Here is a 57,671-nt window from a genome sequence, read left to right as displayed (position 1 = left end):
ATTGTTCATAGGTTTTACAAATTACTGCTATAGTTTTTTTACCCTTACTATAAACTTCTTCAACTATAGAATCAACTATATCCCACTCTAAGTTTTTCCCATCAGCCTTAATTATCTTAGGTATATCACCATGTCTTAATATAGGTATTGCAGGTTTTATATTTAAATTTTGTTTCTCTAAAACTCTATTTGCAAACTCTATTATTTCAACTGTAGATCTATAACTCTGAGATAAGGTTATATATGTTGCATCTTCGTCAAACACCTTTTCTATTAAGCCTTCCCAAGAACTTATACCTTTATAGTTATAAATCCCTTGACCTATATCTCCTACTATTGTAAGCGAATTATTCTTTGATATTTCTCTTAGTATATGAAATTGTAACAAGCTATAATCTTGCGCCTCATCAATTACAGTATGCATATAGTTCTCTTCAACTATACCTTCAATTTTAATTTGTAGATATGTTATAGCTGTTAAGTCATCACCATCAATCTCTTTATTTTTCAGATTACTATTAATTTCATCTCTCATATAATGATATAGCTTTTTAGGTATACAATTATCTGTTATAGATTCGAAGAGTTTCTCATCATTATATAATTCTATATAACTATCAATGACATTTATATTTTTCCAACTTTTAAAGAATTCTTTTAAGCTTTTCGTACCTTTAGCTTTTAGCTTTCCAATTATTTCATCTCTTTCATCATATGTTTTTATTATCTCTTTTCTCTTATCCTCTTCTGAAACTCCACTTTCCCCTTTTATTTTTCTGATTTTAAAGAAATATGTATTCTCTATCTCTGCCTTCATTTCTTCTAATCTATTTTTTAATTTACCCTTAAAATATTTATTTATCTCATCTTTTCTTTTGTTAATAGGTAACTTAGTTAAATCTTTTCTATATAATCTCTTAATCTCTTTTGCCGTAAATAGTGGATATCCATCAATTAGTATATCCTCAACTTCCACATTTTTTATTTCTAAATGCCTTATAAATCTATCCATTATAGTTTTATAGGTCATTGTGCCTTTTATCTTGCTAGATGCCTTAATATATTTTACTTTTTCATCTTCGCCACATTCTATTATTGATGATAATTTCTTATCCTTAGTTATTATCTTATATTTCGTATTTACTATTTTTCTACATAGATTTTCAAAGGTAGCTTGCTTTACATTACTAACTCCCAGATTAGGAAGAATATCTGAAATGTAATCTAGGAACAATTCATTTGGTGCTACCACTAAAATATTCATATTGTCCATTTCATCTCCATAGGTATATACAAGATATGCAAGTCTATGGAGTGCTACCGTAGTCTTCCCAGATCCCGCTGACCCTTGAATTATTATAGGCTTATTCTTATATGCTCTAATAATTTCATTTTGCTCCCTTTGGATAGTATTTACTACATCCTTCAACTTCTTATTCATATTTTGCTCTAGATTTAATTTAAGAAACTCATCTACAAGTTCTTCCCCATCCTCTGAAGTTGGTACAATTAGCTCATTTACCCCTTCATCAAAAATGTTAATAAGCTCACCATTTCTAGTCTGAAATTTTCGCTTTAAAAGTAACTCTCCTTTTATCTCCCCTATTGGTGCCATATATGACGATTCTCCAAAGGTTCCACTATAATATAAGTTTGCAAGTGGGGCTCTCCAATCAATGATTACTTCTTCATTTTTAGTTTCATCAATGATACCAAACTTTCCAATATAAAAACTCTCCGTATCTCTTAAGAGTTCCTTAAAATCTACTCTTGCGAAATAAGGATTATCTTTACTCTCACTGTATTTATGTAGATTTTTATCAACATATGCTTGCAATGTTTGAGCTATAACCAAATCGTTGTCAAAAGCACTTCCTGCTGATTTCTTAAGTCTAGCAACTTTTTCCTCATATTCATCATGTTTTTTTTCTGTCTTATTAAGTTCTTCACATATCCATTTTTTCGTACTACTAAATTTCATTTCTTCTTTCAAACTTTCTTCTTTATTGATTGTCATACATTATCACCTCTCACTTCTTATATTATGTAATTCTATTTTAATATCAAAGAAAATTAGACCTCAATATATCATATCTTACCTTTAAATAGATAGAAGGTGAGCTTTGTATAATAAGAAGTCTACTTAAAATAATACATTTGCAAGTTGCTTATGTATTATACATCATAACCCCAAAAATTAATAGAACTTTCTTACTATTTATTATCAATTAACATCTTTTTCATTCAAGGGCAATTGCAATTATAACGGGAAGATAGCATTAAAATATTGTTAAAAATAGGGAGAGTCGATAAGTTTGTATAAAACAAACTCATCGACCCTCCCTTTATGTTAATTTAAGCTAAACTATACTCTTGTTGATAGAAATGCTACTAAATTGTTTGTTGTAGCCATATCTTTTCTCTCTAGATCTGTTGGTTGAAGTTTTATTCCAAAAACTTCTTCAATTTTTAGAAGCACTTCTATAATTCCTAGTGAATCCAATAATCCTGATTCAAATAAATCTAAGTCTAAATCCTCTCTTATCTCATCAGTACCTGTTACTTCTTCAAATATATCTAATACCTTTTCTTGCATAATTATTTCCTCCTAAATTATAAGTTTATTATTTTCTTACATAGCCATATCTAAAATCTTATTTTATGCTTTCAATTTTACATCACTTTCTTACTAATTTCTAGTGAAATAAATATCCTGAGAATATTAGAAGTCCAAAACATGCTACATGGAAATTAAGTACAATCTGCACTCTTTGGAACCATACTTCCTTTTTATGCTTTTTATAATATTTAGATTTTCTCTGTAATATATCAGTAAGAACCAATACTCCACCTTGATAAAGTCCATATATAATATAAAACACCTCAAGTCCGTGCCAAATTCCCATTACAAGCATTGTTATCATCTGCGCAAAGTGAGAAGCTTGAAATCTAGTCTTAAATCTCTTCTTTCTCATTGAGCTCAGAACAATTCTTGAATATAAATAATCTCCAAACCATCTTGAAAGGGATATATGCCATCTTGCCCAGAACTCCTTCATATCCTTACTTAAGAAAGGCTTATTAAAGTTGTCTGGTGTTTTAATCCCAAGAATATAGCTTGTTCCTACTGCAAAGGAACTATACCCTGCAAAGTCAAAGAATAAATATAAACTATATGCATACATATAATTCCATGAGTTTAAGAAGGTTATATCTGCTGGAATTTTACTCATCCACATTGTATTTATAATATATGCTATTACAAATTTATATCCAAGACCTATTATTATCTTTCTAATACCAATATATAGATATTCATCTACATATTTATCCTTCGGTATTATTGTATTTAAGTCTTCTTCAAATCTTCTATATCTATCAATTGGTCCTGAACTTAGTGTTGGGAAAAACAGAATAAAATATACAAAGGTTGAAAGTTTCACTTCCTTTATAACTCCATCATATATCTCTATTATCATCTGTATTGCCTTAAAGTTAAGATATGATAACCCTATAAACCCAATTGGCCCAAAACTAACCTTTACTGATAACTTTGTTATTATTATAGGTACCATAGATAAAAACAATGCTAAGTAATATAGGAATTTATTATCAGTCCTTTTACGTATCGATAAGTATCCATATACTACAATCAGTTCTCCTATGAAAAACATTATAAATAATATTATATTTATTGATCCTGTTCCTACGATAATACCCACCATAAGTATTGATATTACTATTCCATAAGGCTTTATATTTTTCTGCCTTAAACCTAAAATTATGGCTGGTATAAAGGAAAGTATCAATATATAAAGATAGAGATAATCTCCATATTGTGATAATTTCATTATTTAACTTCCTCCATGAGCTTCTTTCTGTCTATTTTCCCATTAGTGTTTATTGGAAATTCCTTCAACACTTTAATATTCCTTGGAATCATATAAGAAGGTATATATTTTTTTAATTCATTCTTTATTATTATAGAATTTTTAAGGCTACTTAATCCATTCTCTTCATTTAGTGTTACAAAACTTGCTAAGTGAGATATTTTACCTTCTCTATACGCAGGAAAAACAACACAATTATTCACATTTTCTACTCTTCTTAGATTATTTTCTATATCCTCAAGTTCTATCCTGAATCCATTTAATTTTATTTGAAAGTCTTTTCTTCCACAGTAATAGATTACTCCATTTTCAAAATATCCTATATCTCCAGTTCTATACCCCTGCATTAATGTTCTATTTACATCTTCTGTAAAAAATACTTTTTTAGTCATTTCTTCATTATTGAAATATCCTTTACTTATACTATTTCCTATTGCAATAAGTTCTCCCTTTTCTCCCTCTGGTAAGCTTTTCCCATCTGCATCAACAATTTTAAGAATTGCACCTGTCATTGGATATCCTATTGGTATTTCTCTAGTATCCTCTAACATTTCTCTTGTCACATCAATAGCCGATAAAAGTACAGTCCCTTCTGTTGGTCCATATCCATTTATCATTCTAACCCCTGGGAATCTATCCATAAGCTCACTTATCAATTTCTTTGATAACACTTCACCTGCAAAGAAGAATGTTTCAAGGCTTGGCATAAGCTCCTTATTGAAGGTGCTATCCTTAATACACATCTCTGCTAAAGCCGGTGTTGAAATCCAAGTTTTTATCTTTGAGTCATTTAAAGCCTTAAACAAAGTCTTAAAGTCTTCTAATGTATTTTTAGATAAACTAAATAATGTTTTCCCATGAATAAGCCCCAAGTAAATTGGCATAACTGATACATCAAAAGAATAAGATACTTGGTTCATTATCACATCATCCACTTCATCTAGTTCCATATACTTCTCAAACCAACTAATAAATGAATGAAGGTTATTACTGCTTATCTGAACACCCTTAGGCTTTCCAGTACTCCCTGAAGTAAATAGTATGTATGCATTCTCATCATCCTTTACCCATGTATCTTCAGATATAACTTTATCCTTATACTTATCTATTATGCTTATTAAATCATCTTTGCTGTATAAATTATAGTCTCCGATTTTTTCTTCTGTAAAGTTTATTACAACTTTAGCATTTACCTCTTCTATTACCTGTTTTACTCTTTCCACAGGGAATGTAACATCTAGTGGAATATATGCCCTTCCTGATTTTAATGCTGCCATCATTAAAATTAATATCAAGTTTTCTTTATTTCCATGAATGACTATAGGTGTTCTATCGCTTCCATACTTATCTAATAAATAAGCTGCCCAAGCATCAGACTTTCTATCTAGTTCATCGTAAGTTAATTTTTCACCATCACAAAGTACTGCTAGTCTTTGCATCTTTGCGTATTCTTTTATTTTAAGTAGTATATTCATCTTTTTACCCTCTCCATGTTCTATTTTTTAAAATAATTATACATTTCTTCAGTTACATTTAGCCAACCTTTCCAGCCTAAATGCATAACATCTATTAAATAGTATTTTTCATATTCATGCGGTTGTAGATTTAACACATCAAAGCCTTTTTCTGTGGCTATAGACTCTAGTTTATTATAAAATTCAATTCTCTCACCTTCTGTAATTCCCGTGTAGTCATAATACCACCCATTTACATTCATTAAAATTATATAAGGTTTAATTTCTAAGTCATTACACAAATCCAAGAAAAATTCAAAGTCTTTAAATTCCACACTATTCATAATGTCTACATTTTTATTTCTATCTGCTAAGTCCGCTTCAATATCTTTTAGATATGTATTATAATAATTATCTTCTGCATAAAATCTGTTGTTTGTTACAGCCTTCTGACCCTGTTCTTCTGCTAATTTATACTCTTCTTCAAAATTAATAGTTTTTTTAGTATCCTGCATTTCCTTCTCAGGCATATTTTTCAGCTCTTTTAATGCAGCTATCTTATCTCTTGTTTCTAACATATATTTTTTACTTTTAAAGTAAGGGTATGTTAGATAATACATAACCTTATCTATTGGTGTTTCTCTTAGAAAGAGTTTTGCATAAATACTTTCCTCAGTAAACATATTTGATGGACTAATTAATTCATATACTCTTTTTGAAAGATATTTTTTATTCTCTATAGATATCTTAGGATTATCTAAAAACTGATAAAATTGAACTTCTGAAAACCCTGGTAAAAACTGATCTGTTTGCATACCATTTTCATCCTCAAACCATTGCAATGATACTATCAATCCAAGCTTAGAATCTTCATTGAATTTATCACTTCCACCAACCATTGTTGCATGTTGAAGATTTTGTATATGTGCCACTCCAAAATTACTTATTTCATATTCAGCTTCATTGAATGGAAATAAATTCACTGGATTTTGTGGAACATTACTTCCTAATTCTGATGAACCTAATAACATTAAGTCATTATTCTCCAAAAATAAATCCCTGAAATAACTTCCATTATACTTTGCTCTTACACCCTGATTATGCCTTATATTTGACATATCTCTGTCAGAACTTAATTTTTGGATTTTTTTATCTAGTATACTATTAAACCCTACAATAACTATTATTGATATAGCTATTGGTAAACATATTTTCATTATTTTTTTCATAAGCATCTCCCATTAAAACTGATTATATATAAAGGGTATTTCTTGGGGGGTTTGTAATACACAAATTAAATATGCTCCTACAATAAACCCTGATAAAATCAGTATTTTCAAAATTTCCATGGTGTTAAATTTCATCTTTAAATCTATCCTTCTCACCTTACTATTCACTCCTCATTTTCACATTAAAATTCACATTGAAATTAATATAAATTACACTCATTTCATATAATTTTATATTTAATTAAACAATTATAATTTTAAAATTGATTATATATGAATGGAAGGTCTTTAAGTGTAGATAAAACAAATATTAAAAATATAGCCGCTAATACAATTGTTAAAATTATGCTATCCGTAATTTCCTTTTTATCTCTCGCTAAAATACTTATAAATTTCTTCATTTACCTTAAGCCATCCTTTCCATCCCAAATGCATAACATCCGTTAAATAATATTTTTCATATTCCTTATCTTGTAGATTAACAACTGAAAAACCTCTTTCTTCTGCTAATGCTTGAAGCTTATTATAAAACTCATCACGCTTTTCCTCTGTAATTCCAAGATGATTATAATATAATCCATTTACTGGCATCAATATTATTAGGGGTTTTACACCTAAATCCTTACTTGTATCCAAAAATAATTCGTAATCCTTAAATTCCCTAGATGCCATTAGGTCAACGCCTACTAATTCATCTTTAAACTCAGAATATTTTTCTCTTAGATATAAATCATAATAGCTATCTTCAACATTTATATCATTATTAGTTACCTTAGCGGCTCCTTCTTTTTCTGCTTTAGCATATTCTTCTTCCCAATTAAATTCTTTAGGATTTGCTGCCACCTTATCTGGAAGTTTTTCTAATTCTTTATAGGATTGAGTTTTATCCTTAATCTCTAATGTATACGCTTTAAACTTGTAATAAGGTTTTAATAAAGTTAAAGCTATATTAGATAACAAGTTATCTTGTGAATAAAGATAAGCATAGATTTGCTCTTCTCCATATTCACCACTTTCTTTTAATAACTGATTAATTCTCCTTGCATAATCCATCTTAGTTTCATCACTTATTTTATCATTATTAAACATCTTATAAAATTGATGTTCTGAGAAATTAACACTAAAATTGTCACCAGTTATGCCTGCTCCTTGGGTAAACCACTGTAAGGATACTATTAATGCAACTTTAGAATCACTTTTAATATTATCTGTACTACTTAGCATGGTAGCATGTTGTAATGATTGCGTGTACGCCCTTCCAAATATACTTACATCATAGTTTGCTTCTTTAAATGGAAATACATTTATAGGATTTTGGTCCACTGGAGAAGATAGCTCCGATGACCCTAATAATATTAAGTCTTCTTCATTAAACATGCTATCCTTAAGTACCCCACCTCTATCTCTTAAAATATGATCATAGGTATGTTTTATAGGTTCTAAATTTTTGTCAATGCTTTTATCTTCATACCTTCTAGTTATAACATTATTAAAACTAGAAATAAGAATCCCCATACATACTATTGGAATTATAAAATATCTATATCTTTTCATCGATTACTTCTACAACCTTTCATTTTTTACTTTCTATTTCAAAAAAATATTACTCATTTATTATATATAACAATGATAATAATTAATAGTGTTTTATGACTTTTATCAGTATTAACTACATCATTTTGCTTGCATTTTAAATCTATATAATCCTATATACCCTTACTTTAAATAAGAATCCATCTTTACATCTATTATTGTATCATAAGCCTCTTAAGTAAATTTTTAATATTTAGTATATTGACTTGTTATTTTCGCCTTAAACAACCACGCTGTTTCTAAATATCTAAAACATCATTTAACATCCATTGTAAATCAGTTATTTTATTTATGAATATATACTATACTTTTAAAAGTTTATGTAAATTTTCATTGAATAAAGTCGAAATTTGAATTGCAAATATATATTAAGTTTGCTAATATATATCGAGTAATGGTATTAAATACTACATAACATAAAATGTTTATTATGCTTAACCATAAGAACTAATATAATACAGTATTTAAACTTTCATCATTTTAATAAAACTAGGAGGATTATATTATGGAAAAACTTATTTATATTGCCATAGTTGCAGGCTTACTTGCATTAGTTTCTGCATTTTTACTACTTTCAAAAATCAATAAAAGTAGTGAAGGTACAGATAAAATGAAAGAAATTGCTACAGCTATTAGAGAAGGGTCTAATGCATTTTTAAAAGCAGAATATAAATTATTAATTATTTTCTGCCTTATCGTTTTTGTATTAATCGGCTTTGGAATCGGAAGTTGGGTTACTGCAATTTGCTTCTTAGTTGGAGCTGCTTTCTCAGCTTTAGCGGGATATATTGGTATGTACACTGCTACAAAGGCTAACGTAAGAACTGCTGAGGGTGCAAGATCATCTGGTATGAGCAAAGCACTTTCTATCGCATTCTCTGGTGGTGCGGTTATGGGTATGTGTGTTGTTGGTCTTGGACTTCTTGGAGTAAGTGTTATTTATCTTATTACAGGAAATGTACAAGTTCTTACTGGATTTAGCTTAGGTGCTTCTTCAGTAGCACTTTTCGGACGTGTTGGTGGAGGAATATATACTAAGGCTGCCGATGTTGGTGCAGACCTAGTTGGTAAAGTTGAAGCCGGAATACCAGAAGATGATCCACGTAACCCTGCTGTAATTGCAGATAATGTTGGTGATAATGTTGGTGACGTTGCTGGAATGGGAGCTGACTTATTCGAATCTTACATAGGTTCTATAATATCTGCTATTACACTAGGTACAGTTGCTTTTGGATTAAATGGAGCTATATTCCCTCTTGTAATATCTGCAGTAGGAATTCTTTGTTCTATTATTGGTATTTTACTTGTAAACAGTAGTAAAAGCCAAAATCCACACAAAGCTTTAAATAGTGGAACATATTTAGCTAGCATATTAGTTATTGTAATTACTGCTATATTAAGCAAAGTATTCTTTGGAGATTTCTTAACTTTCTACTCTATAATCTCTGGAATTATAGTTGGTTTACTAATTGGTAAATTAACTGAAGTATACACTTCAAGTGATTTTAAATCAGTTAAAAAGATTGCTGATCAATCTGAAACTGGTTCTGCTACAACAATTATATCTGGTCTTGCAGTTGGAATGGAATCAACGGCATTACCTATAGTATTAATTGCTATTGCTATACTAATTTCTTATAACTTCTCTGGATTGTACGGTATTGCACTTGCTGCTGTAGGAATGTTATCTACTGCGGGTATTACAGTAGCTGTAGATGCTTACGGACCAATAGCTGATAACGCTGGTGGTATTGCAGAGATGTCAGGTCTTGATTCATCTGTTCGTAAAATCACTGATAAGTTAGACTCAGTTGGTAACACAACTGCTGCTATGGGTAAAGGATTTGCTATAGGTTCTGCTGCACTTACTGCATTAGCACTTTTCGCATCTTATTCTCAAGCAGTTGGTTTAACAACAATTGACTGTCTTAACCCAAAAGTAATTGTTGGATTATTAATCGGAGGAATGCTTCCATTCTTATTCTCAGCATTTACAATGCAATCAGTTGGTAAAACTGCTAACGAAATGATCGTTGAAGTTCGTCGTCAGTTTAAAACTATACCAGGTCTTTTAGAAGGTACTGGGAAACCAGACTATAAAACATGTGTTGAAATTTCAACTAAAGCTGCTTTAAGAGAAATGATGCTTCCTGGAGTAATGGCTGTAGTTTCACCAATCATAATTGGTGTTTTACTTGGAGCTGAAGCTTTAGGTGGACTACTAGTTGGATCTCTAGTATCAGGTGTTATGCTTGCAATCTTCATGTCTAACGCTGGTGGAGCATGGGATAATGCTAAGAAGTATATTGAAGAAGGTGCTCACGGCGGAAAAGGTAGCGATGCTCACAAGGCCGCTGTTGTTGGAGATACTGTAGGTGACCCATTCAAAGATACATCAGGTCCATCTATCAATATCTTAATAAAACTTATGACAATTGTTTCTTTAGTTTTCGCACCATTATTCATGGCTATAGGCGGAATATTATAAAGTATACTTTAACTTAAATAAATAAATTAGAAAACCTCCTATCACAGAGTTTAAACTCTGTAATAGGAGGTTTTATTATAATTCTATGTTGAGACATATTCAGATTTCTTATAATCTAAATATACTTATCTAAAATCATATTGTACGAATTTCAGTACTAATTTAAAATGTAATATAATCTATTCTATAAACTCATCATCATCATCATACTCATCTAAAAAGGAATGCTTTTCGCCATCCTTCTGCCATCCAAGTATTGCATCCATATTAACATTCTCAGCAGCCTTAAATATACATTTATCAACATCCTTAAAATCTACTTTCATATTTTTAATCATAGCCTTTATTTCATGTCTCTTATTTCCTATTTTTTTTGCCGCTACCATACATGCACAGTTAAGTGGCCATATGCCACTATTTTGTATAAAGTTCTCTATGTATGTCTCTTCAACATAATAAAGTGGTCTTATTAACTCTAACCCCTTAAAGTTTGTTGCCTTTAATTTAGGAAGCATAGTTTTAAATGTTCCCCCATAAAGCACATTAAGCATAGTTGTCTCAATAACATCATTAAAATGATGACCAAGTGCTAACTTATTGCAACCTAGTTTTTCAGCCTCCGCGTATAATGCACCTCTTCTCATTCTTGCACACATATAACATGGATAATCCTTAGCTATTACATCTATGATATCAAATATCTTAGAGTCAAATGTATGTATTGGTATGTTTAAGTAATTACAGTTATCTATTAAAAGTTCTTTTATCTGTGGATGATAACCTGGGTCCATAGCAATAAATTCAAGTTCAAAATTAACTTGACTATGACGTTTTAACTCTTGAAATAACTTTGCCATTATAATACTATCCTTACCACCAGATATACCAACAGCAATTCTATCGCCTTCTTCTACTAAGTTATATGCTTTTATAGCTTTTATAAATTTAGACCATACTGTTTTTCTATATCGTTTTACCAAACTACGTTCTATATCTACAAGGGGCTTCCTTTCATTAAATGGAACTAATATTTCGCATCCTTCGCCTGCTATATCACTCATTTATATCACCTCATCAAATTTTATAACCATATATATTCTAATTAAGAGTGTACAATTTAAAACTTAAAATTAAGGAAAAACCCTTAAGATATTTTCAAAAGTTGAAATGTATAAATTAACCTAAAATATATATTATTTAAGTTCTAGTATCCTTACAGTATAAATTTCCACCATAAATATAACGAGAAACTTACCATGATATTATAACACTTATATATATCTTTGTCATAATCCCCTATCGAAATTATAACTCCTCTTTTACATTAATAGTTTTATCTATAATCACAAATTTAATATCACTAGAATATTATAAATAATCAAGTGTCATGGAGATGATCATTTATGGATATTACCAAAGTTAACCAAAGACAAGGAGTAAATTGCAGAGATTTTTATATTGATGAAAATTATTTTAATATCCTGGTTCAATACGATGAAAATCTTGAACAACTTCTTGAAAATGTAGATTATGCTTGTGCACATCAAATTTCTGAGTCTCAATATATAGTTTCTATTAAGATATCAAAATTTAATAACTTCTTAAAACAATTTAGCAATCTATTAAACCTTGATGTAAGCTATCCATACACTTTATCAGCAATTCAACCTATAGATGCAGCTAATATAACTAACTTTCATAGTAATACCTATTTAAACTTAACTGGAAGTGGAACTATAGTCGGAATTATTGATACAGGCATTGATTATATGAATCCACAGTTTTTTAATGACGATAATACTTCAAGAGTCCTTACAATCTGGGATCAAACAATTCAAAGTAGTACCCCTTATAGTGATATAGCCTTTTATGGCTCTGTATACACTCACGCCGACATTAATAAAGCCATAAACACATCTATATCTGGTGGTTCACCATATGATATAGTTCCATCTAAAGATATAATCGGTCACGGTACAAATTTAGCTGGACTCGTTGGAGCAAAAGGTTTAAATGGTGTCATTGGTGGTGCACCTAAATGTGAATTTGTAGTAGTAAAACTTAAAGATGCTAAAACTAGTAATCTAAAATTAATTGGAATAAATAATAGAGATGATATAAATATTTATGAGGGAATCGATCTTTACATGGCTATTAAATTTTTAGTAGATTATCAATCTAAAATCAATAAACCCATGAGTATTCTATTATCTTGTGGCACCAACTGGGGTGGCCATGAAGGTCTATCTTCTATTGAGCGTGACATTAACTATTTTTCTTCTAGAAAAGGTCTTATATTTGTAACTAATACTGGTAATCAAGGAGATAGTGAGACACATGCTTCTACTAAGATTCTCAAAACTAACGATATTGAATATATAGAACTTTTTGTGGCTAAAAATGAGGAAAACTTAGTTCTAATGCTATGGGTTCCAAAACCTGATAAAATATCACTAGCAATAATTTCTCCTAGCGGTGAACTTGTTCAACCTGCTCAACCTCAGCTAAAAATTGGTCAACCAACCCAATTTAATCTAGTTCTAGAAGGTAGTAAAATTATTATTACCTACGTTTTATATGAATACACTACCGGTGATGAATCCATATATATAATTATAAACAATCCTAAAGAAGGCCTTTGGCAGGTTCGCCTTCATGGCGATTACATTGTCAATGGAACTTATAACTTATGGATACCACAGCGCCCTATTATAAAGACAGATACTAGACTTATTAACTCTACCCCTTATACCACACTCCAAGTTCCTTCTAATGCCGAAAAAGCTATCACAACCTCCTTTTATGACCAAAACAATAATACTATATCCGTCGTCTCGGGTAGAGGATATACGAGCGATAATCGTATAAAACCAAATTTAACTACTGGTGGTATAAATGCTATTACAACTGGTCTTAACAATGAAAATGTAGTTATAAGTGGTGGATCTGTAGCTGGTGCTGTTCTAGCTAGTGCAACCTTACTACTACTTGAATGGGGTATAGTTCTTGGAAACGATCCTAATATGTATGGACCATCAATTATTTCCTACTTAACACGTGGTACAAATAAAAGAACAGGTGATGTATATCCAAATTCTCAATGGGGGTATGGAATGCTAAATCTACAAGGCTCATTTGAAAATTTAAGATCATCATACTTTTCTAGATTTAAAAATGCTAATTGTGATAAATTTGAAAACCACCTACCATACAAATGTTATATAAAAACTCCCCTTGAATTATATCAAAGACTATAGAATATCTAAGGAGGATTATCCTATGAATATATCTTTAAATTCATCCAGAGAAACTAAAATGACGGCAATTCCAAATTTTGAACCTACTAGCTTTATAGTGTATTATACTGGAGATATTAAAAAAATTCTTTCCCAAGTACCTAATACAAATGTTGTTCTTCTTAGCCCATATATGGCAGTTATCTTTACACAGCTTCAATACGAAAGTTCGATTAAATCTATTAAAGAAATTAGTATAATTGAACCCAACGTACCATATATACTCACCAATACCTCACCAATGGAAAGCTCGAATATAGTGAAATTCACAAATGGTGAACTTATAGATTTGACTGGTACAGGTGTACTTATAGGTACTATAGATACTGGCATTGACTACTTAAACAAAGAATTTACAAGAGAAGATGATACATCTAGAATTTTATCAATTTGGGATCAAACGAATAATACTGGAACCCCCCCAGCTATTTCCGGATATGGTAGTGAATATACAAATGCTCAAATAAATGAAGCCTTAAAGGCTAATCGAGAAGGACGTGATCCATATTCTATAGTTCCTCAGCGTGATACCAATGGCCATGGAACACAGTGTGCTGGAATAATTGGCGCTAGGGGTTATGGAGATGTCAAGGGCGCTGCGCCAAACTGTGATTTCTTAGTTGTGAAGTTAAGGCCTAGTATAATTAAAGACCTAAACCCTAGTATAACTCAATACGATAATACAGATATAGCTACTGCTATGCTATATTTATTAGATCAAAGGCATGCACTTAATCGCCCACTTGTAGTGTTTCTTCCTGTAAGTAGCAATTTTGGTGAACACAACGGTGGCCGTCCACTTGAGCAGCTTATAGATTATTATTCATATACTTCACTTGTTGCCTTTGCTCTTGGAACTGGAAATCAAGGCAACTCTCAAACCCATACTTCTGGTACAATAAAGAACTCTGGTGATGTCTCTACTGTAGAGTTTCAGTCATCTAAGGACCAACGTAACTTAGATGTATCAATATGGTGTACATCTCCTGATAAGATATCTATGGGCATAGTTTCTCCTAGCGGTCAAATTATCCCTAAAATACCCGTAAAAATTGATGAACAAGAAGACCTAAAGTTTATATATGAAGATACAATAGCAAGAGTTATTTACTTTTTTCCTGAATCTCCTTCCGGTGATGAATTAATAACTATAAAATTTTTCAACATAGCTACCGGCATTTGGAAAATATTACTTTATGGAGACTATATAGCAACAGGGAAATATAATGTATGGATTAGCCAACGACCACTTTCCAAAATTGGTACATTTTTATTAAACCCTAACAACTTTACTACGTTGACTATTCCATCTACTAGTAGAGAAGGCATTGCCACTGCATATTATGATCAAAACAATAATACTATTGGTGAATTTTCAGGTGTTGGCTTTACTTCAAATAATAAAGTTAAACCTAGTGTAACTTGTGGTGGCGTAAACGTGTTAACCACCGGTTTAAATAATACTACCACAACTATAACAGGCTCTAGTGCAGCCACTGCTGTTCTCGCTGGCGCTATGGCATTACTCTTTCAATGGGGTATAGTTGATAAAAACATACCAAATATGTCCTCTTCAATTCTTAAATCCTTAATAATAACAGGTACAAGAAAAAGACCTAATGATATCTATCCTAATCCTTATTGGGGTTATGGTATCCTTGATATGGTAGGAATTTTTGATGCTATAAGAGGCATATATACATCTAATCTTACATCACAATTAGAAAGAAACAAAAATTATACTAATGATAACATAGAAACTAATATTCCTAGGGAAGCATTCAATCGTTTAATATTTGATCCTTTTACCACTTAGCTCCATATAGAATACCATTCACAAAACTTTCATATAAAATGGGCTATTCACATTATGAATAGCCCATTTTATATGAAAAGTGTACTTAAAATATAAGTGCACCATTAAAATCCAATCAAATATATATATAATATTAATCAATTATAAAACCGAGCCTAATGCTCCCCACTTTTTATTTCCCAGTGAATAACAAAAGTTAATATAGCTCTTAATAAAATTATTGCTGCTAATATGTACATCTCATCAAAACTTTTAACTATCACAGTCTTTAATATCTCCCCAGCAAGCTTAAACTCTAATGCAAGTGCTAATGACTGTGCAAATTCTACCTTTATTGAGTAATTCACTTGATTAAATAAACTTAATACAAATCTATAAAATGCCTTGATTCCTGCAACTACAATTACTGCTGTTCCCATCAACTCTAATATTTCAATGATTATAGGAATTATTGTTTGTATAATATTATGTAACATAATTCCACCTCCTTTTTTCTTTTATCTTCATAATAATATTACATATTTTTTTGCTTGTCCAATTATGTTAATTTATAAATTTAGTTATTATTTCAAATTATAGCTATCTCATATATTCTCTTAAATAAAAAACCGAGCTATTGTCATAAATTACACTTATCACAGTGAATTTATAGCAAACAAATTTGCTCGGTATTTATAATTTCTTTATCTTAGTACAATATAATGTCTAAACCATTATAGGTATCTATAGAATTCCAACTTCATTCTATTTAAATGTATTATTTTTTTAAATCTCTACTCTAGATTCTTAATTTTAAATACCTACTTTTAAGTTTTCAATTTCAAACGTAGCTCTTTATTAATTTCATTCTTCCACTTAAAATATACCTCCCTAAGTATGCAGGAATTAAAATGCTCTCCAATTGTGATATAGTAACCTCTCGCCTTATACCTGCATCAATAAATCTTATTTTTCCCGCTCCTGATACACAGGTAAATATATAAAATTTATCCCTACTACTGTCTTCTGAATAACTACCATTTATATTATATATATCTATATTGAATCCACTACTTGTTATGCATCTTTGCACTTTTTTATTTTCATCTATAGGTATGATATTAGGTTTTAAGTCAAAGTTAAGTACATCAATCGCTTTAGCTATATGCAATTCTCTTCCACGTTTATAATCGTACACTCTGTAAGTAGTGTCACTATTTTGTTGTACCTCAGCTAATAATATTCCTTTTCCAATCGAATGTATGAGGCCTGGTTCTATAACAATTAAATCTCCTGATTGTACACTTACTTTATTCATATAGTTTTCAACTGTTCCATTTATACAGTCTCTTCTAAACTCTTCTTCTGTACAATCCTTAGTTCCAACAATTATTTCTGAATCTTTTTCACAATCTATAATATACCATGCCTCTCTCTTACCATTGTCACCTTCTATCTCATGCGCGTATTCGTCACCTGGATGCACCTGCACCGATAAATTTTCATTAGAATTTATAACCTTAACCAATAATGGAAAGTCGCTTGCACTAAATCCCTCCTTTATAAGCTTATCTCCTATAATTAAATTCCCAACCTGATTTATAACGTGAATTAGAGTTTGACCTTTATACTTTCCATTTATTATTACACTCATTCCATTTTTATGACAAGCAACTTCCCAACTTTCCCCAATATCTCCTTGTGGTAAATTTTCTCTGTAATCTAAAAGTTTTCTTCCACCCCAAATCTTTTCATAATATAAATTCCCAAATTTTAAAGGATACATATTGCCCTCCCTCTGAAGTGTTTATACTTTAGAGTATGCTATGTATCCTTTAAAGGTTAATTATAAAATTGTATTTTTAGATTACCTCTTTTCATATGACTTTTAATTACTTTAGTTACTTTAGTTACTTTAGTTACTTTTTAAATTTCTATCTTATTAAAAATGAACTCTTATAAGCCAAAATTTTATATTTTTATCACTCCATCCTAAATCCCATGGAACCTGATTTCTATCGGTATTATGACATGTAACTAAAGTATATCCTCTTGAATCTGCACCTGTAACCATAGAAATGTGTGTTATATCTCCTTTTTTTTCATAAGCCACAAAGTCTCCAGGTAAAAGTTCATATGACTTCTTATATACCTTTTCATAATTCCCATAAGCAACCACCGAAGCTCTACCACTATTTACCCAATAGTCTTTAAATTTATCTGCATTTATCCAAGATCCAGACGCTTCACCTTTAACATAATTCCAAGAGTAATTTTTTTTAAATTTACCACCTTCATGAAGCATTTGAGATGCAAAATTAGCACAATCGCCACCTTCTGGATTGAAATTTCTATATGCCTTATTATATTTAAACCCATATTCTTCTTCTGCGGCAGCCCCACAATACTTATCTCCATAATCTATAGTAGATACTCGTCTTTCACTGAGTGTTGAAAAGTCCCTAGCACCTTGTGCTAATATAAATTCTTTAATATCATCTACTTTTAATTTTTCTAAGTTCAAAGAATCTGCAAAAGGATCTGTATACCACTCTTTTCTTATTAATAATTTATCTCCACTATTTATAAGTGTAATTACATGATAAGTTCCAATTCTAGATGCATTAATTTCATCCAGCTTATTTTCATATGCATATCTATATTCTGTAGAGCATGTAAAATTTACTTTAAATCCATTATCAGTTTTACTAATACTATTAACTATCACTTTGGGAAGTATTTCTGTAATATTGACTCCTTGTTTCTGTTCCCAATTATGCAAATAAATCATTTTCTTTTCTTCACTTTCATAAGCCCACTGACCATACTTGCTACTCATATCATATATTGCCTTTATATTGTCTTTTTCACCTGTAATAATTCCTCTATTTCGGGTAGAAATTGTATCCTCGATAAAATTCTTAATTTCTACCTTCACCTCTTCACTTATAACCTCATCACCATATACTCTCCCAAAAAAGAAGTTAGCAAGTATGATACATAGCAATATACCAAATATAAGTTTCCATGATAATATTCTTTTTATGGATTCTTTAATTCTCATTTGGTTCCTCCCTATTACAGCCTTATATTTCTTACATTAATCAAAGTTGTGTTTATTGACCTAACACACTATTAATAATTTCTATGTACCCATTAACATTATCATCTCTTATAACACTACCAAACCACTGGTCCTCATCAACGACGCCTCCAAAGTACTTAGCTTTTATTACAACTTCTGGTCTATATTCAAAATGTAATATATCGAAATGACCCCATTTCCCGCCCCATACAAAGTTATATTTTTCGAATACTTCTACCAATTCTTTTGGGTATGATAACATTCTTTTTTCTCCAGCCTCTCTAGTTGCCCATTTCCAATAATCACTTGGATTACTCCTCACATCTATTGCTATACCATAGGCATGAGGACTTAATTTTCCTGTACCTGCTATAAGTCTATAATTAAATGTTCCATTAATTGGACTAATAAGGGATGCAACTGATTGATTATTCTTTGCTAACAACTTTAATTCCACCATTACAGCTCTTAAACTGTCTGCTGCTCCATTGCTTTTATTAAATTCATAATTATTATATGGTGCAGGCACTCCTACAAGATTTTTTGATACCTGACCCTCACTCTTACCATAAACTTCATTTAATAAATCATAATTTCTAAACCTACCTGGGTCGCTGTTAACTTCTAATAACTTATAAATGCTTTCTAATGGATAAATATCCTCCAGAATATCTTGAAGGTCTGAATTATCCATCTTTTGATTAAAATTTTTTTTCTGTTTATCGTCATAAAGAATTTTTTTCCCTGATACTGTAATAACAAAAATCTTTCCATCCTGAGATTTTTCAACCGCACTTATGTATTCTGGATATGCCATCATAAGACTCAGAATATCTTGTTTCATTATAACTTCATAGCTTTTATCACTTCTATTGCTACTTTCCTCAATTTCATCTGCATCCGCCACATGTATACCCACTGTTACAAATATACTTAAAATTAATATTCCTCTCATAATTAGCTTCATATGTACCCTCCCCTTAAAAGCTATTTGCATAAATTAAAAAAATATAAAAATAGCCTAAAGACATTCTTTAGGCTATTTTGTGTAATTATTTAATTATTTATTACTGGTAATTTTATAAGTTTTTTTAACCATACTTTATTCTAAACTTTTAATATGTTTTTTTGATTAAACCCTATCAATATTAACATTGTTGACCCTGCAACCTAATTTCTTCTTCAATTTCAATTTCTATAAGGCATAAATCTAACCTACAGTTTATATAATCAGTTTTTAGCTTCATATATTTACTCCATGTACATATGCTATAATCTACTACCTCTATAAGCTCTTCAATTATACATCCGACTTCCTTTGCTCTCTTTAATGCCTCTTTAATATCACTTTTACTAGCGAGAGCTATGCCATTTAAATCAGAGGCTGATCCAATTAAAACCCTATATGCTCCAACTAATTTATTTAACTGCTCTACCGTAAATCCTAGATCTCTTTCATAACTGTCAATTACTCTCCTCTGTGCCATATGACCCCACCAACAATTGCTTTATACTAAATATATTCATAATGCAATTTATTTATACCTCACCTATATTAATTAGATATGGGCTTAATTCTATATTCTTATTATTATACTTAATATTAACTTTAGTTTTAATCCCTTTAAGTGGTATCCTTTGAGCATTCTCTAAAATAATATTATTATTTCCTGATGTATGATAGTTCATATGATTACCTTCTCCCCATAAACTAGTTTTACTTCCATTACTATTTGTTTTATAATGATCACCATTTCCTGTGATTCTTTCATAGACATCTAATAATCCTTGTTTACCTTCTGCCTTGCTTTCATAAGCATAATTCCCTTTACTTCCAACATCAAATATAATTAAATCCACCTCCAGTGGATACCCTGAATCTGATGGATTTCCTTGATTTAGAACATACTCTTTCCCGCTCCATATATATGTTTTAATTCTTGAGCTATGCTTTGACAATACCCATGGCTCACTAAAATTTATAGTAAAACTTTTACTTGCTTTATTTTGTGACAATTCGAAATACCCAAGCTCACTATTACCATAAATATCCCATTGTCCAATCTCTAACACAATTTCCTTTAACTTTATCTTTTTAACATTATTTAATTTATCAATACCATTTGAAATAGCAACTACAGAGTGAATCATAGTTCCATATTCACTTGCTGCTTCTTCCGTCGAACCCATCCATGATTTGAAATTACATGACCCCATTGTTGCCATCGGAGATACCTTTTCTTCATTGTTATCAGGTATGTTCTTAAACACATTTTTCTTCTCACCAATAATTGTTAATGGATTCCCTAATAAGTCATCTATAGCATATTTGCATGCATTATTTACCCAGTTTGTATAATTTGATGTATAATTTGTTTGATTTCCTGGTATAGCCCCATTATATAGCGGTCCTACTGATGCATACATCTTAACCACTAAATTACTTTTCGAGAATTCTCCCGTAGATACTTTGTTACCCTCTAATAAATCCTCCGATGAAAAAAAACCATAGGTGTATACTGTGCCCATGAAAATTAACACCCATAATAAAAATAAAATTATAATTTTGCTTTTAAACCTCACTTTTACTCTCCTGCTAATTATTTTCTTTAACAACTTTTTTTGATTTAATAATTTGAAATACTATTAAAATTCCTCCTAATACCACAAAAATACTTACATTTAATTTATTGTAAAACATATTAAATGCATATCCAATTTTGGGGATTGTTATAATTACCTTTCCAGTTAACTCAACACCTGTGATCTTCCCCAAGTCTTCTGTATCATTATCATCACCTTTAGTTGTAATTCCCTCTAAACTAATGCTTGTTATTCTATGGGTAATATTGTTGTTATTATTTGTAAATGTTATTATATCCCCAACATTTAACTTATCCACTGATACTTTTTTTACTATAACCATATCACCAGGCTCTATTACTGGTTTCATACTTCCCGTAAGTACCGTATAACTACTAACTTTAGTTAAGTTATATAATTGTGGTATTCTACTTGAAACATTTATAATAATAATAAATATCAAGAAAATAACTAACATATAGTATAATACTTCCTTGATTCTCTTAAGATGTCCCATTAAATTTTCCTCCTACTAATAAGTTTTAACTGACGATACTCTTTCAATCTTTAATCGTTACCAACTCAACTTAATCCTAGTATTTCTCACTTATCATTTGCTTGTGTTCCATTTAACACAATACTAAAGCTAAATCCCTTATTTTCATAACTTGCATCAACCTTATCTAATAAAGTTATGCTTAAAATAATTTTAATTGCCTGACCAGGCTGTAAAATTATTAATTTTTCTGTATTAGGATTTAACAAAATTATTGCTTCCCTTGATTTTAATTCTTTAAATGTTCCTGTTGATATGTTATAGCTAGTAGTATCTTCTATACCCTTTAATTCATATCTGAAGTTGCTTAAAAAATCATTTTCATCCTCACATTGAAAATCATATTTAAAATCCTTAAATGCAATTGTCACATATTCTCTTAAAGTACCATTGTTTATAACATTAACTTGTGAGCTTCTAGTCTCACCTTGTAATATTCCTTCCATATTTATAGGATTAGTAATAACGCTTTCATCCTTACTATCAAACCCTATTTTTAAATTTCCTGTTGTTATATTTAAATCCGCCTTAGATTCTAGCGAATCATAAAAATATCCATAAGTTAGTGATGTTCCTATACTCGTTAGTATAATAATTAATATAGCTATCTCATAATATTTTTTATTTATCACTTTTGACTTATCCCCTTTTTTCTTTATTATTTTTTATTTTCATCACCAACTTTTTCATACCCATATTCCACATTTTTTAATTGGTATATTATTCCTTAAATCTAAATAACAATATACCAATTAAAAATATAATTGATCCCAAGGCTTGTAACCCATAACCAGTATTTAGCCTCCCAGCTTGAGGTAATTTGTCATTTATATTATCTTGTAATTCATCTATTTCATAATAAACTTTGATATCAAAATTACACTTTAATCCCTGAATATTATTTCTAGCCTCTTCATTCAAATGTAAATTTAAACTAAATACTTCAAAGTCATTATTAGGGATAACTATATTATCTCTCAAACTCATATTAGTTTTTAAATTTTTTTGTTTGTTTAATGATTCCCCTAAAAAATTCCCTTCAGAAAGAATCTTTGATTCTTGAATAATACCTATTCTCAGATTTTTAATAAGTTCCTTTTTAATATCTATCATAAAGTCATCGTTTGCGATATCAATAAAATTGTCTATCAAAAAATTATGTATATCCATTTTAGTTATATTAATATTGTGACCACTATTATTTATTATTTCAAATTTCAAAAATATATCTTCTCCTGGCATTAGTAAAATATCAGTACTATTATCATATTCATGCTTAATAATTACATCTTTATTTATTTCCTCTGCATTTACACTGTTAAATTCCGAGAATAAAACAATTACTATCAAAACTAATACTTTAGTACATTTTTCAAATATATTTATATTACCACTCCTTAAACTATCTAAAATAAAGCCCTAATTTAATAGAGCTTTATCTTCAAATTGAGTTTAGTTATAGTTGTTGCTTTTTAATTTGCATTAGTTTGAGTGGCATCTACAGTGATGAATTTTAAATCTTTTAGTAATTGTGTTAAATCAATTTTTTTATTTTCCCAATTTATTAAATCGATATTATTTTCTAAATTGGTTGTTTCTTTACCATTTAGTGTAACTTTAATTTTAAAGATTTTAGTTTGGCCTTTTTCAAGAATATTTCCCCCTTCAACTGTTATTGCATCTAATGTCAGTATATTTTCAATACCTTTAAAATTCTTATTAGCAGCATCATCACCATAAGTCTTTAATGCTACTTTAAACTCATCTGGAGTCATAGGATCTACAGTTATTGTTTGTGATAATGAACCAGTATTTTGAATAGTAAATGTTCTTTCAAAAGAATCTCCTGGCCTTACATTTGTATAGTTATTAGTTTCACTTTTATTCTCTATCTCTGAATTATTACCATCACTCACTACCCAGTTATCTGATGCTGTGTCTTTATCAATCTTCAACGTACCTGTATTAATAACTAAATTTGCACTGGCAATTTCACTATCTGTAAACCATGCATATGTTCCTACAGCACCTCCAACAACTAATACACTTGCGATTAATAATGATATAACCTTCTTCTTTTTCATATTAAACCTCCTAGAATTTTATTATTAATTGTACATAAAATAACGCTTTATCAGCTCACTTAAGTCATTCTAACTATTTCCAAATTATGTAATAAATATTCATACTATTTAAAATATTGTATGGATTTTGCTACTTAAAAATGTATAATCAAAAAAAACATGTATAGCAACTGCCATACATGAATACTTATTTTTATTATAACTAATATTTTCATACCTATTTATCTTAGTTTGATATATGCGTAATTTACAAATATAAACCTTTTATGCCAACTTAACATTCCTAGTCGCAACTACATCTACTCCAGTACCTAGGATGTTCTGTACAATAACATCACCCATTTTAACTGGTGCTTCTACTTCTATAGCATTTAAAATTTCCATAACTTTAAAGTTTAAATCCTTACTTATAGCTTCTTTTGTCTTTACTGGAATAACTGGTAATTCTCCATTCCTAACTTTTACTGTCGTAGTTACAACTCTCACTGGGTTTGTAACTTCATTAATTCCATAAACTTCTCCTCTTTTACAAGTGTTTCCTTTAACCTGTTTAGTTTCTAAATCAACTTTCAAATGACATCCCATAGGACAACTTATACAAATCAACTCTTTTATCACTTTATTCACCATCCTCTAATGAAATTATTATATCTCCCGTTACCTTCTCTAATTGAGCCTTTGTAAGTAAGATTTTTTCCATCTCTGATGGAGCCAAATGTTTTCTTCTAAATGATGCTATTTCTTCATCCCCACATCTAACTACTAATTTTTTATCATGATATATATTGTTAACTCTCATGAATACTGTTAATTTATCTTTTACTGCCTCTATATTTAATTTCTGTGGTACCGTATAGGTTACATTTGAACCATTGATAATATTTACATATTCACCTTTAACATCCTCGCCCTTTATATACATAGCTGCACAATTCCCTGCATGCTTCGATTCAGCACTAACAAAATCTACAAGGTCATGAACGTGAACTACGTTTCCACAAGCAAATATTCCTTCGGTTGAAGACTCCATGCTCTCATTAACTATAAGCCCATTAGTTCTTGTATCCTTTTGAAGTCCCGCATTCGATGACAATTCATTCTCTGGTATTAATCCTACCGATAGAAGTAATGTGTCACAATCAAACTCTATTTCAGTTCCTTTAACAGGTCTTCTATTTTCATCAACCTTTGCAATTATAACCTTCTCTAATCTGCCTTTTCCTATAACTTTAGTTACCGTATGAGATAGATAAAGAGGTATATCATAATCATCTAGACATTGAACTATATTTCTATTAAGCCCATTAGAGTATGGCATAAGTTCTACAACAGCCTTAACCTTTGCACCTTCTAACGTCATTCTTCTTGCCATTATAAGTCCTATATCTCCAGAACCTAAGATTACAACCTCTTTTCCTGGCATATATCCCTCCATATTTATATATCTCTGAGCAGCCCCTGCAGTAAATACTCCAGAAGGTCTATCCCCAGCCATATTAATAGCTCCTCTAGTCCTTTCTCTGCATCCCATAGAAAGTATCACTGCTTTGCTTTTTAAAACCAAGTATCCATCGGTTTCATTTATCACATGAACTTCTTTATTTTCTTTTATTTCAAGTACCATAGTATTAAGCTTAACTTCTACCTTAGTACTATTTATCATATCTATAAATCTTTGTGCATACTCTGGTCCTGTAAGTTCTTCCTTAAAAGTATGAAGACCAAACCCATTGTGAATACACTGATTTAGTATTCCACCTAACTCTCTATCTCGCTCTATTATTAATATACTTTCTATTCCATTGCTATAAGCTTCATATGCAGCTGCAAGTCCCGCCGGTCCTCCACCTATCACTATTAAATCATACATAAATGTCTCCTCCTACTTAGTTCTACCAGTTAAAATATATGAACCATCACTCTCTTGAACTATATCTTCCATTGGAATATTTAGCTCTCTTGCTATTATTTCTTGAACTCTTGGCCCACAGAATCCACCTTGACATCTTCCTGATCCAGGCCTACATCTTCGCTTTACTCCATCTAAACTTACCTTACCGAAGGATCTTCTAATGCTATCAACAATCTCCCCCTCTGTAATGTTCTCACATCTACATATCATCTTCCCATATCTTTTATCCTTTTTTATAATCTCGGCTTTTTCTTCCTTGGATAATTTCATAAATTCTATTTGCTCTCTAGTTCTTATAAAGTTATCTTTCTCTTCAACCTTAAGTCCTGATTTCTTAAGTATCTCTACTACATCAACTGCTACAGCTGGTGCAGATGAAAGCCCGGGTGACTTCATTCCAGCTACATCTATAAAACCTTTTATATCCTCAGCTTCCTCTACAATAAAATCTCCACAATCAGGATTTGCTCGAAGTCCTGCAAAATTCCTAATACTCTCTCTAAAGTTAATTTTATCAGTAGTTTTCATCGATGCATTTCTAATAAATTCTAGATTTTCTCCTGTAGTTGCTACATTATCTTTGTCATCTATGCTCTCTGCATCTGGACCAACCAATAAATTCCCATGAACTGTAGGTGTAACTAACACTCCTTTACCAAGCTTTGAAGGACATTGAAATACTGTGTGATTAAAAGTTTTTCCCTGATTTTTATCCATTAAAAAATACTCACCTTTAATAGGGTTAATCTTAAAAGACTCAGCGCAGATTAAATTATGCACTTTATCTGCATAAACACCTGCCGCATTTATTACATATTTACTTTCAATTATTTCGCCACCAACTGTTTTTATAGTAAAGTTTTCTTTCTTTTCTATACCAATAACTTCCCTTTGAAGTTTTACTTCTCCACCATTTGTAACAGCATTTTCAACCAAAGCTATAGTATATTCAAATACTCCAACAATTCCACCTGTAGGTGCATGTAAGGCTCCAATAACATGATTATTTATATTCGGTTCCATTTTAAGAACTTCTTCTCTATTTAAAATTTCTAACCCCTTAACTCCTATTATATTTCCATTGTCATATAAACCTTTAATGGTCTCCATATCTTCCTCATTGAAAGCAAGAACTAAAGATCCACATCTTTTAAACGGTACTGAAAGGTCGCTGCAAAGTTCTTCAAACATTTCATTACCTTTAACATTATATTTTGCCATTAATGTCCCAACTTTAGGATCATATCCTGCATGAACTATAGCCGAATTAGCCTTTGTTGTCCCCATTGAAACATCATTTTCTTTATCTATCATTACTACCTTTAAATCATATTTTGTAAGTTCTCTAAATATTGAAGCCCCAATTACTCCGGCACCTATTATAGCTATATCATACATTAATATTTCCTCCTTATTTACGTAAAAAAAGACAAACCAAAACAAGGACATAAATCCTTATCTTGTGCTTGTCTCTATCTCTCTTAGCACTAATATCTATTTATTATACTATTAGTATATCATTTTTCCTCAAAAGTGTCCATGTTCCACCTTGATTATCAAGTATTTCATGACATTATTCAATTAAATACTCGCTTAACTACTATCTATGCTATATATTAGTTAGCTAATAAAATCCTTATTTTCATTGGTCTAACCCATAACCAACATTTATTATATACTAAGCTTATATCACTTCTTGTATAGCATTTCTACATGCGGAATATCATCTTCTAAATACTCTGCCGATACTTCTTTAAATCCAAGACTCTTATAAAACTCTCTTAGGTAAACTTGACCTGATATTCTAATCCTACCACTTAATCATCTTCCCACTTCTTTGTTCTTATTACAGCTTTCTCCCAACCTGCATATAGTCTATCTATAGTATCCTCATCAAAGGTTGGTATATAAGTTTTACTAGCAAACCACTTCTCTGAAATTTCATCCTTGCTTTCCCAAAAGCCTACAGCGAGTCCTGCAAGGTATGCAGCTCCTAGTGCAGTAGTCTCTGATATTATAGATCTTGTAACTTCTTGATTTATAATATCAGCTTGGAATTGCATTAAAAAACTATTTCTGCTAGCTCCTCCATCTACCTTTAATTTTTCTATTTTATATCCAGCATCCTCAGACATAGCATCAATTACAGCCTTTGATTGATATGCAATTGATTCTAGTGCAGCTCTTATAATATGATTTCTATTCGCTCCACGAGTTAATCCAAAAATAGCTCCCCTTGCATACATGTCCCAATATGGTGCTCCAAGACCTACAAAAGCAGGAACTACATAAACCCCACCATTATCATCTACTGTCCCAGCAAAATATTCTGTTTCTGCCGCATCATTTATCATTCTAAGTTCATCACGAAGCCACTGAATAACAGCTCCGCCCATAAATACAGAACCTTCTAATGCATATTGAACCTTTCCATCTATTCCTATTGCAATTGTAGTTAAAAGTCCATTTTTACTTCTTATAATTTCTTCACCAGTATTCATTAATAGGAAGCAACCTGTTCCATAGGTGTTTTTAGCACTTCCTTTTTCAAAACAAGCTTGCCCAAACAATGCCGCCTGTTGATCTCCAGCTATACCAGCTATAGGAACTCTAATTCCACCATTTCCACCTAAATTAGTATGCCCATAAATCTCTGATGAGTTTTTGACCTCCGGAAGCATTGATTTTGGAATTCCTAACTTATCTAATATTTTTTCATCCCACTTTAACGCTTTTATATTATAAAGCATGGTTCTTGAAGCATTTGTATAATCCGTTACATGAACTCTACCATTTGTAAGTTTCCATACAAGCCAGGTATCTACCGTTCCAAATAAAAGCTCCCCATTTTCAGCCTTTTCTCTAGCTCCATCCACATTATCAAGTATCCACTTAATTTTTGTTCCCGAGAAATAAGCATCAATTAATAGTCCCGTATTTTCTCTTATATATTCATCAAACCCATCCGCTACTAAAGCATCACATATATGAGCTGTTCTTCTGCACTGCCATACAATTGCATTATATATGGGCATACCGGTATTTTTGTCCCATACTATTGTGGTTTCTCTTTGATTTGTTATTCCTATTGCCGCTAAATCCTTTTGAGTTATATTTGATTTTGCCATAACCTCTTGAAGTACAGAATATTGACTTCCCCATATTTCCATAGGATCATGCTCTACCCATCCCTCTTTAGGATATATTTGTGTAAACTCCTTTTGACTTACCCCTAAAATATTTTGTTCTTTATCAAAGATTATAGCTCTTGAACTTGTGGTCCCTTGATCTAATGCAATTATATACTTTTTCATTTTACCCCTCACCTTACCTTAAAATTATAATTTACTTAACAAATGACCTTATCATATTTATTAAATAAGTGAATTTATATATATTCTAATTTATCTTTAATATTAAATATTAAAGATCCAATTCTTAACTTTTAATTTTCAATTCTCAATTCTCAATTCTCAATTTTTAATCTTTAATTCCCAATTTTAACTGCTTTCGATTTTTAGTTAAAATAAAAAGGCACATAAAACTAGAGCCCTCTAGTCTTATGTAGCCTCTCTCATATCTCTTTGTCTACATAGCCCAAATTTCTTCCTTTGTTGTAGATACACAAGTTGCGCCTGATTTTAAAGCCATTATTACTTCTTCTTTGCTTTCAATGAGTCCACCGGCAACTATTGGTTTCCCCAATTTTTCTGAAAGTTTATGTATAACCTTTGGTATTACTCCTGGTAGTACCTCTATAGCATCACATTCTGTCCCTAGATGCTTTATTGCATTATTAAGCGAAATAGTATCAAATATAAATACTCTTTGTATCGCTAATAGGTCATGTGCCTTAGCATATTTTACAACCTGTGACTTTGTACTTATTACACCTTTAAAATATGTTTCCTTCTTTAAGTATTTCATCACAATTTCTCTATTTGTAATTCCTTCTATTAAATCTATATGAACTATCCCAACTTTATCTACATTGCTTATCTTTTCACTTATTTCTTTAATATTAAGTATATCTCCAAATAGCACAAATATTACTTGTACATCTGAATTCAAAGCTCTTTTTAGCTCTTCCTCATTTTTTACAGCAGCTATTATAGGGTTTTCTTCTAATAATATTTTTGAATCCATTTAAAACTCCTTCACCTAATTTCCCAGGCACTTTTTTTAATTATTACATTTTTGATTTCCTTTGTCAATTATGCTAACTAAGGATATATATCCTAATTTAAGGCCTTTCCTGTAAACTTTAAAACAACATATCATAAGTGGTATGAAATTAACATAATCTATAAAGTATAGTATTTTAAAGGGGATATGCTATGGACACGACCAACATTATTTGCAAACATAATTCGCCCTATCCAGAAATAATATGTGAAAATAAAAATAAGGATTATGCACATATCCTTCAAATTAATTATGCTGGAATAATTTCAGAATTAACTTCAATAAATCAATACCTATATCATAGCTTCACAGTATATAAAAACTCAAAGGAACTATCTGAAATATTAGAAAGCATTGCCAATGTTGAAATTACTCACCTTAAACTATTAGGAACTATGATTATAGAATTAGGTGGAGACCCTCTTTTCTGTATAAATAAAGGCAGTAAACAACTTAATTGGACACCTAAATTCATTGAATATGGATCAAGTTTAGGATGTAAACTTCGCGAGGATATAGATGGCGAGAAAGCTACTATTAGACAATATGAAAATACAATTAAACTTATTAAAGATGAAAATATTACTGCAGTAATTAAAAGAATTATTAAAGATGAAGAAGTTCACGTCAAGCTCTTAACCTCTCTACTTAATAAATATTGTAGACGTTAATACACATATAGTCCCAAGTCCTTGTATCTGTTAATTTTAAAACATATCTAATCTAAAAAAGCTACCGTTTTGTACTGATGCATCTTCAAAACTGTAGCTCCTTCATTATTTTCTTGAATTTATTAATCCCAACCTCTATTGTTCCATCATTATCTAAAATCACATCTGCATATAACTTATATAGATGATATCTTTCCTTATATAAATCATATGTTTTTTCTTTTCCGCCTTTAAGTAATGGTCTTGTAGAAATATCCAAGGATTTAATTATACTTTCTGGACTTCTATTTATAAATACTACACATCCACTAGCTTTTAATATATCCATATTTTCTTTTCTTTTAACAACCCCACCACCGGTAGCTATTACAGTATTTTCAACAGTTACCACGTCTCTTACTGCCTCAGATTCTCTATCTCGAAAAAATCCCTCACCATTTTCAAACATTTCTTTTATAGATATGTTGTACTTTTCCACTAAATACTCATCCATATCAATAAAATTAAATCCTACTGCTTTACTAACTTCTTTTCCAAAGGTGGTCTTTCCACATCCCGGCATTCCTATTAATATTATGTTATTCAAAAATTCACCACCTAATGTTGAAGTAAAATATCTAACATAGCAACTGCCACTGCACACTCTACTACGGGCACCGCTCTTTGTACAATACATGGATCATGTCTTCCATTTATCTTTAAAACATCATCTTCTTTAGTATCAATATTTACTGTTCTTTGCAGTAATGATATTGATGGTGTAGGTTTAAATGCCACTGAAAATGTAACTGGCATTCCAGTAGTTAACCCTCCAAGTATGCCTCCATTATTGTTAGTGTATGTTTTTATATTATCACCATCCATGTAGTACCCATCATTAGCTTCACTCCCCCTTAATGTTGAAATCTTAAACCCGGCTCCAAATTCTACTCCCTTAACACCTGGAATTGAAAATAACATATGGGCTAAAACACTCTCTATAGAATTAAACATTGGATTCCCCACCCCTACTGGTAAGTTAATAATTGCGCCTTCAACAACTCCACCAATGGAGTCATTCTCTTCTCTGGCCTTCTTAATTTCATTCTTCATATCCTCTTTTATGTCACTGTTTAATGTAGGAAATCTATCTACACTTAAATCATCAAGGAGTTCCTTTTCTATATTCACTCTATCAAATTCAAAGTCCTTAATATTGCCTATAGATTTTATATGAGAACCTATATATATATTACTTTTCTTAAGAATCTCCTTACATACCGCTCCTGCGAATACCAATAGAGCAGTAAGTCTTCCCGAAAAATGTCCACCACCTCTATAGTCATTGTATCCATCATACTTAATCATAGCAGGATAATCCGAATGACTCGGCCTCATTTTAACCTTTAACTCCGAATAATCCTTAGACTTAGCATTAGTATTTTCAATTATTGCAGACAGCGGTGCTCCCGTAGTTTTACCTTGAAAGATTCCACTTAGTATTCTTGGTATATCCTTCTCTACCCTGGGAGTTGAAAATTCATCCTGCCCCGGTGATCTCCTCTTCATATCTGAATATACATTATCTAGATTTATATCATATCCTGCTGGAAGTCCATCTATAACTACTCCTATAGCTTCACCATGTGATTCCCCAAATACTGATACCTTTACCTTAGTCCCTATTATTGAACTCAACTAATTCACCCCCTAATGATATGTAGTCCCGAAAGAAATTAGGATAGGATTTCTCTATAGCCATGAAGTTATTTATCATAACCTTACCTGTAGCTCTAGTTGCCGCTATAGACAAAGCCATAACAATTCTGTGGTCATTATGTGAATCCACCTCGCCTCCAGTAAATTCTTTCACTCCATTTATTATCAAAGAATCCTCAAGTTCAGTTATCCTTGCCCCAAGTTTATTTAACTCAACTGCTGTTGCATTAAGTCTATCACATTCTTTAATTCTAAGTCGCTTAGCATTTACTATTCTAGTTTTTCCCTCTGAAACACTAGCTAAAACTGCAAGAATTGGTACTAAATCTGGACACTCTGAAGCATCAATTTCTATACCTGTAGTTTTAGACGGTAGTGCTCTAATAAATCCCTGGTTTTCTTCTAATATACAACCCATCTGTTTTAACAGCTTCAATATTACCTTATCCCCTTGAAGAGATTCCGATTTAAGTCCCCTGCACTTTATATCCGATCCAATAGCTCCTGCCACTAAGAAAAATGCCCCTTGAGAATAATCTCCTTCAATATAGTAATCCCTCGGAACATATCTTTGATTTCCCTGTATTTTAAATAACTTATAATCTTCATTTGCAATTTTTATTCCAAATTTTTTTAATACATCTATTGTAAGATCTATATACCCTTTAGATTCTAAATTTGTAGTTACTATAATCATAGAATCTTTTTCTAAAAGTGGGAGTGAAAATAATAATCCAGTTATGAACTGAGAGCTTATATCTCCCCTTATCTTATATGTACCACTTGTCAGCCTTCCCTTCACCTTAAGTGGTAATGCTCCCGCCTTAGTTTCATATTCTATATGTTTTTCACTAAAAATTTCATAGTATGGAGTTAAAGGTCTTGTAGCTAACTTCCCTTTCCCTTCAAATATATATTTACCCTCTTTAACCAAAGCTATTGGAATAAGAAATCTAATAGTTGAACCTGACTCATTGCACTGAAAATTTATCTCTCTATGCTGATATGAGAATATGTTTGTTCCATCAATAATAATCGAATTCACTCCTACTTGAATCTCTGCACCTAAATCCTTCATAATTTCTAAGGTTGTAACTATATCTTTAGAAAATTGCACGTTATTAATTTTAGAAATACCATTACTTAATGACGCTGAAATTATTCCTCTATGTCCAAGACTCTTAGATGATGGAATCTCAATTTCTCCATTTAACAACCTAGGCTCAATAATAATTTTATTCATTTAATTCCTCCTTGAAAACTAAGCAATTCCCCTTTAATATATAAAATTTTCTACTTCTTCCCTAGGCACCTTCTTAATAAAACCTTCTCCTATATCTTTAAGTAATATTAAATTTATATCATTGCCTACATTCTTTTTATCCACGCCAATTATTTCAATAAGCCTTTTACTGTCTATATTATCTACTTCATAAGGCAACTCATACTTTATAAGAATTTCCTTTATACTCCTTGTAGTCCCATTAGGACAAATACCTTTTTCCTCACACTTTGATGCGATTTTAAACATCCCAATTGCAACTGCCTCGCCATGGGAAAACTTCTCAAAGTTATAAAGCTTTTCTATGGCATGACCAATGGTATGACCAAAGTTTAGTATCATTCTCTCTCCAGTATCCATCTCATCATACTCTACTATTTCTCTTTTTATATTACAGCATCTATATATTATATCTTCAAAGCTTTCAAACAGCTTAGAATAATTATCCATATTTTTTAGTTTCTCGTAAAGATTTTTATCCTTTATAAGTCCATACTTTATTACTTCACCTAAGCCATCATTTATATACCTTTTATCTAGTGTTTTAAGAACCAATGGGTCTATATACACGGCCATAGGATGATAAAAGCTTCCAATTAAATTCTTACCCCTCGGTAAATCTATAGCAACTTTTCCACCTATAGATGAATCTATCTGTGCAAGTAATGATGTAGGTATTTGTATAAACGGTATTCCTCTTAGAAGTGTTGAAGCACAAAACCCAGTTAAATCACCAATAACTCCCCCACCTAATGCAATAATTAGATTTCCTCTATTTATTTTGAAATCTAAAAGCTCATCGTATAATTTCATTAGGCACTCTATAGATTTACTTCTTTCACCCGGCTCTAAGACTACCTTTAACACCTCATACCCTTCACACTCTAAAGATTTTTCTAACATATTCCCATAATATTTATCTACATTTTTATCCGTTATTATAGCTATCCTTTCTCCATTATATATCTTTGAAATCTCAAATCCAATATTATTTATAAGTCCATTTTCAATAAAAATCTCATATTCATTATTGGGAATGTTTAACTCTATCTTTTTCATTCTGACGCTCCTTTCTTACTCGTGACGCTTTTAGAAGTTTATATAAACTTTCCTTATCACTTTCCTCTAAAATCTTTTTTATATTCTCCAAATTATATTGTAGTTTTGTTATTTCATCGATTAGATTGTTCTTATTATCCATAAAAAGACTACTCCATAAATCTTCATTTATTCTTGCTACTCTAGTTACATCTCTAAAACTTCCGCCAATAAATCCATTACAAGAACTAACTAATTCATTATTCATCATTGCAACTGCCATAATGTGCGGAATATGAGAGGTATAAGTTATCAGTTTATCATGAGTGATACTATCTACAATTTTAACAGTTGTAAATCCAATTGCCTTAGCAATTTCTCCTAACAAAGCAACATTTTCAACCTTACTATCTTCACTTGGTATTAATATATAACTTCCACCCTTTAGCATCTCTTCGGAAGCATTTTGAAAGCTACTCGTCTCCTTACCAACCATTGGATGTCCACCTATGTAATCTACAAGGCCTCTACAAATATCCATTATTTCATTTTTGTAAACATCCTTTAGTCCAGTAGAATCTGTAACTATAGCACCCCGTTTAATCTTACCGATATTTTCACTTAAAAATTCTACTTCACCCTTAGCATAGGTGCTTATTATTATAATATCACTATCCTCCATGATTTTAGTAAAAGTTTTACTCCCCTCATCAATTATACCCATTAATTTAGCAGAAGATAATACTAATTCATCTAAATCAATGCCATATAACCCTATGGGATTAAGTTTCCTAATTGCCATAGCCAAAGATCCCCCAATTAACCCCAATCCAACAACTGTGACCTTAAAATTAAATTCTCCCATAATCATAGTACATAATACTTCCTACAGCTCTCTTCCAACAACTGTAGCAATCTCCTTTAATTCATTCATTAAATTATCAAACCGTTTTGGAGTTAAAGACTGAGCTCCATCACATTTTGCATTTTGTGGGTCATTATGAACTTCTATCATAAGCCCATCTGCCCCAACGGCAACTGCTGCCTTTGCAAGACTTTCTACCATCCACCACATTCCAGCTGCATGGGACGGATCAATAATAACCGGTAAATGACTTAATCTCTTTACTGCTGGTACAGCACTTAAATCTAAAGTGTTTCTTGTGAAACTCTCAAATGTTCTTATACCCCGTTCGCAAAGTATTACATTTTCATTTCCTCCAGCCATTATGTATTCAGCCGACATTAACCACTCTTCGATAGTGCTTGATAATCCCCTTTTTAATAAAACAGGTTTATTAATTTTACCTAACTCCTTTAACAATGCAAAATTTTGCATATTTCTAGCTCCAACTTGAATTATATCAACACCCTCTACAAATCTATCTATATCATCTGTGCTCATTATTTCCGTAACTATTGATAACCCTGTTTTCTCTCTGGCTACCTTTAACAGTTCTATTCCCGCTTCTTTTAGCCCTTGAAAAACATATGGTGAAGTTCTTGGTTTATATGCTCCGCCCCTCAAAAATGTTGTTCCACTAACTTTAACACTCTCAGCTATAGATATTATTTGTTCTTCACTTTCCACTGAACATGGTCCAGCTATTATAGCTAATTTCTTCCCACCTATTGTCATTCCTCCAACATTAATAACCGTATCTTCTGGATGGAACTTTCTATTTGCCCTCTTAAATGGCTCCTCTACTCTCATAATACATTCAACACAATTATCAATTTCAATACTACCTAAATCTACCTGATTGGTGTATCCTATAATACCTATACTTACACATGATATTCCCTCTATTATTTGTGTTTTCATCCCTAAATTTATAAGTTTATTGTTTACTCTTTCTATATCCACTAACTTTATTTTAGCTTTTAAAATAACTATCATTATTAACCCTCCTAAAAATTTTTTATCATAATCAACCTATTTATTACCTATCGACATAAAATTTTCCAAAATAAAAGGAAGGCCCATAAAATGAGCCTTCCTCGTGTTTATACAAAATTTCGCAAATTAATTTTATAAACTGATTCACGTATTGGAAGATATACTCATATTTCGAAATATATTAAATTTTGAGTAGCAGAAATAACTAGCGCTATAATAAAGATAGCCCCAGCTTAAATACAAACTATAAATTTTTGCTACTTGTTTATTTAATAATTCCATTTTAGTTCTCCTCCATATTCATATTAAACTCTATATTCATTAAAGTATATCAAAGTTTGACCTTGTGTCAACACTATTTTTGTTGTATTTGAAAATAAATATTTATTTTCTTTATATTTATGAAATTTTTGCATCATAATCGTGTATATATCTTACTTCCTATGCATCCAATAAATAAATAATTATTTTCTACAAATTAAAAAACTCTTTATAGTTATCTTCCTTAAATCCAACAGTAACCTTATCTCCATTTACAAGTAATGGTCTTTTTATTAACATCCCATTAGTAGCAAGTAGTTCTATACACTCTTCCTTAGACATTTCCTTTATTTTATCCTTTAACCCCATTTCCTTATACAGGTTTCCTGAAGTATTGAAGAATTTCTTAATCTCTAACTCACTCTTATCGATCCATAGAGTTAGTTCCTCTACATTAGGATTATTTTCAACTATGTGCCTATCCTCAAATTCTATGTTGTTTTCTTGAAGAAACTTCTTCGCCTTAACACAAGTTGTTCATTTTGGATATTGTATAAATAATGCACTCATTCTATATCTCTCCCTCTACTTTATAATATTATACTTACTATTATATAATATTTATTATTAATTGCTATAGCTTAAATTATTTTTTTATTTTACCCAACAACAAAAAACTTTGATACACCTTAGCATATCAAAGTTTAAATTTTTATACTTGATGAAATTATTAACTCATTCCTATTATCATACCCACTAAATATGGTACTAACCAAATACACCATACTGTAATACTAAATTTATGGAACGCTTGCTTTTTAGCATCATCATTTTTATATAATACCCAAGTTGCCCAACCTGCATGAAACAACATTAAAACTATGGCTAACACACCAGTTACCCCATGAAGCATTTGAGCTCCTGCAGAAATTGCTGCACCTCCTTCACTTGCTATTCTACTCATTGTAAATGTTCCTGTAGTATCAAATACTAAACCTAACCAAAACATTATTAAATGCTTTTTACTTAAAGTTTTAGCCCTTCTTTCCCCAAATACACCTATTGTATAAAATACTAGTGCTAATGTAATTGTTATAATTGCAAATATTAATTTCCCATCCATTTTACTCATTCTCCTTTATCTTATCTCTTAGTTTTTTTAGATTTTTTTTTGTCTCTTCAATTTCTTCTTTAGTGAAATTTTTAAAAACCTCATCAAAACTTTCATTTATTCTGTGCCTAAACTCTTTGGCAAATTCTAATCCCTTATCTGAAAATGTAACATAAGTATTTCTCTTATCACTTTCATATTTTACTTTTTTTACATAGTCAGCACTTTCTAACCTTTGTACTATCCCTGAAACTGTCCCTTTAGCTAAGGACATTTCTTCGCACAACTCTGAAATTGTAATCTCTTTTCTATGAGCAACTAATTTTATAACCATAATTTGTTGGTGTGTTAGCCCACTATCTTTGAAATTTTTGCTTATTATATTCATTGTACTGGAATACACTTCTTTAATTAGCATTGATATTTCAAAACACCCAAATTCACTTTGCATAAGTTACCTCCTCTTTGCCTTTACATCAAGCTCTAAAACTTATTATATATTTATAACTCAATATTCGTGTTTTCGTAAACTACTAACTTTCCTTTTTATGTTTAATCCCATTTATCAAGAATATTAATCCTCCAGATGCAAGTGCAAACCCTAATCCTATATAAAACAATCCTAAATAATTATGATTAATTAAGCCTGTCTTTCTTAAAGTTATACCAAATGTCATCATAAATGCCATTATAATATACCCTTTAACATCGAAGAATGAAAATACACATAAACTTTTGTTTTTATTGCTATCAATACGTTTTAAATGCTTTTTAGCCATTTTATAAAATATAAAATTAAAAAATATTGCAAATATTATTACCGAAAATATTACTCCAATTATATTTGTACTACTAACATCTTTATATCCTATTAAAAAAACATTTACGCCTGCAATTGTCCAAACTAATCCACCTATAATTATAAGTATTTTTTTGTTTACCTTTGGGGTTAATTTTTTTATACCATCCATACTAAAATCTCCTTTAGTTCTCATGCGAACTATTTAGTTCCTATGCAAACTATTTTACCTCTATATTACTAGCTTGTCAATAATATATCGCCTTCTTATATCCAATACTCACCATAGTTCTAATTGAATATTAACCTTAGTAATATTAAGCTGTATATATCATAACTTTAAAAAGGAATATCTATTATAAATAGGATACTCCTTTTTAACACTCTAGATTGTAGGTTCTTGACTATTCATTGACCAACCATCACTTCTAACATCATGGATATCTGCAAAATCCTCTTTTACATCTATACTACTAAGCCTTTTAATTGCCCCAAAATTACGTTTTAATGATAACTTATCTCCTCTTCCTGATATAATCCATAAAGTTTTATAACCTTTCGGAATTACATCTAGCTCAGCTTCCCCTTTCCCATCGGTAAAGTATACTAATAAATTAGTATCTGTTTTGTTTACGTATTCAAATACAGGTGAAAATTTAGTACCACCACCAGTTGCAACTCTATCTTGAACCCCTTTTATAGATTTAGTCTTATAGGTCCTTTTAATGTTTGTATCACATTCTATTATAGTAACCTCATAATTGTAATTTTTCACTATTGATAATACTTCCTTAATGGCTTGTTTAAATTCTGAATCACTTATACTCCCGCTTATATCTATTGCAACCGTAACTTTAGCTTTATGCCCTCTTAGTTCCCCTCTTAAGTCTAACCTATTAGGTTGTCTTCTACTTCTTCTAGTTGTAGTTTTTTTCTTATCGCTATCTAAAGTTCCCATAAGCCTTTTTAAATATAAGTTCCAAGGAATTTCACTTTCATTTGAGCTCAGCGACTTTATTAAAGCCTCTATATGCATTGGCATTGTACCCTTATCTGAGATCGCAGCAAATTTCTCAGTGAATTCTTTCATAGTTTTATCATCTATATCTCTAAATTCTTCCCATATATCATGGGTTTTCTTAGGATCATATTCACTTTCCATATCCCCTTTACCGGTATCTTCTTCATCATCTTCATCCTCATTTAGAAGATTAAGCTCTTCTTGAATATTTTCTACATAATATTCCATGGAATTATACGGTTCTAAATTCATATTATACTTTAAGTTTACCCATTCTAAAGTCGTTGCATAAGGTGGTAACCATTCTATATACTGATTAACTACAATATCCATGGCCATATTAATAGCTAATTTACTATATCTTTCTTTTAGCTCCCTAGCCCTAGTTAAATGTAATGACAATATATGATGAATCTCATGTTTGATGCACCCTTGCATCTGCTCCAAATCTAACTGTAGAAATATTATAGGATTAAAATAAATTACATACTTTGCATCCTTGAAGTTTACTGCTGTTGGTGTTGCAATATCATCTCTAATCTCTCTATTCATTTGAATTAGAAAATAACCATAAAAATTTTCATTATCATCCATAAGCACAAAATTTACTTTATCAACTATCTTAAAGAAATCTTCTTGGATATCTCTCCATATATTCTCATTTAAATCTTTCACCACTCCATTAGCTTTAACATCACTCTTATCACTTCCCATGCTGCTAAGTCTGCTATAGAGGTCTAATCTTAACTCTTCAAATATTTTACTCATAATCTTACCTATGCCTTAATTTCACTATAAGCATTGAAATAGGTTTCTATGAACTTCTCATTTTCTAAACTTAAGTCATATATGGCTTTATTATTTTCTCTTATATCCTTCATTATCCCTATCATTAAATCTATAGGATAAACCTTTATAAATTCTATAAACCTATTTATAAGCTTCTCCTGCATTTCTTTACTCTCTGATAATTGCAATTCACTATCTAAGGTTCTTAATATATTATTAGCCGTTAGATATAACCTAGTATGACTTTCTTTAGTTATCTTTTCTATTACCTCTAAGGCTAAACCTTCACCCCTAAATACTTCTTCATAAGAAATTAGACCATCCCTTTCTGAATCAATAAACGCCAAAAACTCCTCAGCTATAATCCTACCTAGATTCCCTCTTAAAACATTTAAAAATACATTCCTAGGTATTCCATCCTTCTTATCTTTATATAGCTTGTATAACTTTGAAACTCTTTCATAACTTCTTGGCGTTGCCCTTATATCCCCATCACTTATACTATGTAAATGCTCTGGAAACGTAGATATAAATTCTATAACTTTATCCTCAATGCCACTTTCCATTGCCCATGATATCCACCCTTTAGTATCACTTTCCATATTAAGCCATACAAACCTATTCTCCTGAGCTGCATCCATATCCACAACTTGATAATCAAAATCCCCACCATACTTGCTTGATGGATTCATTGCTGCTAGAATTTTAACCTGGGTATTAAGCTTATAGCCATTTATCTCCCTATTAAGTATAAGATTCATAAGTTCTTGCTGAACGCTATGTTCACACCGATTTATTTCATCAATAAACAAAAGTACTTCTTCTCCCGACAGTATTAGTTCATCTATCTCTCTTAGCTTTGTATGAACTGCATATACTGTGACCTTTTTATTGATAATTTCTCCGTTCCTGTCCTCTATGCCGTAATCTTCAACTGTTGGTAGACCTCCGATTTCACCTTCCTTTAAAAGATTCCCATCTATAGTAACAAGACTCCATCCCTTTTCACTTGCTAAGGACTTTGCCAAAGCGGTCTTTCCTATTCCACTTTCACCTATAATAAGTGGGACTTCCTTGGTCTCTATAACAAGATCTACACTCTTTAATGTATCTTGAAAATTCATATTAATTCACCTTCCTAAACGCTCTTTAGTTTTTCACTTTAGCCTTAACATTACCTGATTCATACATTTGATTATTTCCTATCCCATTTTTAACTTCTCATCTACAGCTATTTTCTTTGCTCTAGAACTTCCATATTTGTATATGAAAATAATCTTATCCATTGATATATTCTTATACTTGTCGCTAATACTTTCACAACTTATAAAATCTCTAACATACTTTTCTTCCACATCGTAACGCCCTAATACATCTTTTAATATTTCTTCAAGTGTATCTATAGGTATGTCCCTTGAAATATACTTAATCACTAGAATATTTTCCTTTAAAAAACACCGTTTTTTTTCTTCCGTTAAATCTAAAACAAACTTTATTGCTGCCTCATTTTCTCTAATTGCAGCTATCTCCGCCTTTATAGTTGGTTGTTGTATATATCTTAATGCATCATAACTTATCTTCACTGCAGCTTTCTGCACCTTCTCATCTGGAGTTTTTATATATTTAATAGCATCATAATCCTTCTCTACCGCCATCATTTGTAACTCAGTACTTGGATTGTTTGCATACTTAATAGCCCATCCCTTTTGATGAATTCCCATTTTTATTAAGGATTCGCTAGGCTCCTTAATAAACTTCAAAGTATTCCATCCTTGTTTAACTACGAACTCCTTCATTATTTCTGTAGGATTCTCTACAAATTCAATAGCATTAACATTACTTTTTATCGCCAATATCTTCATTTCTTCAGTTTGTTCTCTTATATATTGTAGCGCTACCCCATCTTTCTCAACAGCTATAAGTTTCATTTCATCCGTTGGATTTTTAATTGTTTTTATAATAATTGGATTTCGCCTTATCATTTCAATAGTTCTATCATAATTCATAAAATTACCCCTCAAAATCACTTAATTTTCAAATAAATAATACTCCTATTAAGTAATAGTAATTATCAAATTAATTATAATCATTTTTCACTATATTTTAAAGAGGTTATTTAAATTAAGCTTTAATATAATATCTAAGAATAACTGTTAAAATAAAAAGTATTGGTTGCTTTAATTTATACAACCAATACTTTTTAGTCAGTTATTCCCAACATATTTTTTCTCTAATTTTTTTCTTGAATAAAATAATTTTACAATTGCTTTTATTACAGAATTAGTATCATTATTTCCTATAGTATAATCTGCGATTTCCTTTAATTCCTCTTGTGAATTATCTACTGCATATACATAGTCTACTTGATTAAGCATAGGTATATCATCAATATTTCCCCCGAAATAAACTGTCATATCACAATCTACCCTTCCCTTAAGATTCATTAACGCATTTCTCTTAGTTGCCTCAATACTATAAACTTCAAAAATATAGTATCCAGGATTATCCTTATCTTCTTCATAGTTTACTCTAATCTTACTTGCACAATTAAGTTGAAGAATTTCATTGTATAACTCCCTAATCACCTTTAATTTACCCATGGCTTTAAAGTATACAACTTCTCTATTTTCTGGCAACTCACTATATATATAATTTTTTAAATGTCTTATCTTTTCCCTATTATAAAAATCTTTCTCTACTGAATTTTTAAAATCACTATAATAAATATGCAGCACATCATTAATAATTGTATGTATAAAACAGTTTAATCCTTTATCTTTAAATACATCTGATATCTTCTTTGCATTTAAATACTCTATAGCTTTACATGAAACATAAGTATTTTTCTTTAAATCATATAGTGCTGCTCCATTCATCGTTATTAGCGGCATTTTAATATCTATACCATCCATTAATTGGAGCAATGTAGATGGTGTTCTATTGGTAGATATAGTTATAAGTGCATCTTCTTCTAACATTTCATTTAACTTAATCTTACTATATGTATCTATTTGATTTTGGGAATTCAATATGGCAGTTTCTAAATCAGTTATGAATAAGATTTTAGAGTTCTTTCGCTTTGGTAAGTGAAACGAATTAACTCCTAAAGAAACAAAAACACCAATAAGAGTATCAACAATTCTACTAAATCCAAATGCATAAGGACTAACATCTAGTCCATGAGATATTGTCACACTTAAAAATGCTACACATGAAATATAAGATGCTGTTTGTTTCTCAAGTAATATGGTTATATATATTAGTGGAATAATTGCTATTGAAACTAATAAATACCTAACTAATAGCATTGCATCTGGTACAAATTGTCTTTCTATTAGTAAAACCACTATTCCAAATATACCACCAATAATCGTTCCAATGCTACGGCTCCTAGCCGCCTCCATGCTATTTGCTACACCTGGTTGCATGGATAATATGGCAGATATTGATGAGTGAAATGGTATACCAACTCCACTTACTAAATAAATTAAACAACATATAAATACTGCTATAGCAGATTTTATAATCCGCATTCCTATTCTTGGCATTACAATCTCCTTTAATTTCCTGTTACTTTTTAATTCTAATTCTTGTATATCAACATAAATATACATATCCATATGAATCTATTTATACCTATTATATCATGATAATTTATTATGGTTTATATATTTATGCTTATTATGTACTTTGCATTTACATTTTTACCATTTTAGCATATAATATGTCAACAAATATATTATATATTACAATAAACTTATTTAAGTCTATTTTGAGGAGGCGTACAACTATGCTAACATTATTCAACCTTTTACCATTGATTATCATGATTATATTTCTATGCATCGGAGTCGGCATCTTCCTATTAATAAACAAGTTCTTCAAATTTAAGTAATATGATTATTATGGAGGTTCCTATTATGCTACAAGTAAATTCTAAAGATATGTTAACACTATTGATTAAAGAATCAGAATTACTATTAATATTTTTTACAAGCAATGATTTCTGAGGAAGTGAAGATTTACTTTGTAAAGTAGAAAAACTTCTTACCCATTATCCTAATGTTAAAAGTATAAAAATTGATATAAAAGATAATGTCGCTTTAGGCGCTGAACACTCTGTATTCATTGCTCCTACAATTTTAGTATTCACTTATGGTAAAGAATCTTTAAGAAATTCTAAATTCATTCTTCTTAATGAATTAGAGTCAGATATAAATAGATATTACAATTTAATATTTTCCACTTAAACTTTTCCATTGACTCTATAGTTACTATAGGCCTTATCCTTATGGTATAAACTATAATCTTTAAGGGGGATTTTTCATGAGTAAAACCTATTCAAATGAAACTATCAAACTGTTATGCCAGCGTGCAAGCTGCCGTATATTCCAAGATAAGAATATTCCTGATGAGGTACTAAATGAAATTATACAATGTGGTATCCATGCCGCTACTGGTGGTAATTTACAACCTTATTCAATAATAAAAATTACAAGTGATGACACTAAAAATCGTCTTGTTAGTGAATGTGATATGCAACCATTAGTTAAAAATGCTCCTGTAAATCTACTTTTTTGTGTAGATTGGAGAAGAATTGGTCGCTGGTGTGAAGCTTCTAATGCCCCTTTTGTAGCTACAAAGAGTTATAGACACTTCTGGATAGCTCTTCAAGACACAATAATATGCGCCCAAAATATATGTACCGCTGCTGATTCCGTCGGTTTAGGTTCTGTATATATTGGTACTGTTGAAAGTTGTTTTATGGAGTTAAAATCTATTTTTAATATTCCAGAAGGTGTATTCCCAGTAGTTCTATTAAGCATTGGATATCCAAATCAACCGCTAATACCTAATAAAAAGCTTGGTATAGAAGGAATTGTACATGAAGAAACCTATACTGATTTACCTGTAGAAAGACTTATTCAGTTACAGGATGAAAAATATGATTATAGACAGTTTCCTCTTAGTACCTCTAACATGGAATCAATGAAGCAAGTAACTTTAGATGTTGGTGGAGAAGAATATAGTAATAATATTATGCAATCTATCGTCGACCAAGGTTATATAAACAGAGCTCAACACTATTTTGGTCTTCACTATAAGGCAAACTGGTCTTGTATCGGCAATATGGACTTCATAAATGCACTTAAATCATATGGATTTCCATGGATTGATGGAGCCGACTTTCCAAATACAAATAAATAATTAACTATATTAAAATTATATATTCTATATCAACAAACCCTCAATTATACAAAAAAGAACCTATATAAATAGCACCTTTTTATTAGTGTCTATTCTATAGGTTCCATTTTAAATTTAACTTCACACCTTTTTTTAGTTTTTATTTTAGTAGTATCTGAATCTGAGTAACCCGCTCATTATGATTTTCTGATATATTAGAGCCTATTATTAATAGTTCAACTGAAGTTCCCTCAATTGTTCTCCCCATTTCACTAATATAGTCTAATAAATTTTTATAGGTATTGGACATATTCCTATAATCCCCTACATGATCAATTACGCCATAATCTCCCTCTTTTAATATGTATGTATCCTTATCACAATCTATTTTACCATCATTATTAATTGCCAGATAGCTAATAAGGTGCGGCTTGTTTTTTTCATCTAATTTTAACAACCTACTTTGATTATACATAATATCTACACTAACCCTACGCTCCTTATTAAAACTAACCAATGCCTCTATAGTATTGTCTATGCTACTATTTTCATTTACATTAATTAAATACCCTTGCCGTTTTTCTATATCTAATATTCTAGGTTTATTTGAATAATTACCTTCCTTTAAATCCTTAATGTGATCTAGTTGTTGATTAACATACTCATGAACTTTATTAAGTTTTTCTATATCTTTTTTAATACTTAACTCCAAACTTTTGAATATTTCTTCTGTTTCTTCTAATTTACCATTTATAGCTTTTTTAATTTCATTAAGCGATAAGCCTGTTGACTGTAATACCTTTATCTTCCATAATCTATAGGATGATTCCTCATCATAATACCTATAGCCTGTATTTAAGTCTATTTCACTAGGACTCAATATGCCTATACTTTGGTAATATCTAATAGCCTGGACACTAACATTATGTAATTTTGCCATATCCCCTATATTAAGTCTCATTGTTATCCCCACCCATATTTCATATTCTATAAAATTCACTCTCATCTTTTAAATTAATATATCATACCATTTCAAGTTTATTCAAGCAAAGCATTATATTATAACTTTAGCATGATTTATAGCTTAATAAATTACCAGATCTTTAATAGAATAAATGCTCAAATAAAATTATTCTAGTCTTATTTGAGCATTTTATATTATCTCACAACTCTAACAGATATTAGTTTGACATCAGTAGATATAAATCCATCCTTTACAAATTCATTTTTAAATAAATCTGTAGTTAAATATTTCTTATTATCATCAGCGAATATTGTAACTACAACAGCATCGCTACCTAATTCATCTTGTGCTTTTAAAGCCCCTAAAAAATTTGCCCCTGATGATATACCTACCCCAAGTCCTAATTCTAAAGCAAATTTCTGAGCCATTATTATAGCATCTCCATCATCCACACTGATAATATGATCAAGTTTTTCAAGTTTCATTATAGGTGGTATAAATTCATCTGATATACCCTGTATCCTATGATCACCACATTTTGTACCATAAGATAATATAGGTGAATTAGAAGGCTCTAGAGGGTATACTCTAATTCTTTCATTTTGCTCCTTCAGATACTTTCCTATACCCATGACCGTTCCACCGGTTCCAACTCCAGCAACAAAACCTTCTGGTTCTAGTCCAATACTTTTAAGTTGTTCCCATATTTCTGGTGCCGTAGTATTATAATGAGCTTCTATATTATCCTCGTTAGAGAATTGACAAGGTAGAAAGATATCCTTACTTTTATCTGCAATCTCCTTAGTGATTTTTATACTTCCCACAAATCCACCTTCTTGTTTTGATACCAATATAATATCTGCCCCAAACGACTTAATTATATTTTTTCTTTCCTCACTCATCCAATTAGGCATAACTACACATACTTTATATCCTAAGGCCCTTCCTATAGCCGCAAATGAAATCCCTGTATTCCCGCTCGTAGCCTCGACTATAGTATCTCCAGCCTTTAATATTCCCTTATCATAGGCACTTTTTAATATATATAGTGCAACTCTATCCTTGATGCTTCCTGTCATGTTGAAACTTTCTAACTTTGCATATATAGCTCTAATTTCTCCCTTATAGTTAAATCTAATTTCAATCATAGGTGTATTTCCTATAATCCCCTTTAATTCAGTAAATTTATTATGCATAATTTCACCCCATATTCGTATAATATCTAACAATTACTATGAATTTAAACATTCTACTCACCTTTAAATTAATCTTACATTTTATTTTAAATATATTTTACTTATTATTTATTCTCTGTTTATAATATGTAGATTTTTCAACTTTGTTATATGTTAATCACATTTATGCATCTAAACATAAATAACAAATCAAAGGTGTGAAAAATATTTTTATTTAGATAGTGAATTGGTTTCACAGACGGTATGAACATACTACTTATTTTTTTGAAAATGCCCTATATAAAAGTATTACTTAATATTCTATAATCATTTATAATGAAATATATGATTATAAACCCTCAATTTAAAGTGAATATATTACTCATAACTAATATAAATTTACATATATAAAATTAAAACAAATGATTAGGAGCACTTATGAAAAAAGTTTATGGAACTACAGATAATGAATATAATAATGTAATTGCACTTATTAATAAAATTTTTAGAACAAATAGAGGTTTTAAACCTACAATGATGAAAGAGTTCCCAAATCTTCTCAGTAAAAATAATATGGATAATATGAGGATTATCAAAAAAGGTAATATACCTATTTCTGTGGCAAATTTTCTTAAGCAAAGGATTCTGCTTGAGGGAGCCTCTCTAAATGTTGCATCTATAGGTGCAGTATGTACTGATCCTCTTTGGCGCGGAAAGAGTTTATCCTCACTAATACTCGATGATATTGAGAATAATTTATACATAGATGGAATTGAATTACTCTTTGTTTCAGGCACAAGATCACTTTATCAACGCCGTGGATGTACTATGACCAAAAATTTTTTAGAATATACTATATATCCTGAAAATATCCCCTTAAACTTTGAATTTAGAGAATATACTGACTCATATATGCATGAAATTTTTTGTTTATATAATACTTTATCAACTAGATTTTATCGCAGCTATGAAAATTTTATGGATCTTATGATTTCTTCCACTATCCCCTGGGGTAATATTCATTACAAAAAATATGTTATTTTTAATAACAACAAAGTATCAGGATATATTGTTCTTAAAGTTCTTAAAGGCGATGTAGATTTAGGTGAAGTAAAGGAATGCTTTATTGAAGATGCCTATATATTTGCCATATTAAAACATCTAGCCTATATAAACCATCTACAAAGCGTATCTTATAAAGTTAACAAATCAACCCCAGTATCTATCTTAACCCCACACTCTAATATAATGGTTAAAGATGCTTATCAAGAAGGTTCACTTAAGGTTGTAAATTTTGAAAAACTTATGACTAGTCTACTTCCGTATTTTTCAAATCATGTAGATGACGCAATAGTTAACCAAATTAAATTTCAAACCTCCCTATATGAACCTAATAATAATGATTCTATACCCAAAATCCTAGATAGTTCAAGCACCACTTTACCTCCACCTACCACTGAGCCAATCTGCACTGAATATATAAAAAATAATATTTTACCAGATTATAATCAAGGCTTTAAATTTGGTATAAGTGATGACCTATTAAATCATGTTGAAATAATCGATTCAGGTAAAACATATAAGTTTATACTTGATGATGAAGTTCTTGAAATCCGTAATATACGAACTCTAAACAAGTTAATATTTGAGGGCTCCACCGGCTTACATCTTAATCTTACCGGTAAAGATAATTTAAAGCTCTTTATAGATACCGTATTCCCTATTCCTTTTGTATATTTGGGAAATTTAAACTATCAATAATATAATTATTACTTAACCAATCATGGTAAAAATTTAATTTATTGGGTTTCATAAACCTTTAATCTGTATAATTAAACCCTATAATCACACGTGAGTTTCAATAATTTTACCATTTAAATTTATCATTATTAAACAAAAATGTAGGAACCTAACCAATAGTTTCCTACATTTTTGCAACTTCAAATCAAATTATGATTTAGAATTATCTTTATACAAATTAAATCTATCAACTAATTCTTTTAGCATATATGCCTGACTTGTCATTTCCTCCGAGGCTGCTGCACTTTCCTGTGCCGTAGCTGAATTCGTCTGTATAACTTCAGAAATTTGTTCTATCCCTTGATTAATTTGATTAACCGAAACTGACTGTTCATCTGTAGCACTCGTAATTTCCTTTACTAATGATGTTATTCCTACTGCCTTTCCAACAATCATTTCTAATGATAATGCAGTTTCATTTGCTACCCTTGTTCCATTCTCTACGGCTTTAATTGAATTTTCTATCAAAATAGAGGTGTCTTGAACAGCTTTAGAACTTTCACTAGCTAAATTACGAACTTCATTAGCAACTACTGCAAAACCTTTCCCAGCTTCCCCAACACGAGCTGCTTCAATTGCAGCATTTAATGAAAGTAGATTAGTTTGAGCTGCTATATTATCAATAGTTTTTATAATTTGCTCAATCCCTTTAGATGATTTAGAAATTTCACCCATGGCAAAAATCATTTCTTTCATTTTTTCATTTCCATCTAAAATAATATCTTTAGTCTCATCTGCTATTCCATTTGTTTTTTTTGCATTTTCAGCACTCATAGTAATTTGATCTGAAACCTCACTAATTGAAGCTGATAATTCTTCTATAGCACTCGCTTGATCTGTCGCACCTTCACTAATATTTTGTGCTGATCCTGCTACTTGTTCTGAGGCACATGCAACTTGGTCTGCAACTGCTGTAATTTGGTATATAGTCTCACTAAGTGTTAGTGTAACTTCCTTAATAGCCTCCTTAACCTGCTTAAATTCTCCAATGAATTCAACTTCTGAACTAATATTGAAATTACCTGTTGAAACTTCCTTTAGTCCTCTCGCAGTATCTAAAATAATTTCAGTAGTTATCCTTATCATCTTTCTGATACTATTTGCAAGACTACCAATTTCATCCTCAGACTCATAATCAATATTAATATTGAAATTACCATCTGACATTTTTATTGCAGCTTCCTCAATTTCCCTAATAGGTCTACTAATGTTACGTGCTATATATAGCGCAAAAATAACAGATGTAGCAAATCCTATACCTATGACTATAATCATAATTAAAATCGAAGTTCTTCCCCCTGAGCTTAATTTATTGGACACTTTTATACCGGCATCTACATTCATATCTACAAGTTTTTGGGTGTAATCCTGTACTATGAGTAGCTGTGGCGCCCCTTCTTCAACCCATAATTTATGAGCTTCATCTTGATTATTTACCATTCCAAGGTCTATAACTTTATTTCTAACAATGTTATATGCCTTTATTTGATTTTCAAGCTTAGAAAAAATATCCTTCGCATCATCAGAAACATTTGTATTACTAATATACTTTAAAAGTTCATCTATAATAACTGTATTATTTTTGATTTTTTCATAGGCTCCATCAAGTGCTTCTTTTTCAGTCAAAAACACAATATCCCTAATGTGGGCACTATTTTCGTTTATTAACATGCCCAAGCTACCAATTTTACCTTGGGAAAAGCCATAATTCTCTAGCGCTACTGAATAGCCTCTATTGGTTTTTTCAAGTAAATATATACCCATAAGACCTGATATACTCGATATAATTGTACATACGATAAATAGTATTAAAATTCTTTTTCCAATTTTAATATTTTTAATGTTTTTAAACATACTAAATCCCCCTTTATTCTTATATTTAAACAGTTTTCCATTCAATAAATTTTTGCTAATTTGATTTGCATTCACAAAGTCGATTTTTCCCAGTTTCCTTTGATATATATAATGCAACATTCGAATACTTATAGAGCTGTTTATAAATTTTCATATCCTAACTATTAAATTATATCTTCAATTGATTCTTAAAAATATCTCTGTGACCACAATTTCCTGTTTTTCAATATCCATATATCCTCCCAAAAAAAAATACCTTACTAAACTAATAGCAAGATGCTTTAACTATAACACTAAAAATAACTCATGTTATATTTTGCAACTGGCTATCATAGCTTACCGCTTTAGACCCTTAGCTTTGCGTCCTTGCATTTCTACAAGTTTGCCTTATTAATTTTTAAAGCTTAATTATTGGTTGCAATCTCAGTTTTAAGTAGTTTTTCAAAACTATCTACTTGTATAGGTTTTGAGTAATAATATCCTTGGGCAATATCACAACCACATTCTTTAAGAAACTGAATTTGCTCAACAGTTTCTACTCCTTCAGCAACAGTACTAATCGCTAAAGTCTTTATCATATTAATTAAACTACTAACAATCACTTTTCCACGTGCAGTATTTGTTATTTTATTCAAAAATTCTCTATCTAACTTTATAATATCAACTGGTAAATCTTTCAATATGTTTAAAGCTGAATATCCGCTACCAAAATCATCAATCGAAATTATAAAACCTAAATCTCTAAACGCTTTAACAATTAATATTATTTTAGATGCATCCTCAAAAATTGCACTTTCAGTAAGTTCTATCTCAATATATTTTGATTCAATGTTATATTTATTCGCAATATCTAACAACTCATAAGGAAGATTCCTATTATTTAAATTAATACGAGAAATATTGACTGAAATAGTTATCTGATTTAATTCAAATTTACAACTTTTCCACTTGTTTAATATGATACATACTTGTTCAAACATATAAAAATCTAACTTTTTAATGAATCCATTATTTTCAAAAATGGGGATAAACTTATCTGGTTTAATCATACCCTTTTTAGGATGATTCCATCTTACTAATGCTTCTGCACTAATAATTTCATCACACTGTAAGCTATATTTTGGCTGTAAGTATACCTCAAATTCCTTTTTTTCAAGCGCTGCTATCATATAGTTTTCAATTTCTTTTTCTTCTAACAATAAATCCCTTATATCTTTATTATAAAACGCATAATTTATATCTGCTCTATTTTTTACCGTATGCCTTGCAATGTGTGCTCTATCATATAACATAGTAGTACTTAAAAAATTATTATCTATAATACAAATACCAAATGATAATTCTATATGGTATCCTTTAATATAATTTGTAACTTGTGATGTAATTTTATTTATTTTACTAATTATTTCATTTGTATTTTTATACTCTATCAATATGCTGTAATTATCCGTTGAAACTCTTGAAAAACATTCACCTTTGTTTATATTAGTTTCTATTGATAATGCAATATGTTTTAAAATTTCATTACCTTTTTTATAACCATATATATCGTTTATTATTTTAAACTTATCAATATCTAAAGCAATCATTGCATAGTTTTTAGTTGATTTATTTTTTAATACTTTTTCACATTCTATTCTAAACTTTTTCCAATTATAATGTCCTGTTACTTCATCAAAAAAAGCTATTTTTTTTAATTCTTCACTATTGCTTTTAAACCTATTAATAATGAACATACTTAAAAATATTATTATCACTAAAATTAAACCCATTATAATAACAATCTGAGAAATTAATTTATTAGATTTATTATCAATTACATGAGCCGGAACACTCGTTATCATATACCAATCATTGATTCCAACTTTACTATATCCTATCTGATTTTTAACGCCATTTCTTACAAAGCTTGTTATTCCATTTCTGCTATTTTCAACCTCTTCCATTAGTGTATAAAGATTTTCCTTATTTGAGTCTACAATTTTTATTTCATTAAATAAATTTTCGTATGGCATATCGCTATATCCATTTTCATTGTAACTCACAGTAGATCCATCACTATTTATAATATAAGAATATCCTTCACCATCAAAACTCTGGACATCTAAAAATTCAGCCATATCACAAGTATTTTTTGTTCGAAATAAAACTCCAATAATTTCTTTATCATGATAGACAGGAGTCGCAAAAACATTTATATATATTTGATCTGCCTTATCAATTAGTCTATCAGAAACATTACTTTTACCTTCTATCGCCGCTTTAAAATATGCTCTTTCTGAAAAATCAAACTTCAAATTGTCTGTAGTAGTTGCTTGTCCATATAAATCAATTATACCCATCCTTTTAAATTCGTTTTTTTCCACTTGATTTGTTAAATTTAAAATTGCATCATCCATATTATCTTCATTTCCGATAACTATAGCTAATGATTCTATTTGGCTCATCAAATCTTCTATTTTTGTTTTAACAAGCATAGCATTTTTAGATGATATTTCAGATAAAAACACTGATTTTTCATCGTATAAATCTTGCTTTGCATTAAAAATAAAATAATAATTTAAAATCAACAAAAGTATAATAGCTATAAAGATACTTATTACAGTGTTTTTAATTACAACTTGATTCTTAGTCTGCATAAATACCTCCTTACAATGTTCATATTATAAAAATGGTATTATTTTAAATATATTACACATGTTTTTATAATTATGAATATTTAGTAATCATTCCTAAACTGTATAAATTAATGTATTAACAAGTTCACTATACTACATTATGCTAAGCACAATGCAATCTCTTTTTCATAAATAGTATTCTCTTTTTTTACATTGTATTAATAATTCTTCAATGGAATCCAAACCTCATAAATATCATAGATTTCCTCTGGTCCAAGTACGCCCATAAACCTACATATAATATCTGAGTCTATTTTGCGGTTATTTTCAGTTAACCACTTTGTTACCTTTTCTACCAATTCTAAAGGTTCTCTTTCATAATCTGTAATTAAATGTGTGAATAAATACTCTCTTTTGCTGTCAGTTTTTAAAATGTGATATTCATAATTATCATTATGCTTATGAAGTTTTTCCACCATTTCTTCAGAAACTTCAACACCAAACTTAGCACCACTAATAACATTTTTATTTAAAAAATTATCTCTATCTATACATAATATATGTTGAGACGCATCTGCACCTGTTGATCTACAAGCCTTTGAATGAAATTCATCATCAAAAATAACCATAACTAACTCAGTACTGTTATGTCTGATTTTAAATTCACCTTCCATTTCAATTGCAATTTTCATTCTAGTTTTCATATTTCTTAATGCTAACCTCCATTTCTCACACTCTTCTATTTTTTTGTCAATTTCATCAGCTTTTTTATGTAACATAGAATATATTTTCTTTTGATTTGTTTCTTTTAATATTTCTTTAATATCTTCAATTGAGAATCCTGCTTTTTTTAAAAAAATAATAGCTTTTACTTTAATGATATGCTTTTGACTATAATATCTATAGTAATTTTTATCATCAATAATAGGCAATAGTAATCCTTTTTTTTCATAGAATCTAATTGTGAATGTAGAAACATTAAAAATATTTGAAATTTCCCCTATAGAATATAATCTCTTCATAATTACCTCCAAATTCAATATGTTTTACCCTTTTATTAATTCAGATTATATTATATGAATATAATATAATCAATAACTTCGTTATTCGAAATATATTTGCTTGTAAAAAAGGTAGGAGACAACTTAATAATCTCCTACCTTTTTCTGTTTCAGTTTTTTAAACATTCTAACTCCAATGTAAATCCTATAGAATTACTACTACTTACCTTAACCCCAACTATTTCTTCAAATAATATTCCATAACATTTTTAACCATGTTTGTTGGGATTGTACTTCCACCTCTGCCCTTGACATCTTCTATTATCATTGATACAGATATCTTAGAATCATCAGTGTTAACTGCCACAAACCACCCATTCTCTGTTCCTTCTTTATCATCCTGACTTTTCTTTATTTCTGCTGTTCCTGTTTTCCCCGCAATATTAACTCCATTAATCTTTGCAGAAGCTGCCGATCCATCAACATCATTTATAACTGCTGAAAATGCTTCCACAAGTGCTGGTATATTTCCTGGTTTTATAGAATTTTTCCATACCTTAGGGTCCTTATTTTCACTAACAATAAGCCTTGGCTGCATTATGTCACCATTATTACCCAATGCACTATATGCTAATGCAACATCTAAAGGTGACGTAAGAATTTCCCCTTGACCATATCCAGTATCTGCAAGAAGTATTTCTTTATCTAATGCATTATCATTACTAATTTGTGATTTGTCCATTGGATATTCAAATGTTAATTCTTCTCCAACTCCAAAATTTCTAATGCCTGATATAAACTTATCACTACCTATATCTAATGCAGTCCTTGCATAATAGATATTATCAGAATACTTTGTTGCATCTACTAGGTTAACAGGTTTTCCTGAATCCTTAACCCTGGTAACCTTATATCCACCCCAGGAAGCATCCTTTTGCCACTGAGTTCCTGTAATATTCATACCTTCTTTAGGATTAAGTTTGCCTTCATTTAATCCAATAGCTGCTGTGAATAACTTCATTGTAGATCCCGGTGCATACACATTATTAAATCTATTATCAAACTGTTCTCCATCAAGTGACTTCCATTTTTCAGCAACTTCCTTTGTTTTATATGTTACAAATATATTAGGATCATAAGATGGGGAACTAACCATAGCCAGAACTTCTCCAGTTTTAGGATCTACCGCTGTTGATGCACCCTTTTCTCCCTTCATCTCACTATATATCTTTGTCTGTAACTCTGGATCTATAGAAGTTTTTATATCTGTACCATTTTTAGCTTCTACTTTAGCAACTGAAATTCTTTCTTCTCCTCTTTTAATATATATCTCGCCACCATCTTGCCCTCTTAATTTATCTTCATATACTTTCTCAATACCTGCTTTTCCTATGATACTTAATTTTGAATAACCTTTATCTTTACTACCTTCTAACTCTTCCGACGTAATACCACCTACATGTCCAACAAAACTACCTATAGCTTCGCCTCCAGCATAAATTCTTGAGTTAGTATTATTAACTTTAACGCCTTCTATCGTAGAAAGCTTATCAATCTTATCAAATTCTGTTTCTAATACACTTACTATTGGTACAAAATGTTCTGGATTTGTGTTTGCAGCAAGTTGTTCCTCTATATAGGATTCACTGATATCTAATATTTTTGCCATTGAAGCTATTTTATTAGCTTTCTCATTTTCAAACTTACTTGGATGTATCCCTATCGATTTCACTATACCATCTTTAGCTAAATAGTTGCCATTTCTATCTAGTATACTTCCACGCTTTGAGTAATCATCACTTACTCCCACTTTATCCCCTGCTTGCATTTGAGGGAAAATTAAACTCTCATCCCAATTAATCTTATGCCCTGCATCCTCCTTAATTATCCCTACATTAAATCCAGTAAGTTCAATATTTCCTGCTATAGTTGACATAGTCATTGTAAATAACATTTCTTCTGATTGCCCTTTTTTAGCCCTTTTAGAATCTTGTTCAACTATATTTAATTCAATATTATTAGCATTTATAGCTCCATAAATATTGCTATATCTTCCTACAAAATCTTCTTGAGTTATATATGTCTTCGACTCTGTAGATAACATATTATACATGCTTTCATAATCTTGATTAACCCAAGCATCTTTATAAACATCAAAAGTTTCCTTTGCTTCATTTTTCTTTGAACATCCCGTAACCAACGTAGTTACTATTAATATAAGCCCAACAGTTTTACTAATTCTTTTTAAATTAAACTTCATAAATTTCCTCCCTTAATCATAAAAATATAACGTAATATTCTGATCTTAAATATGATTTGTTCCTTTATACCCTATAATAATACATAGTTTTA

49 protein-coding genes, 1 pseudogene and 1 riboswitch (1 of these 51 only partly in view) are annotated in these 57,671 nt (G+C 30.4%); of the genes and pseudogenes, 6 read left to right on the top strand and 44 right to left on the bottom strand.

Annotated features, from left to right (window positions below):
• From helD to dltD (RSA29_RS11070), 7 genes are all read right to left on the bottom strand, one after another.
• Positions 1–2,017 carry the 5' portion of an RNA polymerase recycling motor HelD gene (gene helD, locus RSA29_RS11100; RefSeq protein ID WP_346942918.1) on the bottom strand. 275 nt of this gene lie to the left of the window's left edge, so only the first 2,017 of its 2,292 coding nucleotides appear in the window; it begins with the start codon at positions 2,015–2,017; the stop codon falls past the left edge of the window.
• A 348-nt stretch (positions 2,018–2,365) separates the two neighbouring features.
• Positions 2,366–2,596, bottom strand: coding sequence for a D-alanine--poly(phosphoribitol) ligase subunit DltC (gene dltC, locus RSA29_RS11095; protein WP_346942919.1), 231 nt, complete (start codon positions 2,594–2,596; stop codon positions 2,366–2,368).
• 100 nt (positions 2,597–2,696) lie between these two features.
• A complete protein-coding gene (dltB, locus tag RSA29_RS11090) occupies positions 2,697–3,851 on the bottom strand; it encodes a D-alanyl-lipoteichoic acid biosynthesis protein DltB (protein ID WP_346942920.1) in 1,155 nt (384 codons plus the stop codon).
• Positions 3,851–5,365, bottom strand: a complete 1,515-nt coding sequence (dltA, locus tag RSA29_RS11085; RefSeq protein ID WP_346942921.1) for a D-alanine--poly(phosphoribitol) ligase subunit DltA — start codon at positions 5,363–5,365, stop codon at positions 3,851–3,853. The genes dltB and dltA overlap by 1 nt, the downstream gene beginning before the upstream one ends.
• Positions 5,366–5,385: 20 nt before the next feature.
• The gene (gene dltD / locus RSA29_RS11080) at positions 5,386–6,573 is read right to left on the bottom strand and encodes a D-alanyl-lipoteichoic acid biosynthesis protein DltD (RefSeq protein ID WP_346942922.1); all 1,188 of its coding nucleotides are present in this window, start codon (positions 6,571–6,573) and stop codon (positions 5,386–5,388) included.
• 257 nt (positions 6,574–6,830) lie between these two features.
• Positions 6,831–6,974, bottom strand: coding sequence for a hypothetical protein (locus RSA29_RS11075; RefSeq protein WP_346933794.1), 144 nt, complete (start codon positions 6,972–6,974; stop codon positions 6,831–6,833).
• Positions 6,940–8,127 (bottom strand): D-alanyl-lipoteichoic acid biosynthesis protein DltD, encoded by a 1,188-nt coding sequence (dltD, locus tag RSA29_RS11070; protein ID WP_346942923.1) that lies wholly within the window; start codon positions 8,125–8,127, stop codon positions 6,940–6,942. Before dltD (RSA29_RS11070) ends, RSA29_RS11075 begins: the two co-directional genes overlap by 35 nt.
• A gap of 544 nt (positions 8,128–8,671) precedes the next feature.
• Here dltD (RSA29_RS11070) and RSA29_RS11065 point away from each other — a divergent pair.
• The gene (locus RSA29_RS11065; RefSeq protein WP_346942924.1) at positions 8,672–10,654 is read left to right on the top strand and encodes a sodium-translocating pyrophosphatase; all 1,983 of its coding nucleotides are present in this window, start codon (positions 8,672–8,674) and stop codon (positions 10,652–10,654) included.
• A gap of 179 nt (positions 10,655–10,833) precedes the next feature.
• Here RSA29_RS11065 and RSA29_RS11060 read toward each other — a convergent pair whose 3' ends face one another.
• The gene (locus tag RSA29_RS11060) at positions 10,834–11,715 is read right to left on the bottom strand and encodes an ATP-binding protein (protein WP_346942925.1); all 882 of its coding nucleotides are present in this window, start codon (positions 11,713–11,715) and stop codon (positions 10,834–10,836) included.
• Between the two features lie 342 nt (positions 11,716–12,057).
• On the opposite strand from RSA29_RS11060, the gene RSA29_RS11055 reads away from it, so the two are divergent.
• Positions 12,058–13,911 (top strand): S8 family peptidase, encoded by a 1,854-nt coding sequence (locus RSA29_RS11055; RefSeq protein WP_346942926.1) that lies wholly within the window; start codon positions 12,058–12,060, stop codon positions 13,909–13,911.
• Positions 13,912–13,933: 22 nt separating this feature from the next.
• Positions 13,934–15,766, top strand: a complete 1,833-nt coding sequence (locus tag RSA29_RS11050) for a S8 family peptidase (protein WP_346942927.1) — start codon at positions 13,934–13,936, stop codon at positions 15,764–15,766.
• A 155-nt stretch (positions 15,767–15,921) separates the two neighbouring features.
• Here the strand turns inward: RSA29_RS11050 and RSA29_RS11045 are convergent, their stop codons facing one another.
• The 16 genes and pseudogenes from RSA29_RS11045 to RSA29_RS10970 all read right to left on the bottom strand — a co-directional run bounded on the left by RSA29_RS11045 (position 15,922) and on the right by RSA29_RS10970 (position 30,111).
• Positions 15,922–16,242, bottom strand: a complete 321-nt coding sequence (locus RSA29_RS11045; protein ID WP_346942928.1) for a DUF1622 domain-containing protein — start codon at positions 16,240–16,242, stop codon at positions 15,922–15,924.
• 344 nt (positions 16,243–16,586) lie between these two features.
• A complete protein-coding gene (locus RSA29_RS11040) occupies positions 16,587–17,531 on the bottom strand; it encodes a type I phosphomannose isomerase catalytic subunit (protein WP_346942929.1) in 945 nt (314 codons plus the stop codon).
• Between the two features lie 156 nt (positions 17,532–17,687).
• Entirely contained in the window at positions 17,688–18,809 is a 1,122-nt protein-coding gene (locus RSA29_RS11035) for an amidase domain-containing protein (protein ID WP_346942930.1), read from the bottom strand.
• A gap of 52 nt (positions 18,810–18,861) precedes the next feature.
• Complete coding sequence (locus RSA29_RS11030; protein ID WP_346942931.1) at positions 18,862–19,797, bottom strand: M15 family metallopeptidase; 936 nt, start codon at positions 19,795–19,797, stop codon at positions 18,862–18,864.
• A 181-nt stretch (positions 19,798–19,978) separates the two neighbouring features.
• Positions 19,979–20,317, bottom strand: a complete 339-nt coding sequence (locus tag RSA29_RS11025) for a hypothetical protein (protein WP_346932763.1) — start codon at positions 20,315–20,317, stop codon at positions 19,979–19,981.
• 52 nt (positions 20,318–20,369) lie between these two features.
• Complete coding sequence (locus RSA29_RS11020; RefSeq protein ID WP_346942932.1) at positions 20,370–21,359, bottom strand: hypothetical protein; 990 nt, start codon at positions 21,357–21,359, stop codon at positions 20,370–20,372.
• Between the two features lie 67 nt (positions 21,360–21,426).
• Positions 21,427–21,930, bottom strand: a complete 504-nt coding sequence (locus RSA29_RS11015) for a signal peptidase I (RefSeq protein ID WP_346942933.1) — start codon at positions 21,928–21,930, stop codon at positions 21,427–21,429.
• A gap of 86 nt (positions 21,931–22,016) precedes the next feature.
• Positions 22,017–22,601 carry a hypothetical protein gene (locus RSA29_RS11010; RefSeq protein WP_346942934.1) on the bottom strand — a complete coding sequence of 195 codons (585 nt, stop codon included), beginning with the start codon at positions 22,599–22,601 and terminating at the stop codon, positions 22,017–22,019.
• A gap of 88 nt (positions 22,602–22,689) precedes the next feature.
• Complete coding sequence (locus RSA29_RS11005; RefSeq protein ID WP_346942935.1) at positions 22,690–23,319, bottom strand: hypothetical protein; 630 nt, start codon at positions 23,317–23,319, stop codon at positions 22,690–22,692.
• 122 nt (positions 23,320–23,441) lie between these two features.
• Positions 23,442–24,053, bottom strand: a complete 612-nt coding sequence (locus tag RSA29_RS11000; protein WP_346942936.1) for a TasA family protein — start codon at positions 24,051–24,053, stop codon at positions 23,442–23,444.
• 264 nt (positions 24,054–24,317) lie between these two features.
• Positions 24,318–24,671: a DUF1667 domain-containing protein gene (locus RSA29_RS10995; RefSeq protein ID WP_346942999.1), complete on the bottom strand. Its 354-nt coding sequence runs from the start codon at positions 24,669–24,671 to the stop codon at positions 24,318–24,320.
• Between the two features lies 1 nt (position 24,672).
• Positions 24,673–25,923 carry an FAD/NAD(P)-binding oxidoreductase gene (locus RSA29_RS10990; RefSeq protein ID WP_346942937.1) on the bottom strand — a complete coding sequence of 417 codons (1,251 nt, stop codon included), beginning with the start codon at positions 25,921–25,923 and terminating at the stop codon, positions 24,673–24,675.
• A 12-nt stretch (positions 25,924–25,935) separates the two neighbouring features.
• Positions 25,936–27,363 (bottom strand): NAD(P)/FAD-dependent oxidoreductase, encoded by a 1,428-nt coding sequence (locus RSA29_RS10985; protein WP_346942938.1) that lies wholly within the window; start codon positions 27,361–27,363, stop codon positions 25,936–25,938.
• A gap of 291 nt (positions 27,364–27,654) precedes the next feature.
• Positions 27,655–27,774: pseudogene (locus RSA29_RS10980) on the bottom strand (GNAT family N-acetyltransferase); the annotation flags it as partial.
• Between the two features lie 8 nt (positions 27,775–27,782).
• A complete protein-coding gene (glpK, locus tag RSA29_RS10975) occupies positions 27,783–29,279 on the bottom strand; it encodes a glycerol kinase GlpK (protein WP_346942939.1) in 1,497 nt (498 codons plus the stop codon).
• Positions 29,280–29,553: 274 nt separating this feature from the next.
• Positions 29,554–30,111, bottom strand: a complete 558-nt coding sequence (locus tag RSA29_RS10970; protein WP_346932775.1) for a glycerol-3-phosphate responsive antiterminator — start codon at positions 30,109–30,111, stop codon at positions 29,554–29,556.
• Between the two features lie 191 nt (positions 30,112–30,302).
• Here RSA29_RS10970 and RSA29_RS10965 point away from each other — a divergent pair, with 191 nt between their 5' ends.
• Positions 30,303–30,821 (top strand): ferritin-like domain-containing protein, encoded by a 519-nt coding sequence (locus RSA29_RS10965; RefSeq protein ID WP_346942940.1) that lies wholly within the window; start codon positions 30,303–30,305, stop codon positions 30,819–30,821.
• Between the two features lie 85 nt (positions 30,822–30,906).
• Here the strand turns inward: RSA29_RS10965 and RSA29_RS10960 are convergent, their stop codons facing one another.
• The 14 genes from RSA29_RS10960 to RSA29_RS10895 form a co-directional block, all read right to left on the bottom strand.
• On the bottom strand, positions 30,907–31,407 hold the full coding sequence (locus RSA29_RS10960) for a shikimate kinase (protein ID WP_346942941.1): 501 nt from the start codon (positions 31,405–31,407) through the stop codon (positions 30,907–30,909).
• 11 nt (positions 31,408–31,418) lie between these two features.
• Entirely contained in the window at positions 31,419–32,498 is a 1,080-nt protein-coding gene (gene aroC / locus RSA29_RS10955) for a chorismate synthase (protein WP_346942942.1), read from the bottom strand.
• The gene (gene aroA, locus RSA29_RS10950; RefSeq protein ID WP_346942943.1) at positions 32,476–33,762 is read right to left on the bottom strand and encodes a 3-phosphoshikimate 1-carboxyvinyltransferase; all 1,287 of its coding nucleotides are present in this window, start codon (positions 33,760–33,762) and stop codon (positions 32,476–32,478) included. The genes aroC and aroA overlap by 23 nt, the downstream gene beginning before the upstream one ends.
• Before the next feature lie 33 nt (positions 33,763–33,795).
• Positions 33,796–34,860 (bottom strand): 3-dehydroquinate synthase, encoded by a 1,065-nt coding sequence (aroB, locus tag RSA29_RS10945; protein WP_346942944.1) that lies wholly within the window; start codon positions 34,858–34,860, stop codon positions 33,796–33,798.
• Complete coding sequence (locus tag RSA29_RS10940; protein WP_346942945.1) at positions 34,829–35,704, bottom strand: prephenate dehydrogenase; 876 nt, start codon at positions 35,702–35,704, stop codon at positions 34,829–34,831. The genes aroB and RSA29_RS10940 overlap by 32 nt, the downstream gene beginning before the upstream one ends.
• 21 nt (positions 35,705–35,725) lie before the next feature.
• A complete protein-coding gene (gene aroF, locus RSA29_RS10935; RefSeq protein WP_346942946.1) occupies positions 35,726–36,739 on the bottom strand; it encodes a 3-deoxy-7-phosphoheptulonate synthase in 1,014 nt (337 codons plus the stop codon).
• A gap of 471 nt (positions 36,740–37,210) precedes the next feature.
• On the bottom strand, positions 37,211–37,570 hold the full coding sequence (locus tag RSA29_RS10930) for an arsenate reductase family protein (RefSeq protein WP_346932783.1): 360 nt from the start codon (positions 37,568–37,570) through the stop codon (positions 37,211–37,213).
• A 160-nt stretch (positions 37,571–37,730) separates the two neighbouring features.
• Positions 37,731–38,123 (bottom strand): HsmA family protein, encoded by a 393-nt coding sequence (locus RSA29_RS10925; RefSeq protein WP_346932784.1) that lies wholly within the window; start codon positions 38,121–38,123, stop codon positions 37,731–37,733.
• 1 nt (position 38,124) lies between these two features.
• A complete protein-coding gene (locus RSA29_RS10920; RefSeq protein ID WP_346942947.1) occupies positions 38,125–38,562 on the bottom strand; it encodes a MarR family transcriptional regulator in 438 nt (145 codons plus the stop codon).
• 82 nt (positions 38,563–38,644) lie between these two features.
• Complete coding sequence (locus RSA29_RS10915; RefSeq protein WP_346942948.1) at positions 38,645–39,082, bottom strand: hypothetical protein; 438 nt, start codon at positions 39,080–39,082, stop codon at positions 38,645–38,647.
• Between the two features lie 213 nt (positions 39,083–39,295).
• Entirely contained in the window at positions 39,296–40,645 is a 1,350-nt protein-coding gene (locus tag RSA29_RS10910; protein WP_346943000.1) for a VWA-like domain-containing protein, read from the bottom strand.
• A 62-nt stretch (positions 40,646–40,707) separates the two neighbouring features.
• On the bottom strand, positions 40,708–41,844 hold the full coding sequence (locus tag RSA29_RS10905; RefSeq protein ID WP_346942949.1) for an ATP-binding protein: 1,137 nt from the start codon (positions 41,842–41,844) through the stop codon (positions 40,708–40,710).
• Positions 41,845–41,922: 78 nt separating this feature from the next.
• On the bottom strand, positions 41,923–42,726 hold the full coding sequence (locus RSA29_RS10900; protein WP_346942950.1) for a hypothetical protein: 804 nt from the start codon (positions 42,724–42,726) through the stop codon (positions 41,923–41,925).
• A 198-nt stretch (positions 42,727–42,924) separates the two neighbouring features.
• A complete protein-coding gene (locus RSA29_RS10895) occupies positions 42,925–44,268 on the bottom strand; it encodes an HAD hydrolase family protein (RefSeq protein WP_346942951.1) in 1,344 nt (447 codons plus the stop codon).
• A gap of 778 nt (positions 44,269–45,046) precedes the next feature.
• Between RSA29_RS10895 and RSA29_RS10890 the strand changes: the two genes are divergently transcribed.
• On the top strand, positions 45,047–45,928 hold the full coding sequence (locus RSA29_RS10890) for a nitroreductase family protein (RefSeq protein ID WP_346942952.1): 882 nt from the start codon (positions 45,047–45,049) through the stop codon (positions 45,926–45,928).
• Positions 45,929–46,067: 139 nt separating this feature from the next.
• Here the strand turns inward: RSA29_RS10890 and RSA29_RS10885 are convergent, their stop codons facing one another.
• Positions 46,068–46,868, bottom strand: a complete 801-nt coding sequence (locus RSA29_RS10885) for a MerR family transcriptional regulator (protein WP_346932792.1) — start codon at positions 46,866–46,868, stop codon at positions 46,068–46,070.
• 197 nt (positions 46,869–47,065) lie between these two features.
• Complete coding sequence (locus RSA29_RS10880) at positions 47,066–48,067, bottom strand: PLP-dependent cysteine synthase family protein (RefSeq protein WP_346942953.1); 1,002 nt, start codon at positions 48,065–48,067, stop codon at positions 47,066–47,068.
• A gap of 417 nt (positions 48,068–48,484) precedes the next feature.
• On the opposite strand from RSA29_RS10880, the gene RSA29_RS10875 reads away from it, so the two are divergent.
• The gene (locus RSA29_RS10875) at positions 48,485–49,807 is read left to right on the top strand and encodes a GNAT family N-acetyltransferase (protein WP_346942954.1); all 1,323 of its coding nucleotides are present in this window, start codon (positions 48,485–48,487) and stop codon (positions 49,805–49,807) included.
• A gap of 189 nt (positions 49,808–49,996) precedes the next feature.
• Here the strand turns inward: RSA29_RS10875 and RSA29_RS10870 are convergent, their stop codons facing one another.
• The 4 genes from RSA29_RS10870 to RSA29_RS10855 form a co-directional block, all read right to left on the bottom strand.
• Positions 49,997–51,700, bottom strand: coding sequence for a HAMP domain-containing methyl-accepting chemotaxis protein (locus RSA29_RS10870; RefSeq protein WP_346942955.1), 1,704 nt, complete (start codon positions 51,698–51,700; stop codon positions 49,997–49,999).
• Positions 51,701–52,014: 314 nt separating this feature from the next.
• Positions 52,015–52,097, bottom strand: a riboswitch (cyclic di-GMP riboswitch).
• Between the two features lie 7 nt (positions 52,098–52,104).
• The gene (locus RSA29_RS10865) at positions 52,105–54,339 is read right to left on the bottom strand and encodes an EAL domain-containing protein (RefSeq protein ID WP_346942956.1); all 2,235 of its coding nucleotides are present in this window, start codon (positions 54,337–54,339) and stop codon (positions 52,105–52,107) included.
• A 197-nt stretch (positions 54,340–54,536) separates the two neighbouring features.
• The gene (locus RSA29_RS10860; RefSeq protein ID WP_346942957.1) at positions 54,537–55,340 is read right to left on the bottom strand and encodes a MerR family transcriptional regulator; all 804 of its coding nucleotides are present in this window, start codon (positions 55,338–55,340) and stop codon (positions 54,537–54,539) included.
• A gap of 217 nt (positions 55,341–55,557) precedes the next feature.
• The gene (locus RSA29_RS10855; protein ID WP_346942958.1) at positions 55,558–57,579 is read right to left on the bottom strand and encodes a penicillin-binding transpeptidase domain-containing protein; all 2,022 of its coding nucleotides are present in this window, start codon (positions 57,577–57,579) and stop codon (positions 55,558–55,560) included.
• Positions 57,580–57,671 lie beyond the last annotated feature (92 nt).

The sequence above is a fragment of the Clostridium sp. genome, from assembly GCF_036660475.1.
GTDB lineage: Bacteria > Bacillota > Clostridia > Clostridiales > Clostridiaceae > Clostridium_J.
This window is presented reverse-complemented; position numbering and strand designations above follow the sequence as displayed.

Coding starts and splice junctions, on each gene's coding strand:
- dltC (WP_346942919.1), bottom strand. CDS start 2,596: ATGCAAGAAAAGGTATTAGATATATTTGAAGAAGTAACAGGTACTGAT.
- dltB (WP_346942920.1), bottom strand. CDS start 3,851: ATGAAATTATCACAATATGGAGATTATCTCTATCTTTATATATTGATA.
- dltA (WP_346942921.1), bottom strand. CDS start 5,365: ATGAATATACTACTTAAAATAAAAGAATACGCAAAGATGCAAAGACTA.
- dltD (WP_346942922.1), bottom strand. CDS start 6,573: ATGAAAAAAATAATGAAAATATGTTTACCAATAGCTATATCAATAATA.
- RSA29_RS11075 (WP_346933794.1), bottom strand. CDS start 6,974: ATGAAGAAATTTATAAGTATTTTAGCGAGAGATAAAAAGGAAATTACG.
- dltD (WP_346942923.1), bottom strand. CDS start 8,127: ATGAAAAGATATAGATATTTTATAATTCCAATAGTATGTATGGGGATT.
- RSA29_RS11065 (WP_346942924.1), top strand. CDS start 8,672: ATGGAAAAACTTATTTATATTGCCATAGTTGCAGGCTTACTTGCATTA.
- RSA29_RS11060 (WP_346942925.1), bottom strand. CDS start 11,715: ATGAGTGATATAGCAGGCGAAGGATGCGAAATATTAGTTCCATTTAAT.
- RSA29_RS11055 (WP_346942926.1), top strand. CDS start 12,058: ATGGATATTACCAAAGTTAACCAAAGACAAGGAGTAAATTGCAGAGAT.
- RSA29_RS11050 (WP_346942927.1), top strand. CDS start 13,934: ATGAATATATCTTTAAATTCATCCAGAGAAACTAAAATGACGGCAATT.
- RSA29_RS11045 (WP_346942928.1), bottom strand. CDS start 16,242: ATGTTACATAATATTATACAAACAATAATTCCTATAATCATTGAAATA.
- RSA29_RS11040 (WP_346942929.1), bottom strand. CDS start 17,531: ATGTATCCTTTAAAATTTGGGAATTTATATTATGAAAAGATTTGGGGT.
- RSA29_RS11035 (WP_346942930.1), bottom strand. CDS start 18,809: ATGAGAATTAAAGAATCCATAAAAAGAATATTATCATGGAAACTTATA.
- RSA29_RS11030 (WP_346942931.1), bottom strand. CDS start 19,797: ATGAAGCTAATTATGAGAGGAATATTAATTTTAAGTATATTTGTAACA.
- RSA29_RS11025 (WP_346932763.1), bottom strand. CDS start 20,317: ATGGCACAGAGGAGAGTAATTGACAGTTATGAAAGAGATCTAGGATTT.
- RSA29_RS11020 (WP_346942932.1), bottom strand. CDS start 21,359: ATGGGCACAGTATACACCTATGGTTTTTTTTCATCGGAGGATTTATTA.
- RSA29_RS11015 (WP_346942933.1), bottom strand. CDS start 21,930: ATGGGACATCTTAAGAGAATCAAGGAAGTATTATACTATATGTTAGTT.
- RSA29_RS11000 (WP_346942936.1), bottom strand. CDS start 24,053: ATGAAAAAGAAGAAGGTTATATCATTATTAATCGCAAGTGTATTAGTT.
- RSA29_RS10990 (WP_346942937.1), bottom strand. CDS start 25,923: ATGTATGATTTAATAGTGATAGGTGGAGGACCGGCGGGACTTGCAGCT.
- RSA29_RS10985 (WP_346942938.1), bottom strand. CDS start 27,363: ATGTATGATATAGCTATAATAGGTGCCGGAGTAATTGGGGCTTCAATA.
- glpK (WP_346942939.1), bottom strand. CDS start 29,279: ATGAAAAAGTATATAATTGCATTAGATCAAGGGACCACAAGTTCAAGA.
- RSA29_RS10970 (WP_346932775.1), bottom strand. CDS start 30,111: ATGGATTCAAAAATATTATTAGAAGAAAACCCTATAATAGCTGCTGTA.
- RSA29_RS10965 (WP_346942940.1), top strand. CDS start 30,303: ATGGACACGACCAACATTATTTGCAAACATAATTCGCCCTATCCAGAA.
- aroA (WP_346942943.1), bottom strand. CDS start 33,762: ATGAATAAAATTATTATTGAGCCTAGGTTGTTAAATGGAGAAATTGAG.
- aroB (WP_346942944.1), bottom strand. CDS start 34,860: ATGAAAAAGATAGAGTTAAACATTCCCAATAATGAATATGAGATTTTT.
- RSA29_RS10940 (WP_346942945.1), bottom strand. CDS start 35,704: ATGGGAGAATTTAATTTTAAGGTCACAGTTGTTGGATTGGGGTTAATT.
- aroF (WP_346942946.1), bottom strand. CDS start 36,739: ATGATAGTTATTTTAAAAGCTAAAATAAAGTTAGTGGATATAGAAAGA.
- RSA29_RS10925 (WP_346932784.1), bottom strand. CDS start 38,123: ATGGATGGGAAATTAATATTTGCAATTATAACAATTACATTAGCACTA.
- RSA29_RS10920 (WP_346942947.1), bottom strand. CDS start 38,562: ATGCAAAGTGAATTTGGGTGTTTTGAAATATCAATGCTAATTAAAGAA.
- RSA29_RS10915 (WP_346942948.1), bottom strand. CDS start 39,082: ATGGATGGTATAAAAAAATTAACCCCAAAGGTAAACAAAAAAATACTT.
- RSA29_RS10910 (WP_346943000.1), bottom strand. CDS start 40,645: ATGGGAAGTGATAAGAGTGATGTTAAAGCTAATGGAGTGGTGAAAGAT.
- RSA29_RS10905 (WP_346942949.1), bottom strand. CDS start 41,844: ATGAATTTTCAAGATACATTAAAGAGTGTAGATCTTGTTATAGAGACC.
- RSA29_RS10900 (WP_346942950.1), bottom strand. CDS start 42,726: ATGAATTATGATAGAACTATTGAAATGATAAGGCGAAATCCAATTATT.
- RSA29_RS10895 (WP_346942951.1), bottom strand. CDS start 44,268: ATGCCAAGAATAGGAATGCGGATTATAAAATCTGCTATAGCAGTATTT.
- RSA29_RS10890 (WP_346942952.1), top strand. CDS start 45,047: ATGAGTAAAACCTATTCAAATGAAACTATCAAACTGTTATGCCAGCGT.
- RSA29_RS10885 (WP_346932792.1), bottom strand. CDS start 46,868: ATGAGACTTAATATAGGGGATATGGCAAAATTACATAATGTTAGTGTC.
- RSA29_RS10880 (WP_346942953.1), bottom strand. CDS start 48,067: ATGCATAATAAATTTACTGAATTAAAGGGGATTATAGGAAATACACCT.
- RSA29_RS10875 (WP_346942954.1), top strand. CDS start 48,485: ATGAAAAAAGTTTATGGAACTACAGATAATGAATATAATAATGTAATT.
- RSA29_RS10870 (WP_346942955.1), bottom strand. CDS start 51,700: ATGTTTAAAAACATTAAAAATATTAAAATTGGAAAAAGAATTTTAATA.
- RSA29_RS10865 (WP_346942956.1), bottom strand. CDS start 54,339: ATGCAGACTAAGAATCAAGTTGTAATTAAAAACACTGTAATAAGTATC.
- RSA29_RS10860 (WP_346942957.1), bottom strand. CDS start 55,340: ATGAAGAGATTATATTCTATAGGGGAAATTTCAAATATTTTTAATGTT.
- RSA29_RS10855 (WP_346942958.1), bottom strand. CDS start 57,579: ATGAAGTTTAATTTAAAAAGAATTAGTAAAACTGTTGGGCTTATATTA.